This window comes from Pseudomonas sp. BAV 4579, assembly GCF_009765395.1.
GTDB classification, from domain to species: domain Bacteria; phylum Pseudomonadota; class Gammaproteobacteria; order Pseudomonadales; family Pseudomonadaceae; genus Chryseomonas; species Chryseomonas aestiva.
On sequence record NZ_WHOV01000025.1, the window covers coordinates 1 to 56078 of the forward strand.

Consider the following 56078-nt stretch of genomic DNA (forward strand, 5'->3'; position numbering starts at 1 on the left):
GTGGCGACAGTGGGACTGGAGGTGACGGGCGGCGGGATGGGCACCGGTGTCGCCACCGGAGTGCCGGGTGCCGGAGCGGAAGCTACCGTGGCCGGTCGCCGGATGATGCGACTGGAACCACTGGCGCTGGAACCGCTGCCGAAACGGATGACCTGGCCGACATGGATGACATAGGGTGCCCCGAGGCCGTTCTGGGCCGCCAGGGCACGCCATTCCCAGCCGTTGCGGGAAGCGATGGAGAACAGGGTGTCACCGCGCTTGACGCGATACTGCCCGGAAGTGACCTGGGGCACGCTGCTGCGGCCATCGCCGCGGTCGACCACCGGCGCTCGCGAGCCGTTGCTCGAGCAGCCCGCCAGCAGCAGGGCCACGAGCACCCCCGCCAGCCAGCCTGAACGTCCTCGTCCTGGAAATCCTTGCGCTCGGGCCTTCACCCGTTCCTCCCGCAGAGTCTGATCATCTACCGTCCGGCCATCCCGCCGGCCTCAAGCGGCCGCAGCCGCCAGGCAGCCTTGGAGCGCGGTACCGGGGTAACGTTCCCTGTCGCTCACTGGGCCAGGGGTCCATTGAGCAGGGGCACGAAACGGACGGCATTGAGTTCGTGGCGGACGAAGCCTTCGGCTTCGCGCACGATCAGCAGGAGCTTCTGCTCCTCGTCGACGCCTACCGGGATCACCAGGCGACCGCCGGGTGCCAGCTGGTCGAGCAGCGCCTGGGGCACTTCCCGCGCCGCGGCGGTGACGATGATGCCGTTGTAGGGCGCCAGCGCCGGCCAGCCTTCCCAGCCATCGCCCCAGCGAAACACCACGTTGCGCAGATTGAGTTCGAGCAGGCGCTCCTTGGCCCTGTCCTGCAGCGACTGGATGCGCTCCACGGAAAACACCCGCTCAACGGTCTGCGCCAGGATGGCGGTCTGGTAGCCGGAGCCGGTACCGATCTCCATGACCTTGTCCAGCGGACCGCCGGCGAGCAGCAGCTCGGTCATGCGCGCCACCATGAACGGCTGGGAAATGGTCTGGTTGTGGCCGATGGGCAGCGCCGTGTCCTCGTACGCACGATGGGCCAGGGCCTCGTCGACGAACAGGTGACGCGGCGTACGGCGGATCACCTCCAGCACCTGGGCGTTGGACAGCCCCTCTTCGTAGAGGCGCTGGATGAGGCGCTCCCGGGTGCGCTGGGAGGTCATGCCGATGCCGTGTCTTTGCATATGCTCTTGCCCCTGAGTCATGCCAGCAGCTCCGTCAGTGCCTGCAGGCCGGCGAAGCCCTCGCGGAAGGTGCGATCGAACTGCAGTGGCGTCACCGAGACATAGCCTTCCAGCACGGCATGGAAGTCGGTGCCCGGTCCGCCATCCACCGCATCGCCGGAAACCGAGATCCAGTAGCCCGCCTTTCCACGCGGATTGACCTCGCGCACCGGCGGCTTGGCCTGGGCGCGATGACCCAGGCGGGTCAGCTGCAGCCCCTTGATCTGCGCCAGCGGCAGATCCGGGATGTTGACGTTGAGGACGGTGCGCGGCGGCAGATCGAAGCGCTCGTGCAGGGCCACGATGCGGGCGGCGATCTCGGCCGCGACCGCCATGTTGTCGGCACTGCGCGACACCAGCGAGAAGGCCAGCGCCGGGCGGTTGAGGAAGCGCCCTTCCATGGCCGCGGCCACGGTACCGGAATAGAGGACGTCGTCGCCGAGGTTGGCGCCCAGGTTGATGCCGGCCACCACCATGTCCGGCGTCTCGTCCAACAGGCCATTGAGGCCGAGGTGAACGCAATCGGTAGGCGTGCCGTTGACGCCCAGGAAGCCGTTGGGCAGGCGCTGCGGATGCAGGGGGCGGTCCAGTGTCAGGGCACTGCTCACGCCGCTCATGTCATAGAGCGGCGCGACTACCTGGCACTCGTAGTCCGCACGGGCGGAGAGCGCGGCATGCAGCGCGGCGATACCGGGGGCCAGCACCCCATCGTCGTTGGCGATCAGAAGTCGCATGGATGTTCCGTCTGCCCTGCCTCGCCAAGCGTTACCAGCTCGCGAACCACTGCGGTGGCAAAACAGGCGGCCGGCAGGACGAATTCGAGTTGCAGAATGTCAGGAGCGGGATAATGCCACGTCAGGCCGCCGATGGGGAGGCGCAGGATACGCCGTTCATGCGAGAGGCCGGCACCGGCCAGCCAGGCGGGCAGCTCTCCGGCGGCCCTGGCCACCTCCTGTTCCAGGGCCGCGGCCGGACCCTGCACCAGGGATTCACCGGCACCCCACAGCGGGCCCGTGGGGTGCAGATCGAGCGCCGCCAGGCGCGGATCCGCCAGATCGGCGGCGGTCGCCGGAAAGTGGCTGCGGCTGTCGGTGAAGGCCAGCAGATCGCCCTCCTGCGCCTGATTCCAGGAGCCGTCGGCGATCCGTCCGGCCAGCACCTGATTGAACAGCCAGCTGCGCGCGGCGGACAGCGTTCGTGAACGCCGGTTGCGCTGTTCGGGCAGACGCTGCTCGCGGGCACACGCCTGGGCGTCGGCCAGATTGCCGCCCTGGTAGCCGAAGCGCTGCGGGCCGAAATAGTTGGGTACGCCGCCGGTGGCGATGGCCTGCAGCCGCGCCTCCAGCGCTGCCGGATCGGCCTGGAGCCCGGTCAGGCGCAGGCGGAAGCCATTGGCGGCATGGGCGCCCCGCTGCAGCTTGCGCCGGTGCCGACCCTGCTGGAGGATCACCAGCGTCTCGTCGCAGGCGGCTGCCAGGTCCGGATCGGCCTTGCCGGGCAGGTGCAGGCTGAACCACTGGCGGGTCAGGGCCTGGCGATCCTTGAGGCCGGCGTAGCTGATCGCCCGCTGCGGCACCCCGGCGGCACGCGCCAGGCGGCGCACGGCCTCCTCGGTGTTGAGGCCGCGCTTCTCGACCCACAGCCAGAGGTGCTCGCCATCACCGCTCAGCGGGATGTCCAGCACCTCGTCCACCTGAAAGTCCTCGGCACTGGCCTTGAGGACCGCCTGGCCGCAGGGCTCGCCATGGGCACGCGGCCCGAGCAGCTGGTCTTCGGTCATAGTGGCAGCAGCAGGGCCACGGCGTGCACGGCGATGCCCTCTTCGCGCCCGACGAAACCCAGACGCTCGGTGGTGGTGGCCTTGACGTTGACCTGGCCCAGCTCGACCTGCAGGTCCTCAGCGATGGCCTGGCGCATGGCCTCGATGTGCGGCGCCATCTTGGGTGCCTGGGCGGCGATGGTGCCGTCGACGTTACCGACCTTCCAGCCCTGTTCACGGACCAGCCCGACCACATGGCGCAGGAGCACCCGGCTGTCGGCGCCCTTGAAGCGCGGATCGGTATCGGGGAAATGCTTGCCGATGTCGCCCAGGGCGGCCGCGCCCAGCAGGGCATCGGCCAGGGCATGCAGCAGCACGTCGCCATCGGAGTGGGCGACCAGGCCGTGGTGGTGGGGAATACGAATGCCACCAAGGGTAATGAAGTCGCCCTCGCCAAAGGCGTGAACGTCGAAACCGTGACCTATGCGCATGAAGAGAGACGCCCTGGAAAATGACAGGGCGTCGATTCTACCGGCTGTGGACAGGCGCCGTCGCCCTTACGAGGTCGACAGGGCCGCCGCGTGATGCCGCAGGTGGTCGTCGATGAAGCTGGCGACGAAGAAGTAGCTGTGGTCATAGCCTGGCTGCAGCCGCAGTTCCAGCGGATGACCCGTGGCTTCCGCCGCCCGCTGCAGGGCCTGGGGCTTGAGCTGTTCGGCGAGGAAGCTGTCCTGCTCACCCTGGTCGACCAGCAGCGGCAGGCGCTCCTCGGCCTTGGCCAGCAGCGCGCAGGCATCCCACTCCGCCCAGCTGCTGCGGTCGTCACCCAGGTAGTGGGAGAACGCCTTGTGCCCCCAGGGACAATCCAGCGGATTGACGATGGGCGAGAAGGCCGACACCGAACGATAGCGCCCTGGATGGCGCAGGGCACAGATCAGGGCCCCGTGGCCGCCCATGGAATGACCGCTGACGCCGCGGCGATCCGAGACCGGGAAGTTGGCCTCGATCAGCGCCGGCAGCTCCTCCACCACATAGTCGTGCATGCGGTAATGCTTGGCCCAGGGCTGCTGGGTGGCATTGATGTAGAAGCCGGCGCCCAGGCCGAAGTCCCAGGCCTTTTCCGGGTCGTCCGGTACGCCTTCGCCGCGCGGACTGGTGTCCGGCGCCACCAGCACCAGGCCCAACTCGGCCGCCAGGCGCTGGGCGCCAGCTTTTTGCATGAAGTTCTCATCGGTGCAGGTCAGCCCCGACAGCCAGTAGAGCACCGGCAGGTCGCTGCGGGCTTCCGCCTGCGGGGGCAGGTAGACGGCGAAGGTCATGTCGCAGTCGAGGCTGCGGGCGCGATGGCGATAGCGCTTGTGCCAGCCGCCGAAACTCTTGTTGCTGGAGAGCAGTTCGAGACTCATGGTCATCTCCCGAACAGGGGGCGCCCTAGGCGCCCGCCTGGTGATCAGTAGTGAACGACGGTGCGGATGCTCTTGCCTTCGTGCATCAGCTCGAAGGCCTCGTTGATCTGCTCCAGGCCCATGGTGTGGGTGATGAAGGTGTCCAGCGGGATCTCGCCGCTCTGCGCCTTGCGTACATAACCGGGCAGCTCGCTGCGGCCCTTGACGCCACCGAAGGCGCTGCCGCGCCAGACGCGGCCGGTCACCAGCTGGAACGGCCGGGTGCTGATCTCCTGGCCGGCACCGGCCACGCCGATGATGACCGACTCGCCCCAGCCCTTGTGGCAGCACTCCAGGGCCGCACGCATCAGGTTGACGTTGCCGACGCACTCGAAGCTGTAGTCGACGCCGCCGTCGGTCAGCTCGACGATGACCTCCTGGATCGGCTTCTGGTGATCCTTGGGATTGACGAAGTCGGTGGCGCCCAGTTCGCGGGCGATGTCGAACTTGGAGGGATTGATGTCGATGGCGATGATGCGGCTGGCCTTGGCCATCTTGGCGCCGATGATGGCCGCCAGACCGATGCCACCCAGACCGAAGACCGCAACGGTGTCGCCCTCTTCCACCTTGGCGGTGTTGAGCACGGCGCCGATGCCGGTGGTCACGCCACAGCCCAGCAGGCAGACCTTTTCCAGGGGTGCCTCGGCAGGGATCTTGGCCACCGAGACCTCCGGCAGCACCGTGTACTCGGAGAAGGTCGAGCAGCCCATGTAGTGGTAGATCGGCTCGCCGTTGTAGGAGAAGCGGGTGGTGCCGTCGGGCATCAGGCCCTTGCCCTGGGTCGCGCGCACCGAGCTGCAGAGGTTGGTTTTGCCGGATTTGCAGAATTTGCACTGGCCGCATTCGGCGGTGTACAGCGGGATGACGTGATCGCCCACGGCGACCGAGGTCACGCCCTCGCCCACTGCCTCGACGATGCCACCGCCTTCGTGACCGAGGATGCAGGGAAAGACCCCCTCGGAGTCCTGGCCGGACAGGGTGTAGGCGTCGGTGTGGCAGACGCCGGTGGCGACGATGCGGATCAGCACCTCGCCGGCCTTGGGCGGCTCGACGTCCACTTCGACGATCTGCAGGGGCTCGTTGGGCGCGAAGGCTACGGCGGCGCGGGACTTGATCATGCTCGACTCCAGTAGGACGAAAAAACGAGGTGACCAGTTTAGACGCCAGAAATCCTGGAACAATCGGGCATACTGGAATTCATTTTTGCCACAGGGAAACAATGATGGATTGGGAGGGCATCGATGAGTTCGTCGCGGTGGCGAACACCTTGCATTTTGGTCAGGCTGCTGATCGCCTGGGCACCTCCACGTCCCACGTCAGCCGTCAGGTGGCAAGGCTGGAAGAGCGTCTGCAGGCGCGTCTGCTCTATCGCAGCACCCGCAGCGTCGCCCTCACCGAAGCCGGTCACACCTTTCTCCAGCACTGCCGCCGCCTGCAGGAGGCGCGCGACGAAGCCCTGCGCGAGGTCAGCGATCTCTCCAGCCAGCCCAAGGGGCTGATCCGCATGACCTGCGCCGTGACCTATGGCGAACGCTTCGTCGTGCCCCTGGTCAACGATTTTCTCGCCCGCCATCCCGAGGTGAGCCTGGAACTAGACCTGACCAACCGCACCGTCGACCTCCTGCACGAGGGCTACGATCTGGCCATCCGCCTGGGCCGCCTGGCCGACTCGCGTCTAGTGGCGACGCGCCTGGCGCCACGAGAGCTCTATCTGTGCGCCGCGCCCAGCTATCTGGAACGCTTCGGCGCGCCCCATACCCTGTCCGAGCTGAGTCGCCATCGTTGCCTGGTGGGTACCAGCGACATCTGGAGCTTTCGCGAAAACGAGCGCGAGGTGCTGCACCGGGTGCAGGGCTCCTGGCGCTGCAACAGCGGCCAGGCGGTGCTCGACGCCGCCCTGCGCGGCTTCGGTCTGTGCCAGCTGCCGGACTACTACGTGCAGCCACATCTGGCCCGCGGCGAGCTGCGCGCCCTGCTGGACAATCGTCAGCCACCCAACAGCGCGGTCTGGGCGCTTTATCCGCAGCGACGCTTTCTCTCGCCGAAGATTCGCCTGCTGGTGGAGCACCTCAAGCAGGGCCTGGGCACCCCGCGCCCAGTGGCTCGCCACCCAGCGGGTTGAGCGCAGCGAGCGAGGCTTTTCAGCGATGGGCGCTGCGGGCCTGGATCCTAGGCCTCGGCGAAGACCTGTTGCAGTCGCTGCAGGTCTTCGGGGGTGGTGACCTTGATGTTGTCCACCCGGCCCTCGACCAGACGCGGCGCATGCCCGGCCCATTCCATCGCCGACGCCTCGTCAGTGATGGCGGCGCCCGCTGCCAGGCCGGCGCTCAGGGCGTCACGCAGGGCACCGAGACGGAACATCTGCGGCGTATAGGCCAGCCAGACCTGGCTGCGATCCACGGTTTCGCTCACCCGGCCATCGCGGCCAACGCGCTTGAGGGTATCCCGCGCCGGTACGCCCAGGAGGCCACCCACCGGGTCCTGGGCCAGTTCGGCCAACAGCCGGTCAAGATCCTCGCGACGGAGATTGGGTCTCGCGGCATCGTGCACCAGCACCCAGTCGCCATCGGTGGCGCCCTGCTCGCTCAGCAGCAGCAGCAGGCCACCGAGTACCGATTCGGCGCGCTCGCGACCGCCCGGGGCGCGCAGGATGCGAGCATCGCGGGCGCAGGCCAGCGTCGGCCACCAGGGATCTTCCGGCGCCAGGCTCACCGCCAGGCCACGCAGGCGCGGATGGTCGAGAAAACAGTCGAGGGTGCGCTCCAGCAGACTGCGGCCGCACAGGTCGAGGTATTGCTTGGGTCGGTCGGCACGCATCCGCGCACCCACGCCCGCGGCGGGGATGACCGCCCAGAAGGAAGGCAGAAGGGACATTATTTGGATTGCAGAAAGAGGGTTTCGCCTTGTTTGACCATGCCGAGTTCGTGGCGGGCACGCTCCTCGACGGTCTCCATGCCTTTCTTGAGCTCGACGACCTCGGCTTCGAGGATCTCGTTGCGCTCCAGCAGGCGCTTGTTCTCACCATTCTGGTCGGCGATCTGCTGCTTGAGTTCGCGCACCTGGGCGAAGCTGCCATCACCGACCCACAGGCGATACTGAAGACCGCCGAGCAGCAGGAGCAGGAAGGGGAACAGCCAGTAGGGACTTCGCATGGGAGATAACGGATTCGCGGACGGCGGATGCCGCAAAGGCGGCGGCAGAGACGAAAACAGGATAGAAGCCCAGCTCTACGCTTGTAAACTGGGCATCTATCCTGTGGTCCGTCGGACGTGGCGGGAGGCGCCGACGCGAGTCAGTGCCTCCCCGGTCGCACAGCCCTTAGCTGCGGAACTCGGCACGGCCGTGGTAAGGCGCCTTGGCACCCAGCTGCTCTTCGATGCGCAGCAGCTGGTTGTACTTGGAGACGCGATCGGAGCGGCACAGCGAACCGGTCTTGATCTGACCGGCGGCGGTGCCCACGGCCAGGTCGGCGATCGTGGAGTCTTCGGTCTCGCCGCTGCGGTGGGAGATCACCGCGGTGTAGCCGGCGGCCTTGGCCATCTGGATGGCTTCCAGGGTCTCGGTCAGGGAGCCGATCTGGTTGAACTTGATCAGGATCGAGTTACCGATGCCCTTCTCGATGCCTTCCTTGAGGATCTTGGTGTTGGTGACGAACAGGTCGTCGCCCACCAGCTGCACCTTGCTGCCGATCTTGTCGGTCAGCGCCTTCCAGCCGGCCCAGTCGGACTCGTCCATGCCATCTTCGATGGAGATGATCGGGAATTGCTCGGTCAGCCCGGCCAGGTAGTCGGCGAAACCGTTGGCGTCGAAGGCCTTGCCCTCGCCGGACAGGTCGTACTGGCCGTCCTTGTAGAATTCGCTGGAAGCGCAGTCCAGGGCCAGGGTCACGTCGGTGCCCAGCGTGTAGCCGGCGTTCTTCACCGCTTCGGCGATGGCAGCCAGGGCATCGGCGTTGGAAGCCAGGTTCGGCGCGAAGCCGCCTTCGTCACCCACGGAGGTGCTCAGGCCCCGGGCCTTGAGCACGGCTTTGAGGTGGTGGAAGATCTCGGCACCTACGCGCAGGGCATCGGCAAAGCTCTTGGCGCCGACCGGCTGGACCATGAATTCCTGGATGTCGACGTTGTTGTCGGCATGCTCGCCGCCATTGATGATGTTCATCATCGGCACCGGCATGGAGTACTGACCGGGGGTGCCGTTCAGGTTGGCGATGTGGGCGTAGAGCGGCAGGTCCTGGTCTTCGGCAGCGGCCTTGGCGGCCGCCAGGGACACGGCCAGGATGGCGTTGGCGCCCAGCTTGGCCTTGTTCTCGGTACCGTCCAGCTCGATCATGGCGCGGTCCAGGGCCTTCTGGTCGCTCGGATCCTTGCCCAGCAGCAGGTCACGGATCGGGCCGTTGATGTTGCCGACGGCCTTCAGCACGCCCTTGCCCAAATAACGGCTCTTGTCGCCGTCGCGCAGCTCCAGTGCCTCGCGCGAACCGGTGGACGCGCCGGACGGCGCGGTGGCGCGACCGACGATACCATTGTCGAGGATAACGTCCGCTTCAACGGTGGGGTTGCCGCGGGAATCCAGGACTTCACGTCCCTTGATGTCGACGATGTTAGCCATTTTTGTATCGATCTCCATGTTACCGGTCATTGACGGATCAGCCTTCGGCTGCGCCAAGGGCTTTTGGTTCAAGCCACCACTACGAGCCTGTCCAAAATTTGCTACGCGTTGGCCACACTGCGTTGAAAAGGCCCTCGGAATGCTCATTTACCAATCGTAAACTCCGCTTCCTCAGGCCTTTTCGCCTTGTTTGGCTCTAGCTCGCAAAATTTTGAATAGGCTCTCAGGCAGTTTCGATCGGCGTGAACGACTTCACCAGCTCGTCCAGCGCCTTGAGCTGGGCCAGGAAGGGCTCCAGCTTCTCCAGGCGCAGGGCACAGGGGCCGTCGCACTTGGCATGTTCGGGATCCGGATGGGCTTCGAGGAACAGACCGGCCAGGCCCTGGCTCATGCCGGCCTTGGCCAGGTCGGTGACCTGGGCGCGGCGGCCGCCGGCGGAATCGGCGCGACCGCCCGGCATCTGCAGGGCATGGGTCACGTCGAAGAACACCGGGTAGCCGAAGCTCTTCATGACGCCGAAGCCGAGCATGTCGACCACCAGGTTGTTGTAGCCGAAGGAGGAGCCCCGCTCGCAGAGGATCAGCTGGTCGTTGCCGGCTTCTTCGCACTTGGCGAGGATGTGCTTCATCTCCTGGGGCGCGAGGAACTGCGCCTTCTTGATGTTGATCACGGCATCGGTCTTGGCCATGGCCACCACCAGGTCGGTCTGCCGTGAGAGAAAGGCCGGCAGCTGGATGATGTCGCACACCGCTGCCACCGGAGCCGCCTGGTAGGGCTCGTGGACGTCGGTGATCACCGGCATGCCAAAGGTGGCCTTGAGCTCTTCGAAGATGCGCAGGCCGGCTTCCATGCCCGGACCGCGATAGCTGGTCACCGAGGAGCGGTTGGCCTTGTCGAAGCTGGCCTTGAAGACATAGGGGATGCCCAGCTTCTCGGTCACCTTGACGTATTGCTCGCAGACCTGCATGGCCAGGTCACGGGATTCCAGCACGTTCATGCCGCCGAACAGCACGAAGGGCTTGTCGTTGGCGATCTCGATGTTGCCGACGCGGACGATCTTCTGCACGGTCATGCTCAATCCTTCTTGGCGTAACGCAGGGCGGCGTTGACGAAGCCGCTAAACAGCGGATGGCCGTCACGCGGGGTGGAGGTGAATTCCGGGTGGAACTGGCAGGCGACGAACCAGGGATGGTCCGGGGCTTCCACCACCTCCACCAGGGCGCCGTCGCCCGAGCGACCGGAAATCTTCAGGCCGGCGGCCTGGATCTGCGGCAGCAGGTTGTTGTTGACCTCGTAGCGGTGACGATGGCGCTCGACGATGACGTCCTGGCCGTAGCAGTCGTGCACCAGGGTGCCTTCGCTGAGCTGGCACTCCTGGGCGCCCAGACGCATGGTGCCACCCAGGTCGGAGCCTTCGGTGCGGATCTCGGTGGCGCCGGTGGCGTCCTGCCACTCGGTGATCAGGCCGACCACCGGGTGCCCGCTGGCCTTGTCGAACTCGGTGGAGTTGGCGTCCTTCCAGCCCAGCACGTTACGGGCGAATTCGATGACCGCCACCTGCATGCCCAGGCAGATGCCCAGGTAGGGAATCTTGTTCTCGCGGGCGTACTGCACGGTGGCGATCTTGCCTTCCACGCCGCGCAGGCCGAAGCCGCCGGGAACCAGGATGGCGTCCACGCCCTTGAGCAGATGGGTGCCCTGCTGCTCGATGTGTTCGGAGTCGATATAGCGCAGGTTGACCTTGGTGCGGCTCTGGATGCCGGCGTGGGTCATGGCCTCGATCAGCGACTTGTAGGCGTCGAGCAGCTCCATGTACTTGCCGACCATGGCGATGGTGACTTCCTGCGCGGGGTTGAGCTTGGCGTCCACCACGCGATCCCACTCGGACAGATCGGCCGGCTTGCACTCCAGGCCGAAGCGCTCGATGACGAACTCGTCGAGGCCCTGGGCATGCAGCACGGAAGGAATGCGGTAGATGGTGTCGACGTCTTCCAGGGAGATGACCGCGCGCTCTTCGACGTTGGTGAAGAGCGCGATCTTGCGACGCGAGGAGCTGTCGACGGTGTGGTCGGAACGGCAGATCAGCACATCGGGCTGCAGGCCGATGGAGCGCAGCTCCTTGACCGAATGCTGCGTCGGCTTGGTCTTGGTCTCGCCGGCGGTGGCGATATAGGGCACCAGGGTCAGGTGCATCAGCATGGCGCGGCGCGCCCCGATCTCCACCCGCAACTGGCGGATGGCTTCGAGGAAGGGCTGCGATTCGATGTCGCCGACGGTACCGCCGATCTCCACCAGGGCCACGTCGGCATCGCCAGCGCCCTTGATGATGCGTCTCTTAATCTCGTCGGTGATGTGCGGGATCACCTGCACGGTGGCGCCCAGGTAGTCGCCGCGGCGCTCCTTGCGCAGGACGTCCATGTAGATGCGACCGGTGGTGAAGTTGTTGTTCTGGGTCACGGTGGTGCGGATGAACCGCTCGTAGTGACCCAGGTCCAGGTCGGTCTCGGCGCCGTCATGGGTGACGAACACCTCGCCGTGCTGGAAGGGACTCATGGTGCCGGGATCCACGTTGATGTAGGGATCCAGCTTAAGCATGGTGACCTTCAGCCCTCTCGCTTCCAGAATGGCGCCCAGGGAAGCCGAGGCGATGCCTTTCCCCAAAGAAGAAACAACACCGCCCGTGACGAAAATAAAGCGCGTCATGAAAATTCCTAGAATCTGCGTTGAGGCGGAGAGCCGCCGATGAAAGCGAGAGCGGTCGGCCTGGCGCCAGACCAATGCACACCGTCCACTCGGAGCGAGCGGAAAATGCGGTATAAGACGGGAGCGTAGTCTAGCCTAAAGGTCATCCCAGCTCAAACCCACCCATGCCGTCTGCGGGCTGCCACTCAAGCCGCCCTCCCCCTGGCAGAGCACTCAGACCGGGCAGATTGGCCACGGCCAGCAGTTCGTCGCCGCGCCAGAGCAGCGGCAATCGGCCGCGCAGGAAAGGCGGGACCTCCCGCTCGTTGAGCAGGCGCTTGAGATCGCGACTGCCGCGACCGGCTAAGACCAGCCGCTCGCCACCCTGGCGATAGCCGATTCGCCAGCCGGCTTCGGCGCTCTGCCCAATAAAGATCAGGCGGCCATTGCCCTTCAGTTCCAGGGTGCTGACCCGAGCGGCGACCGGCTGGGGAGAGGGCATGACCTGCCAGGCGTCCGGCACCCACCAGATCCGCCCGGCCCCACGGCGCAGACTGCCGCCTTCGAGGCGCCAGACAGGATCGCTGGCCGCGCCCGCCTCGCGCACTGCCTGCCAGCCGGCCCAATGGGCGCTGTCGGGCTGACGCGTCAGCGCAGCCAGCCAGGCGCGCAGGGCATTGCGCTGGCGGGCCTCGCTCAAGCGCTGCAAGGACGCCAGGGCCAGACTGGGCAAGGGAATCCAGGAGAAAGGCTGGGCGACGAGTCGGGCCTGCTGCAGATCCAGGCTGGCCAGTTCGCCGAGCAGTTCGTCGGCTTCGGCCAGGTGACGGGCGCTGCGCGCCATGACCTGATCGACCCCCGGCCAGCGCTGGCGCAGCCGTGGCAGCACCTTATGTCTCAGGTAATTGCGATCCAGCCCGGTATCGGCATTGCTGGGGTCTTCGATCCAGTCCAGCCCTTCGGCTTCGGCATAGGCCAGCAGTGTGGCGCGGGGCTCGTCCAGCAGCGGGCGCCAGAGGCGCCCGGCCGCCAGCGATCGGGTCTCCGGCATGCCGGCGAGGCCCTTCACGCCTGCGCCGCGTACCAGTCGCTGCAACAGGGTCTCCAGCTGATCGTCACGATGCTGGCCCAGCACCAGGCAGCCATCCTCCGGCAGCACCCGGGCGAAGGCGGCATAGCGCGCTTCGCGAGCGGCCCGCTCGAGACTGGCGGCGCCATCGGTGCGGACGTGCAGGACAGCGAGAGGAATGCCCAGCCCTTGGCAGACCCTGGTGCAATGCGCGACCCAGGCATCCGCCGCGGCCTGCAGGCCGTGGTGCACATGCACCGCCTGCAGGTCGACCAGCAGGCCGCGCGCGCGCAGTCGCGCGCAGAGGTGCAGGAGAACGGTGGAGTCGAGTCCGCCGGAGAAGCCCACCTGCCACTGACGGGTGGGCGGCTGCCGCTCGAGGCGGGCGTGCAGCCGGTCCAGCAGACTCATGGCCGAGCTATCAGGAAATGCCGTAGCTCATCAGGCGCTTGTAACGACGATCCAGCAGCGCCGGCAGGTCGTAGCCCTTGAGCTCGTCCAGCTGCTCCAGCAGTGCGCTGCGCAGGCTGTTGGCCATGGTCTGGGGATCGCGATGGGCACCGCCCAGGGGCTCGTCGATCACCTGGTCGACGATGTTCAGGCTTTTCAGCCGCTCGGCGGTGATGCCCATGGCCTCGGCGGCATCGGGGGCCTTCTCGGCGGTCTTCCACAGAATGGAGGCGCAGCCTTCCGGCGAGATCACCGAGTAGGTGGAATGCTGCAGCATGTTGAGCTGGTCGCAGACGCCAATGGCCAGGGCGCCACCGGAACCACCCTCGCCGATCACGGTGGCGATGATGGGGGTCTTCAGGCGCGCCATGACCCGCAGGTTCCAGGCGATGGCCTCGCTCTGGCCACGCTCTTCGGCGTCGATGCCCGGGTAGGCGCCGGGGGTATCGATGAAGGTCAGGATGGGCATCTTGAAGCGCTCGGCCATTTCCATCAGGCGGCAGGCCTTGCGATAGCCTTCCGGACGCGGCATGCCGAAGTTGCGGCGAACCTTCTCGCGCACCTCACGGCCCTTCTGGTGACCGATGATCATCACCGGACGACCTTCCAGGCGGGCGATGCCACCGACGATGGCCGGATCGTCGGCGAAGTGGCGGTCACCGTGCAGCTCTTCGAAATCGCTGAACAGGTAGCTGATGTAGTCGAGGGTATAGGGACGCAGCGGATGCCGGGCCAGACGGGCCACCTGCCAGCTGGACAGGTCGCTGAAGATGCTCTTGGTGAGCGCCTGACTCTTCTCCTGCAACCGGGCGATCTCGTCACTGATGTTCAGCGCATTGTCGTTACCGACCAGTCGAAGTTCTTCGATCTTGGCCTGGAGATCGGCGATGGGCTGTTCGAAATCGAGATAGTTCGGGTTCATGGGCATCCGTTATTGCAATCTAGAGCCAGGGGCCGGGGCGCCTACCTTAAGGGATCGGACGGGACAGGTCGAGACTCCTGCCACGTCACCGGCACCCGCCGCTGGCGAGGGTTGGGACGGAGCGCACGAGGCGCTCGGACTTAACGATAGTTCAGAAAGACGTTCTCCCTGCCGAACTGGTCACGCAGGGTTTGAATCAGGCCATCGGCCGGGTCGATCCGGTAGTTCTCGCCGAACTGCAGCAGCGCCCGCGCGGTGGGCCCCTGGTAGTCGATGGTGACCGGACAGGCGCCTCGATGGCGACCGCACAACTCGCCCAGCCAGCGCAGCCGATCGCCGGCCAGCGCCTCGCTGCGCACGGCGATCCTGAGGCTTTCCGCCAGGGCGGTCCGGGCTTCTTCCAGCCCCAGCACGCGCTTGGCGCGCAGGCGCAGCCCACCGGAAAAATCGTCCTGGCTGACCTCACCCTCGACGATCACCAGGGCATCGGTCTGCAACAGCGCCTGGGCGGCATTGAAGGCTTCGGCGAACAGCGAGGCTTCGATGCGCCCGGAGCGATCGTCCAGGGTGACGAAGCCCATCTTGTCGCCGCGCTTGTTCTTCATCACCCGCAGGTTGACGATCAGCCCAGCCACGGTCTGGGTTTCGCGCGAGGGCTTGAGGTCGACGATGCGCTGACGCGCCAGCCGCCGGACCTCGCCTTCGTATTCCTCGATGGGGTGGCCGGTCAGGTACAGCCCCAGGGTTTCCTTTTCCCCGCGCAGACGCTCCTTGAGATTGAGCTCGCGGGCGCGCCGGTGGTTGGCGTAGACATCGGCCTCGGGTTCGGCGAAGACGCCACCAAAGAGATCCACGTGACCACTGTTGTGGCTACGGGCGGTCTGCTCGGCCGAGGCGATGGCCTCTTCCATGGCCGCCAGCAGCACGGCGCGATTCTGGTCGATGGTCGCCTGATAGGCCTTGAGCTCATCGTGGTAATGCGGCCCCAGGCGGTCCAGGGCCCCGGAGCGGATCAGGGCTTCCAGGGTGCGCTTGTTGATGCGCTTGAGATCCACCCGCGCGCAGAAGTCGAAGAGATCCTTGAAAGCCCCTTCGGCACGCGCCTCGACGATGGCCTCCACCGGGCCCTCACCCACGCCCTTGATGGCGCCCAGGCCGTAGACGATGCGCCCGCCCTCGTTCACGGTGAACTTGAACTCGGAGATGTTCACGTCCGGCGTATCGATGCGCAGCTTCATGTGGCGGCATTCCTCGATGAGGATCACCACCTTGTCGGTGTTGTGCATGTCCGCCGACAGCACCGCGGCCATGAAGGGCGCCGGATAGTGGGTCTTCAACCAAGCGGTCTGGTAGGAAACCAGGCCGTAGGCGGCCGAGTGCGACTTGTTGAAGCCGTAACCGGCGAATTTCTCCACCAGGTCGAAGATGTTGCCCGCCAGCTCCCCATCGATGCCGTTGTTGGCGCAGCCCTCGATGAAGCCGCCGCGCTGCTTGGCCATCTCCTCGGGCTTCTTCTTGCCCATGGCCCGGCGCAGCATGTCCGCCTGGCCGAGGGTGTAGCCACCCATGACCTGGGCGATCTGCATCACCTGTTCCTGGTAGAGGATGATGCCGTAGGTGGGCGCCAGCACCGGCTGCAGGCCGTCGTACTGGTAGTCCGGATGCGGATAGGCCAGCTCGGCGCGGCCGTGCTTGCGGTTGATGAAGTCGTCCACCATGCCCGACTGCAGCGGACCGGGGCGGAACAGCGCCACCAGGGCGATGAGGTCTTCGAGGCAGTCCGGCTTGAGCTTCTTGATCAGCTCCTTCATGCCGCGGGATTCCAGCTGGAAGACGGCAGTGGTCTCGGCCTTCTGCAGCAGGGCGTAGGTCGGCTTGTCGTCCAGCGGGATGAAGTCGATGTTGAGCGGCTCGCGCCCCTCCTCCACTTCCGTGCGGTTGATGGTCTCCAGCGCCCACTTGATGATGGTCAGGGTACGCAGACCGAGGAAGTCGAACTTGACCAGGCCGGCCTGCTCGACGTCGTCCTTGTCGAACTGGGTCACCAGGCCGTTGCCGTCCTCGTCGCAGGCGATGGGCGAGAAGTCGGTCAGCTTGGTCGGCGCGATCACCACGCCCCCGGCGTGCTTGCCGGTGCCGCGGGTGATGCCCTCGAGCTTGAGGGCCATGTCCCAGATTTCCTTGGCGTCCTCGTCGGTCGCCAGGAAGTCGCGCAGCACCTCTTCCTGCTCGAAGGCCTTCTGCAGGGTCATGCCCACTTCGAAGGGGATCATCTTCGACAGGCGATCGGCCAGGCCATAGGACTTGCCCTGCACCCGCGCCACGTCGCGCACCACCGCCTTGGCCGCCATGGTGCCGAAGGTGATGATCTGGCTCACCGCCTCGCGGCCGTACAGGTCGGCCACGTACTCGATCACCCGGTCGCGACCGTCCATGCAGAAGTCGACGTCGAAGTCGGGCATGGAGATCCGTTCGGGGTTGAGGAAGCGCTCGAACAGCAGGTCATAGGCCAGCGGATCGAGGTCGGTGATCTTCAGCACATAGGCCACCAGGGAGCCGGCACCCGAGCCCCGGCCGGGGCCGACCGGCACGCCGTTGTTCTTCGCCCACTTGATGAAGTCCATCACGATGAGGAAGTAACCGGGGAAGCCCATCTGGATGATGATGTCGAGCTCGAAGTTGAGTCGGTCGACATACTCCTGGCGCTTCTCTTCGTAGTTCGGCGTGGTCTCGCGCGGCCAGAGCACGGCCAGGCGCTCTTCCAGGCCCTCGAAGGACACATGGCGCAGGTAGTCGTTGATGGTCATCCCGTTGGGAATCGGGAAGTTGGGCAGGAAATACTTGCCCAGCTGGATCTCGATGTTGCAGCGCTTGGCGATCTCGACGGTATTTTCCAGCGCCTCGGGCAGGTCGCTGAACAGCTCGGCCATCTCGGCCGCCGACTTCAGGTACTGCTGGTCGCTGTACTTGCGCTCGCGACGGGGATCGTCCAGCGGGCGGCCCTCGCCGATGCAGACGCGGGTCTCGTGGGCCTCGAAGTCCTCGGCCTTGAGAAAGCGCACGTCGTTGGTCGCCACCAGGGCGCCACCGCAGCGATCGGCCAGGGCCACGGCGGCATGCAGGTGCTCTTCGTCACCGACGCGCTCGGTGCGCTGCACCTCCAGATAGAAGCGCTCCTGGAAGACCTGCTGCCATTCCGCGAACAACTGGTCGGCCAGGGCCAGGTCGCCTTCGAGCAGCGCCAGGCCGATCTCGCCTTCCTTGGAACCGGACAGGGCGATCAGGCCTTCGCTGGCTTCCTTGACCCAGTCGCGCTGGATGACGATCTGGCCATCCTGCTGACCTTCCTGGAAGCCCCGCGACAGCAGCTCGGTGAGGTTGCGATAGCCCTTGGCGTTCATGACCAACAGGGTCATGCGGCTCAGCGGCGCATCGCCATCGCGACCGGCCAGCCAGATGTCGGCGCCGGCGATGGGCTTGATCCCGGCGCCCATGGCGGCCTTGTAGAACTTGACCAGGGAACAGAGGTTGCCCTGGTCGGTCACCGCCACGGCCGGCATTCCGGCCGCTTCGGCGGCCTTGACCAGCCCCTTCACCCGCACGATCCCGTCGACCAGGGAGTATTCCGTGTGCAGACGCAGGTGGACGAAGGATGCGGACATGGCAGAGACCCCTTGATGCATGAGGCGCGAGATTGTACTGGATTGTCGACCCAGGGTCAGACCGCCGCGACGGCCGTCAGTAGGTCGCGATGATCTGGGTGGAGGCCTGGGTCTCGAGGGCGTGCCAGGCGTCACGTACCGGCGCGAAGGAACGCCGATAGATGGGCGTGGGCCCCAGGCGCCTGAGCGCCTCCAGGTGCTCGGCGGTGGGATAGCCCTTGTGCCCGGCCAGGCCATAGCCCGGATAGAGGGCATCCAGCACCTGCATCTCGCGATCGCGGGTCACCTTGGCCAGGATGGAGGCCGCGGCGATCGCCGGGACCTGGCTGTCGCCCTTCACCACCGGAGAACTGGGCACCGCCAGCTTGGGACAGCGATTGCCATCGATCAGGGCCAGCCGCGGCTGCACCTGCAGCCCTTCCACCGCGCGCTGCATGGCCAGCATGGTGGCGTGTAGGATGTTCAGCTGGTCGATCTCGGCGACTTCGGCACGGGCCACGCACCAGGCCAGGGCCTTTTCCTGGATCTCGTCGAACAGGGCTTCGCGGCGCGCCAGCGACAGCTTCTTCGAATCGTTCAGGCCGAGGATGGGCTTGCCCGGATCGAGGATCACCGCGGCCGTGACCACGGCGCCGCACAGCGGACCGCGGCCGACTTCATCCACCCCGGCGACCAGTGCCTCGACCAGGTTGAAATCCAGGCCCAGTTGCATCAGCTGCGCGACCGCAGGAGATCCAGCACGGCAGCGGCCGCCTGCACCGAGGCATCGCGCCTCAGACTGTGATGGATGGCCGCGAAGCTATCGGTCTGCTGCTGGGGCTGTTCCAGCAACGGCCGAAGCTCGGCCACCAGCCGTTTCGGCGTCGCCTCGTGCTGGATCAGCTCGGGCACCAGCTTGCGTCCGGCCAGCAGGTTCGGCAGCGAAATGTAGGGACTCTTCACCAGCTGCTTGAGGATCAGATAGGTCAGGGGCGCCACCCGATAAGCGACCACCATGGGCCGCTTGAATAGTAGCGTCTCCAGGGTGGCGGTGCCCGAGGCGATCAGCACGCCGTCGCAGGCGGCCAGCACCTCATGGGAACGGCCATCGGTCAGCAACAGCGGCAAGGGCGGCCGCCCTTCCAGCAGTTGCTCCACCTGCGCCCGCCGCGCGGCATTGGCACAGGGCAACACGAAGCGCATGTCGGGTCGCACGGCCAGCAACTGGGCGGCAGCGTCAAGGAAGAGCGCACCGAGACGCCCTACTTCACCGCCGCGACTACCCGGCAACAGGGCGACGACCTGGCCCTCTTCCGGCAAGCCCAGGGCCTGCCGGGCCGCCAGGCGATCGCTGTCCAGGGGAATGGTATCGGCCAGCGGATGGCCGACGAAGCGCACCGGCACCTGCTGTTCTTCGTAGAAGCGCGCCTCGAAGGGGAACAGGGTCAGCATCAGGTCGCAGCCATCGCGGATCTTGAGTACGCGCTTCTGCCGCCAGGCCCAGACCGAGGGACTGACGTAATGCACGGCGGGAATGCCCGCGCGATGCAGCTGGGCTTCGATCTCGAGGACGAAGTCCGGGGCGTCGATACCGATGAAGACATCGGGACGGGCGTCGAGCAACTCGGCGATCAGCGCCTTGCGCCGCCCCAGGAGTTCGCGCAGGCGGCCGAGCACCTCGACCAGCCCCATGACCGCCAGGCGCTCCATGGGAAACTCGGACACCAGGCCCTCGGCTTCCATCCGCGGACCGCCCACCCCTATGAAGGAGATATTCGGGTGTTGCTCACGCAACGCCTGCATCAGGCCTGCGCCCAGCAGATCACCCGACGCCTCCCCGGCCACCAGCGCCACACGCAGCGGGCGCTGGGCGAATTCAGCGGGTGATGCCACGCGTCGCACTCAGGATGGAATCGCGGAACACCGCCACTTCGGGAAACTGCTGAGCCACCGGCTCCAGCTCGCGCAGGGCGTCATCGACTGTCAGGCCCTGGCGGTAGACCACCTTGTAGGCGCGACGCAATTCCTTGATGGCTTCGGCCGAGAAACCCCGCCGCCGCATGCCTTCGAAGTTCATGCTGCGGGCTTCCGCCGGATTGCCGAACACCGTGACATAGGCCGGCACATCCTTGCCAATGGCCGTGCCCATGCCGGAAAAGCTGTGGGCGCCGATGCGGCAGAATTGATGCACCAGGGTATAGCCGGACAGGATCGCCCAGTCATCGACATGCACGTGCCCGGCAAGGGCCGTGTTGTTGACCAGGATGCAATGATTGCCGATCACGCTGTCATGGCCGATGTGCACATAGGCCATCAGCAGATTGTGATCGCCAATGGTCGTCTCTTCCCGATCCTGCACGGTACCGCGATGGATGGTGACGCCTTCGCGGATGGTGTTGTGATCGCCGATCCGCAGCCGGGTCGGTTCGCCCTGATACTTGAGGTCAGGGGTGTCCTCGCCGATCGACGAGAACTGGAAGATACGATTGTGACGCCCGATCACGGTCGGCCCCTTGAGGATGACGTGAGGACCGACGATGGTCCCCTCGCCAAGCTCGACATCGGGTCCGATGATCGACCAGGGGCCGACCTGGACATCGGCAGCGAGCCGTGCCTTGGGGTCGACGATAGCCCTGGGGTCAATCAACGTCATAGCTTGCGTTCCGCACAGATGATTTCAGCCGAGCAGACCGGCTTGTCGTCCACACTGGCGTGGCATTCGAACTTCCAGATACCGCGCTTGGTGCTGATGAAGCGAGCGTCGAGCATCAGCTGATCACCCGGCGTCACCGGCTGGCGAAAACGCAGCTTATCCGATCCGACGAAGTAGTACAGCGTGCCATCGGCCGGCGAGGAATTCATCATCTTGAAGCCGAGCACGCCGGCGGCCTGCGCCATGGCCTCGACGATCAGTACGCCCGGCATGATCGGGTGCTGGGGAAAATGGCCGGTGAAGAACGGCTCGTTGATGCTGACGTTCTTGTAGGCGCGAATGCGCTTGGCTTCGATATCCAGCTCCAGCACGCGATCCACCAACAGAAAGGGATAGCGATGCGGGAGATATTCACGGATCTCGTTGATGTCCATCATGGTCGGGGAAGGCCTGTTAAGAAAGGGGAACATCCGATGCAGATCAAGCATCAGAAGCAGCGTCATCCCGCGAGGTCACGGTAGCAACGATTTTTTCCAGATGTTGCAGACGGCGGGCCATGTCGTCGAGGTGACGAATCCGCGCGGCGCTCTTCTTCCATTCACCGGCCGGCTGCATGGCCGTGCCGGAGGAATAGGCGCCAGGCTCGGTAATCGAGCGGGTCACCATGGTCATACCGGTGACGAACACGTGGTCGCACACCTCGATATGACCGACCATGCCCACGCCGCCGGCGATGGTGCAGTGTTTGCCGATCTTGGTACTGCCAGAGATGCCGACGCAGGCGGCCATGGCGGTGTGCTCACCGACCTGGACGTTGTGCGCGATCATGATCTGGTTGTCGAGCTTGACGCCATCGCTGATGACCGTGTTCGCCAGGGCGCCGCGGTCGATGGTGGTGTTAGCACCGATCTCGACGTCGTCGCCGATCAGCACGCCACCCAGCTGGGCGATCTTCTGCCACTGGCCACGCTCGTTGGCGAAGCCGAAGCCTTCGGCGCCGATCACGGCCCCGGATTGCACGACGGCGCGCGCGCCGATGGTCACATCGTGATAGAGCGTGACTCGCGGCGCCAGCCAGCTATCGGCGCCGATGACGCTGCGCGCACCCACCACGCAGTGAGCACCGAGACTGACGCCTGCGCCGATGCATGCCTGCGCCTCGATCACCACATAGGGACCGATGGCGGCGGTCGGATCGACCTGGGCATCCGCCGCGACCAGCGCCGTGGGATGGATGCCGGCCGCACTGCGCGGCTTGCGATCGAACAGATGGGAAAGGCGCGCATAGGCCAGATAGGGATTCGCCAGGATCAGGGCGTCGCCGGCGTAGCCGTCGGCGTCCTTGTCCGTCAGCAGCACGGCCCCGGCCTGGGTATCGGCCAGGTAACGGCGGTACTGCGGATTGGCGAGAAAACTCAACTGGTCAGGACCGGCCTCAGGCAGGGTAGCCAGACCGGCGACCAGGCGCTCGGACGAACCGCGTAGTTCCACGGTCAACTGGCGGCTTTCCAGCCACTGCGCCAGTTCGCCCAGCGTAAAGGTGCTATGACTCATCAACGACCCGCGTTCATGCGCTCGATGACCTGGCGCGTGATGTCGTATTGCGGCTTCACGTCCACCACGGCGCCACGTTCGAGCACCAGATCGTAATCACCCTTCTTCAGCACCTCTTCCACGGCCTTGTCCAGGCGCGGCTTGAGCAGCTTGAGCATGTCGCGATCCAAGGCGGCCTTGGCGTCGTTGAGTTCCTTGGACTGGAACTGGAAATCACGGGCCTTCTGGCGGAAGTCGTTCTCCAGGCGGGTGCGCTCGGCCTGGGCCAGCTTGTCACCGCCCTTGTTGAGCTTGTCCTGGATGTCCTTGGCGGAGCTTTCCAGGCCCTTGAGCTTGTTCAGCTGGGGACCGAACTTCTTCTCGGAGTCCACGGCGTACTTCTTGGCGGCGTCGGATTCCAGCAGGGCCATCTGGTAGTTCAGGACAGCGATCTTGGTATCGGCGAACACCGGAGCGGCGACGAGAACGGCAGCGAACAGAGCGTAACGGGTGTACTTTTGCACAGTTGACTCCTGCGTAAAGCGCAAAGGTGTTGCCTGGGTCAGAACGTCTGACCCAGCGAGAACTGGAAGACCTGCGGATCGGAGTTGGTCGGCTTCTTGACCGGGACGCCCAGGCTGAAGCTCAGCGGCCCCAGGGCGGTCACCCAGGTCACGCCGACGCCAACGGAACTGGCCATGTTGGAGAAACTGATGTCTCCGCAATTCTTGGTTCCATCAAGGCCGTCGGGTGTCTTGTAACAGTTCCCCGTCGAGAACACGTTACCTACGTCCCAGAACAACACAGTGCGCAGGGATTTCTGATCCTTCACGAAGGGCAGCGGGAACAGATACTCCACGCCGCCGGTGATGAGCACGTTGCCACCGAAGGCTTCGGACTTGTCGCGATCGCGGTAACCCTGACCCTTTCCGGCATAAGTCGGCGGATTTCCCGGCGGCGTCGTACGTGGACCCAGGCTGCTGTCCTCGAACCCCCTCACCGAATTGAAACCACCGGCGTAGTAATTCTCGTAAAACGGCAGGCCGTCGGTGCTGCCATAGCTGTCGCCATAGCCCAGCTCGGTGTGGAAGCGCAGCGCCGTATTGTCGGTCAGCGGGGTGAATAGCTGGCCACGGTAGTCGAGCTTGTAGAAGCTCAGGTCGCTACCCGGGATGGTGACCTGGCCAGTCATGCTTTGGGAGGCCCCACGGGTCGGCAGCACGCCACGGTTCAGCGTCGAGCTCGACCAGCCGATGCTGGCCTTGAAGTTGGTGAAATCCTTACCTTCGCGATCGACGAAGTCGTAGATCTCGTCGGCACTGTAGGTACCCGGATTGATCTCGTCGTTCTGCACGCTCAGACCATAGGTCAGGCGCGAGGTCTCGCTGATCGGATAGCCCAGGGTGACACCGGTGCCCAGGCTGTTGATCGAGTAGTAGGAGACGTCGCTGTCGTACAGTTTGCTGTAGTCGGTGCTGCGATAGAAGATGTTGTAGCCCAGGCTCACGCCATCCGGCGTGAAGTAGGGATCGGTGAAGCTGAAGTTGTAGCGACTCTGGTACTGGGAACGGGTCAGACCGATGCTGACCTGGTTGCCGGTACCGAGGAAGTTGTTCTGGCTGATGGAACCACCGAGGATCAGACCGGCGCTCTGGGCGAAGCCGATACTGGCGGTGATGGAGCCCGACGGCTGCTCCTCGACGTTGTAGTTGACGTCGACCATGTCGTCGGTGCCCGGTACCTGGGGCGTCTCGACCTTGACTTCCTTGAAGTAGCCCAGGCGCTCGAGGCGGGTCTTGGACTGGTCGATGAGATAGGTGGAAGCCCAACCGCCTTCCATCTGACGCATCTCGCGACGCAGCACCTCGTCCTCGGTCTTGGTGTTGCCGCGGAAGTTGATGCGATTGACGTAGGCACGCTTGCCCGGATCGACCACATAGGTCAGGGACACGCTGTGGTCGTCGTCATGGGGCTCAGGCAGACCGTTGACGTTGGCGAAGGTATAGCCTTCGTTGCCCAGTCGACGGGTGATCAGATCCGAGGTGCTGGTCATGACCTTGCGCGAGAAGACCTGGCCCGGCTGGACCAGCATCAGTTTGCGCAGCTCTTCCTCCGGCACCTTGAGGTCGCCGGACAGCTTGACTTCACGAACGGTGTACTTCTGCCCTTCGTTGACGTTGACGGTGATGTAGACGTGCTTCTTGTCGGGCGTGATGGACACCTGGGTCGAGGTGATGTCCATGTTGATGTAGCCGCGGTCCAGGTAATGGGAGCGCAGGCGCTCGAGGTCACCTGACAACTTTTCCCGGGAGTACTTGTCATCGTTACGGAAGAACGACAACCAGTTGCTCGGCTTGAGTTCGAACAGCGAGGTCAGGTCATCTTCGGGGAAGACCGTGTTGCCCACCACGTTGACGTGGGAGATGGTCGCAACCTCGCCCTCGTTGATGGTGATCTTCAGCTGCACCCGGTTACGGGGCTGAGGCACCACTTCGGCGTCGATGCTGGCGGAATAACGGCCCTGGGCGACGTACTGGCGCAGCAATTCGTTGCGCACGCCTTCCAGCGTCGCACGCTGGAAGATCTCGCCTTCGGCGAGGCCGGCCTGCTTGAGACCCTTCATCAGGTCGTCGCTGGAGATCGCCTTGTTGCCTTCCAGGGTGATGCTGGAAATGGAGGGACGCTCGACCAGGTTCACGACCAGGACGTTACCGTCACGACCCAGCTGGATGTCCTGGAAGAATCCGGTACGGAAGAGCGAGCGCGAGGCTTCGGCCAACTTGTTGTCGTCGACGGACTCGCCGACATTGAGCGGCAGGGCACCGAAGACGCTGCCGGACGATACTCGTTGCAGTCCGTTGACGCGGATATCGGAGATGGTGAAGGACTCGGCGTGTACCTCGCCGATCATCAGCGCGGCTATTACCGCAGGTAGCAGCAGGCGTTTCATGAGTCCCTTTTATTCCAACTGGCAAATAAAGAATCTGCCGCACTGGGCGGCAGATTCGGCAATCAGCAGAGTGTCAGAGGCGACCGAGGTCATTGACCAAGGCCAGCAGCATCACACCCACGACGAGGCTAATACCGATCTGCATGCCCCATGTCTGTACACGCTCGGACAAGGGCCGCCCGCGAATCCACTCGACGAAGTAGAAGACCAGATGACCACCGTCGAGCACAGGGATAGGCAACAGATTCAGAACCCCCAGGCTTATGCTCAGGTACGCCAGAAAATTGAGGAAATCCCCCAGGCCTGACTGAGCTGAAGCGCCCGCCACTTTAGCAATGGTTATCGGCCCGCTCAAGTTTTTTACCGACAGCTCTCCCAAGAGCATCTTCTTCAGGGAAACCAGCGTCAGCACGCTCATCTGCCAGGTTCGGCCGATACCTTCGCCTACGGCAGCCACGGGTCCATAGCTGATTTCGCGAACCATTTCCGCTGGCCACTTGACCGGCGCCACACCCGCACCGAGGTAACCGCTCTCGGTGGAATCGACGCGCCGCGCGCCCAGGCGCAGGGTCAGGTCCCGCTGCTGGCCCGCGCGCTCATAGGTCAGTCTGACCTGCTGACCGGGATGCCCCCGCACCCAGTCCACGGCCTGTTGCCAGTCGCCGATGGAGGTATCGTTCAGGGCGATCAGACGGTCCCCCGCCTGCAGGCCGGCCGCTTTCGCCGGGCCGGCCGGATCCAGTTCGGCGAAGACCGCCGGAATCTGCGGTCGCCAGGGCTTCAGGCCCAGGGCCTGGATCGGATCCGGATCTTCCGCACCGCGCAACCAGGCATCGAGCTGGATGACAGTGTTCTGCTCGGCGGTGGTACCTGGCACCCGGTAGCGCAGGCGCAGCGGACCGCTTTCACCCAGGCGATCGACCAGCCGCAGATTGACCGCCGACCAGCTGTCTACCGCCGCATCATCGACCGCGGTCAACTCTGCGCCGACGGGAATGCCCGCGGTGGCAGCCGGAGTATCGGCCGCGATCGCTCCCACGACCGGGCGCGGCTGTTGGGAGCCAAGCATGGCCAGCAGCCAGAAGAACAGGATGGCGAGCAGGAAGTTGGCGATCGGCCCGGCGGCGACGATGGCGATACGCTGGCGGACCGTCTTGCGATTGAAGGCGGCATGCTGCTCTGCGGGCGCCACTGGCGCCTCGCGCTCGTCCAGCATCTTCACATAGCCGCCCAGCGGAATTGCGGCCACCACGAATTCGGTGCCGTGGCGGTCGTGCCAGCGCAGCAGCGGCTTGCCGAAACCTACGGAAAAGCGCAGGACCTTGACACCGCAACGCCGCGCCGTCCAGAAATGGCCATACTCGTGGATGGTCACCAGGACGCCCAGGGCGATCAGGGTTCCCATAATCGTATAAAGGATGGACATTGGCTGCCTCCGCTACCTTAGTGTGCAGATTCTGCGGACTCGCAGGCCGGGTGTCGAGGCGCAGGATCAGCGTCTCGACAGCCACTCCCGAGCCAGCTGCCGAGCGGTACTGTCGGCCGCGAAGACCGCATCAAGATCGGTGGCCGCACCGGGCTCGACAGCCTTGAGTACCGACTCGATCAGCAGCGGAATCTCGGTGAAGCCCAGCCGGCCTTCGAGAAAGGCGTCGACGGCAACCTCGTTGGCCGCGTTGAGCGTCGCTGGCATGCAACCGCCCGCCTGAGCCGCTTCTCGTGCCAGGCGCAGGCAGGGAAAGCGCTCTTCGTCGGGCCGCTCGAAATCGAGGCGGCCGATCTCGAACAGATCCAGGGCCGCAACACCGGAGTCGATCCGTTCGGGCCAGGCCAGGGCATGGGCGATCGGGGTGCGCATGTCGGGATTGCCCAGCTGGGCCAGCACTGATCCATCCACGTAGTCCACCAGCGAATGGATCACGCTCTGGGGATGGATGACCACCTCGACCTGCTCCGGAGTCGCCTCGAACAGCCAGCAGGCCTCGATCAGCTCCAGCCCCTTGTTCATCAGGGTGGCCGAATCCACCGAAATCTTGCGCCCCATCGACCACTTGGGATGGGCACAGGCCTGGTCCGGCGTCACGCCGGCCAGCTGCTCGGCCGGCGTCTCGCGGAACGGACCACCCGAGGCGGTGAGCAGGATGCGCCTTACCCCCTTGCGCGCCAGTCCCGGCGTTGCCGGATCAGCCAGACACTGGAAGATGGCATTGTGCTCGCTGTCGATGGGCAGCAGGGTCGCGCCACTGGCCTGCACCGCCTCGATGAAGAGCGCCCCGCTCATGACCAGGGCCTCCTTGTTGGCCAGCAGCACGCGCTTGCCGGCCTTGACCGCGGCCAGCGTCGGCTTCAGACCCGCCGCGCCGACGATAGCCGCCATGACGGTATCGACCTCCGGGTGAGCCGCGATGGCCTCCAGGCCACCCTCCCCTACCAGGATCTCGGGGCGCCGCTCGACGTCCTGCAGCAGGCCGGCCAACTGTTCGGCGGAGGCCTGGTCCGGCACGACTGCATAGACCGGCTGGAAACGCCGGCAAAGTTCAGCCAGCTCCTGCAGCCGACGATGTCCGCTGAGGGCGAAGATACGATAGCGATCAGGATGCCGGGCCACGACATCTAGGGTGCTGGCGCCGATGGAGCCGGTCGCACCCAGCACGCAAAGCTGCTGAGGACTCACTGGACACCCCAGCCAGCCCACCAGAGCAGCAGGGCAAATAGCGGAACGGCAGCCGTGAGGCTGTCGATGCGATCCAGCACGCCACCGTGCCCGGGCAGCAGCTGGCTGCTGTCCTTGAGGCCGGCCTGGCGCTTGAACATGCTCTCGGTGAGATCGCCGACTACGGAAATCAGCACCACGCAGGCGGCGCCGATGAGCACCTGCAGGAGATCACCCAGACCCCAGCCACGCACCAGGCCGAGCACCAGGGTCGCCACCAGCGCGGCGGCCAGGCCGCCGTAGAGGCCTTCCCAGCTTTTGCCCGGACTCACGGCCGGCGCCAGCTTGCGCTTGCCGAAGGCCCGCCCGGAGAAATAGGCGAAGATGTCGGCCAGCCACACCAGCATCATCACCTCGAGAATCAGCAGATTGCCACCCGGTGCCGCCTTGAGCAGCATCAGCCCCTGCCAGGCCGGAACCAGCACCACCAGACCGATCAGCAGGCGCCGCCAGGAAGCCTGCCAGGCCCGGGCGCTGTCGGGATAGGTGAGCACCAGCACGGTCGCATAGAGCCACCAGGCCAGACTGATGAACAGCAGACCATGGGCACCGCCGGGCAACCACCAGCAGAGCAACAGCGCCAGCGCGACCACGGCGACATAGGCGCAACGCAGCGGCTGGGTTTCCAGACCCGCCAGGCGCGCCCACTCCCAGGCACCCAGGACCACGACCGCACCGATGAACAGGGCGAAGGTTGCCCCTTCCAGCCAGAAAAATCCGGCCAGGGCGATGGGCAGGAGCACCATCGCCGTGATAACTCGCTGCTTGAGCATTAGGCGCGTAGCTCCGCTTCCACCTGTTCGCAGGTCCGGCCGAACCGCCGCTGGCGGGTGGCGAAGTCGGCCAGCGCGGCATGCATGGCCTCGTGCTTGAAGTCCGGCCAGAACAGGTCGGAGAAATACAGCTCGGCATAGGCGATCTGCCAGAGCAGGAAGTTGCTCACCCGCCGCTCGCCGCCGGTGCGGATGCACAGGTCGGGCAGTGGCAGGTCAGCCGTCGCCAGACGGCCTTGCAACAGCTCAGGAGTGATCTCACCCGGCTCCAGCGTGCCCTGCTGAACTTGCAGCGCCAGCTGCTGGGCGGCCTGGGTGATGTCCCACTGCCCCCCGTAGTTCGCCGCGATCTGCAGCACGAACCGGGTGTGATGGGCCGTGAGTGCCTCGACTTCCGCCATGGCCGCCTGCAGTTCCGGATGGAACAGCGAGCGATCGCCGATGATGCGCAGCCGGATGCCGTTCTGATGCAGCTTCTTGGCCTCCCGCCGCAGGGCGGAAAGGAAGAGTTCCATCAGGGCGCCGACCTCGTCGGCCGGACGCCGCCAGTTCTCGCTGGAGAAGGCGAACAGGGTCAGCACCTCGACGCCCGCATCGCCGCACACCTCGATGACCGCGCGCACGGCGTCCACTCCGGCCTTATGACCGGCGACGCCCGGCAGCAGCCGTCGGCGTGCCCAGCGATTGTTCCCATCCATGATGATCGCCACGTGACGCGGCACCACCTTGCCTGGCTTGCTCATGCCCATGTACGTCCCAACCGTTGTCAAACAGCCATCAAGTCGGCTTCCTTGGCCTCCAGAGCCTTGTCCACCTCGGCGACGAATTTATCAGTCAGCTTCTGGACTTCATCCTGAGCGCGACGATCCTCGTCTTCACTGATTTCCTTTTCCTTGAGCAGATCCTTGAGCTGGGCCAGGGCATCGCGGCGGATGTTGCGCACGGAAACCCGCGCCTGCTCGGCCTCGGCACGCGCCTGCTTGGTAAAGCCCTTGCGAGTCTCTTCGGTCAGGGCCGGCATCGGCACGCGAATGGTGGTACCGGCGGTGGCCGGATTGAGGCCCAGATCGGAGGTCATGATGGCCTTCTCGACCGCCTGGATCATGCTCTTGTCGAACACGTTCAGCGCCAGGGTCCGCGAATCCTCGACGTTGACATTGGCTACCTGACGCAGCGGAGTATCGCTGCCGTAGTAGGACACCATGACGCTGTCCAGGATGCTCGGATGAGCGCGTCCGGTACGGATCTTGGCAAAGGCGTGGCCCAGGGCTTCCAGGGTCTTGGTCATGCGCGCCTGCGCATCCTTCTTGATCTCGTTGATCATGCTGCTCCCTCCTCGATCAGGGTGCCCTCACCTCCGCCCACCACGATATTGAGCAGGGCGCCGGGCTTGTTCATGTTGAAAACCCGCAAGGGCATGTTGTGATCACGGCAGAGACAGATGGCCGTGAGATCCATGACACCCAGCTTGCGGTCGAGCACCTCGTCGTAGGTCAGGCGCTCGAATTTTTCGGCGTTGGGATCCTTGAAGGGATCTGCCGTGTATACACCATCCACCTTGGTGGCCTTGAGCACCAGATCGGCTTCGACCTCGATGGCGCGCAGGCAGGCGGCGGAATCGGTGGTAAAGAACGGATTGCCGGTCCCGGCGGAGAAGATGACGACCTCGCCATCCTTCAGTTGACGCAGGGCCTTGCGGCGATCGTACTGGTCGGTCACGCCGACCATGGAGATGGCGGACATCACCGTGGCGGGAATATTGGAACGCTCGAGCGCGTCGCGCATGGCCAGGGCGTTCATCACGGTTGCCAGCATGCCCATGTGGTCGCCGGTCACCCGGTCCATACCCACGGCGGACAGCGCCGCACCGCGGAACAGGTTGCCACCGCCGATCACCAGACCGACCTGGACACCGATGCCCACCAGCTGGCCGATCTCCAGCGACATGCGATCCAGCACCTTCGGATCGATCCCGAAGTCTTCACTTCCCATCAGGGCTTCGCCACTGAGCTTCAGCAGAATACGCTTGTAACGGGGTTGGCGACCACTCATCTGCTGTGCCATTCACTCTCTCCTGTGGCGATGAACTTATACGGGGGGTTTTGATCCTGCGATAGGAAAGCGCAACCGCAGTTGCGTTCACTCCAATCGGCAAAAAACTCCTTGGAAGACCAGAAATCAGACCTGCCTTCCAATTTGACAAAGAGGCCGCGCGCTCGAAGCGGGCGGCCTCCTGGTCAACGGCGGATGCCGGTGTTACTGCTTGCTGGCAGCCAGCTGGGCAGCGACTTCGGCAGCGAAGTCGACTTCAGCCTTCTCGATGCCTTCGCCTACTTCGTAACGCACGAAGGAAACGATTTCGGCGCCGGCCTTCTTGGCCAGTTCACCGACCTTGACTTCCGGATCCTTGATGAAGGGCTGCTCAACCAGGCTGGCTTCGCCCAGGAACTTGTTGATACGACCCTTGACCATGTTCTCCACGATGTTTTCCGGCTTGCCGGCGATCTTGTCGGCATTCAGCGCCAGGAAGATTTCCTTTTCCTTGGCGACGGCTTCTTCGGAAACCTGGGAGGGACTCAGGAACTGGGGATTGCTCGCCGCGACATGCATGGCGATTTCCTTGGCCAGTTCGGCGGTGCCACCCTGCAGGGTAACGACCACACCGATGCGGTGACCGTGGAGGTAGGCGCCAACGACATCGCCTTCGACACGGGTCAGGCGACGGATGTTGACGTTCTCGCCGCACTTGGCGACCAGCGCCTCACGGGCGCTTTCCTGAGCGGCGATCAGCGGAGCGGCATCGCTCATCTTCTCGGCGAAGGCCTTGTCCAGGCTGGCGGCGACGAAGCCCTTGAAGTCGTCCTGCAGAGCCAGGAAATCGGTCTGGGAATTGACTTCGATGATGACGGCAGCCTTGTGGTCGTCAGCGACCTTGACCGCGATGGAACCTTCGGCAGCCACGTTACCGGCTTTCTTGGCAGCCTTGATGGCGCCAGCGGCACGCATGTCGTCGATGGCTTTCTCGATGTCGCCACCGGCAGCGGTCAGGGCCTTCTTGCAATCCATCATGCCTTGGCCGGTGCGCTCGCGCAGTTCTTTGACCAGGGCTGCAGTGATTTCTGCCATGTTTGAAATCCTCTTGAATCGGTTTCGAGGTCACTCCGCACGCAGGCGGAGCCAATGAAACGCCAGTAGGCAAAAAGGGGGCTAGGCCCCCTTCTCGCACGTCGAACCGCTCGACCCTAGGGTCGAAATGCTCAGCCCTCGACGGCTTCGGCAGCGGGTTCTTCGACGAACTGCTCGTTGGCACCGCCGTTGCTGCCACCACGGATCACGGCATCGGCAACGCTGCTCAGGTACAGAGTAACGGCGCGGAAGGCGTCATCGTTGCCGGGGATGATGTAGTCAACACCTTCCGGGCTGCTGTTGGTATCGACGACGCCGATGACCGGGATGCCCAGCTTGTTGGCTTCGGTGATGGCGATGCGCTCGTGGTCAACGTCGACCACGAACAGGGCATCCGGCAGACCGCCCATGTCCTTGATACCACCCAGGCTGCGCTCGAGCTTTTCGAGGTCGCGGGTGCGCATCAGGGCTTCTTTCTTGGTCAGCTTGTCGAAAGTACCGTCCTGGGACTGGACTTCCAGATCGCGCAGACGCTTGATCGAGGCACGGATGGTCTTGTAGTTGGTCAGCATGCCGCCCAACCAGCGATGATCGACGAAGGGCTGACCGCAACGCGCGGCTTCTTCGCGAACGATCTTGCCGGCGGCGCGCTTGGTGCCGACGAACAGGATCTTGTTCTTGCCGGACGCCAGGCGCTCAACGAAGGTCAGGGCCTCGTTGAACATCGGCAGGGTCTTTTCGAGGTTGATGATGTGGATCTTGTTACGCGCGCCGAAGATGTACTTGCCCATCTTCGGGTTCCAGTAACGGGTTTGGTGGCCGAAATGCACGCCGGCTTTCAGCATGTCACGCATGGAGACTTGAGACATTTAGATGTTCCTCGTAGTCGGGTTGGGCCTCCACGCATCCCAATGACCAACTTCCCATCGGGAAGCACCCAGGTCATCGTGTCGATGCGTGTGTGGGGTTAGGAGCGCTGAAGGGCATAGCCCCGAAAAAGCGCGCGACTTTATATCACGCCCTGCCGGATACCACCAGCGGCGATTGCCGCATGCCGGAGGTCCGGGGTACCGCCGGCAGCCACAGTGCGGGCGCCGGCTCTGATAGAATAGCGGATCGAAAGCTGACACCCGGCGTGATACCTAGAGATTTCCGATGACCGTCATCCTCAAGACCCCTGAAGACATCGCCAAGATGCGCATCGCCGGCCAGCTGGCCGCCGAAGTGCTCGAAATGCTGGACGAACACGTGCGTCCCGGCATCACCACCGAAGAACTGGATCGGCTGGCCCACGACTATATCGTCAACGTGCAGCAGGCCATCCCCGCCCCGCTGAACTACAAGGGCTATCCGAAATCCATCTGCACCTCGCTGAACCACGTGGTCTGCCACGGCATTCCCAATGACAAGCCGCTCAAGAGCGGCGACATCATGAACGTGGACATCACCGTCATCAAAGACGGCTACCACGGCGACACCAGCAAGATGTACCTGGTGGGCGACGTACCCGAATGGGCCGACCGGCTCTGCCAGGTCACCCAGGAATGCCTCTACAAGGGCATCGACCTGGTGCGCCCCGGCGCGCGCCTGGGCGATATCGGCGAGGTGATCCAGAAGCACGCCGAGAAGAACGGTTTCTCGGTGGTTCGCGAATACTGCGGCCACGGGATCGGCAAGGGCTTCCACGAGGAGCCGCAGGTGGTGCACTACGGCCGCGCCGGCACGGGCCTCGAGCTGCAGGCCGGGATGATCTTCACCATCGAACCGATGATCAACCAGGGCCGCTACGAGACCCGCCTGCTGGGTGATGGCTGGACCGCCATCACCAAGGACCGCAAGTTGTCCGCGCAGTGGGAGCACACGGTGCTGGTCACCGAAGAGGGTTACGAGATCCTGACCCTGCGCAAGGACGAAACCTTTCCCCGCGTTTCTGCGTGAGTGAGCGCCCATGCCCCAGGTCGATTCGGAGTTGTTCGACGCCGGTCAGTTCCAGGCTGAACTTTCGCTGAAAGCCAGCCCTCTCGCAGCCTTCAAGAAATTCATCCGGGCCGCGAACGCCACTCTCGATGCCCGCTTCATAACGGGCCGCAGCGTGCGCCGGCTGGTCGAGGATCGCGCCTGGTTCATCGACCAGATGCTGATCGCCGCCTGGAATCGCTTCAGTTGGCCGGAGGATGGCATCGCCCTGCTCGCGGTGGGCGGCTATGGCCGCGGCGAGCTGCATCCGCACTCGGACATCGACCTGCTGATCCTGCTGGCCGAGGAGGAACAGGAACGCTTCCGCGAATCCATCGAGGGCTTCCTGACCCTGCTGTGGGACGTGGGCCTGGCCGTGGGGCAGAGCGTCAGATCCCTGCGCGAATGCACCACCGAGGCCCTGGCCGACCTGACGGTGATCACCAACCTGATGGAAAGCCGAACTCTCGCCGGCCCCGAGCACCTGCGCCAGGCGATGCTGGCGGCCACGAGTGTCGAGCACCTCTGGCCAGGACGCGCCTTCTATCTGGCCAAGCGCGCCGAGCAGAGTGCGCGGCATGCCAAGTACAACGACACCGAATACAACCTCGAACCCAACGTCAAGGGTTCGCCGGGCGGTCTGCGCGACATCCAGACGCTGCTGTGGATCGCCCGGCGGCAGTTCGGCACCCTCAACCTGCAGGCGCTGGTAGGCCAGGGCTTCCTGACCGAAAGCGAATGCAGCCTGCTGATCTCGGCGCAGGAATACCTGTGGAGGGTCCGCTATGCCCTGCACATGCTGGCCGGGCGCGCCGAGGATCGGCTGCTGTTCGACCACCAGCGGCGCATCGCCAGCCTGCTCGGCTACGAGGACAACGACGCCAAGCTGGCGGTAGAGCGCTTCATGCAGAAGTACTACCGGGTGGTGATGGACGTGTCCCAGCTCAGCGATGTGGTCATGCAGCACTTCGAGGAAGTGAATCTGCGCGACGAGCAGGTGCCGGTCGCGGTGACCCCGCTCAACAACAGATTCCAGATCCGCAACGGTTATCTGGAGGTGGTGCACCCCCAGGTATTCCTGCGCACGCCCTTCGCGCTGATGGAGCTGTTCGTGCTGCTGGCGCAGAATCCCGCGATCAAGGGACCCAGTGCCGGCACCATCCGTCTGCTACGCGACAGCCGTCACCTGATCGACGATGCCTTTCGCCAGGACATCCGCAACACCAGCCTCTTCATCGAACTGCTCAAGAGCGAATCCGGCATCCATCGCAACCTGCGGCGGATGAATCGCTACGGGCTGCTGGGGCTCTACCTGCCCGAATTCGGCCAGATCGTCGGCCAGATGCAGCATGACCTCTTCCACATCTATACGGTGGACGCCCACACCCTCAATCTCATCAAGCACCTGCGCAAGATGAGCTACGACGTCCTGGCGGAGAAGTATCCGCTGGCGACGCGGGTGATCCACAAGCTGCCCAAGCCGGAGCTGATCTACATCGCCGGGCTCTATCACGACATCGCCAAGGGCCGCGGTGGCGATCACTCGGAACTGGGCGCGGCAGACGTCGAAGCCTTCGGCCGCCGTCACCAGTTGCCGGAATGGGACACCCGCCTGGTCAGCTGGCTGGTGCGCAATCACCTGGTGATGTCCACCACCGCCCAGCGCAAGGATCTCTCCGACCCCCAGGTGATCCACGATTTCGCCCTGACGGTCGGAGATCACACCCACCTGGACTATCTGTACGTCCTCACCGTGGCCGACATCACCGCGACCAATCCGTCGCTGTGGAATTCCTGGCGCGCGACCCTGCTGCGCCAGCTCTATACCGAGACCAAGCGCGCCCTGCGGCGCGGCCTGGAGAATCCGGTCAATCGCGAAGAGCAGATCCGCAGCACCCAGCAATCGGCGCTGGACACCCTGATGCGGCGCGGTATCGATGCCGATGACGCCGAGCAGCTCTGGTCGCAGCTGGGCGACACCTATTTCCTGCGGCATACCGCGCTGGACGTCGCCTGGCACACCGAGGCCATCCTCGGCCATGGCGATACCGCCGAGCCGCTGGTACTGATCCGCGAGACCACCCAGCGCGATTCCGAAGGCGGCACCCAGATCTTCATCTATGCCGCGGACCAGCACGATTTCTTCGCAGTGACCGTGGCGGTGATGGACCAGCTCAACCTGAACATTCAGGACGCGCGCATCATCACCTCCAGCAGCCAGTTCACCCTGGACACCTACATCGTGCTGGATACCGATGGCGACTCGATCGGCAACAATCCCGCGCGCATCGCCCAGATCCGCGGCGGCCTGATCGAGGCGCTCAAGCATCCCGAGGAATACCCGAGCATCATCAACCGCCGCGTGACCCGCCAGCTCAAGCATTTCGCCTTCTCGCCCCAGGTGAACATCTACACCGACACCACGCGCTCGGCGAGCCTTATCGAACTGACGGCACCGGATCGACCCGGCCTGCTGGCACGGGTGGGGCGGATCTTCCTCGACTTCGACCTGTCCGTGCTCAACGCCAAGATCGCCACCCTCGGCGAGCGAGTGGAAGACGTCTTCTACGTCACCGACGCCGAGGGTCGTCCGCTGGCGGATCCCGGCCTCTGCAGCGCCCTGCAGCAGGCCCTGATCAAACAGCTGCGCGAGCCGGACAGCCAGACGCCGCCGCTCAGTCGCATCAGCATCTAGTCTCGAACGAAGGACCACCCGATGATGAATCCCACCCTCGACCTGCTGCAGCCCTATCCGTTCGAGAAGCTGCGCGCCCTCCTCGCTGGCGTGACCCCGCCGGCGGCGCTCAAGCCGATTCCGTTGTCGATCGGCGAGCCCAAGCACCCGTCACCGGCCTTCGTCGCCGAGGCCCTGACCGCCAACCTGGATCAGCTGGCGGTCTACCCGACCACCCTTGGCATCGCCGAATTGCGCGAGGCCATCGCCAGCTGGGCCGGCCAGCGCTTCGGCGTACCCGCGGGCTGGCTGGATCCGGCGCGTCACGTGCTGCCGGTGACCGGTACCCGGGAGGCGCTGTTCTCCTTTACCCAGGCGGTGGTGGATCGCAGCCAGGCGGGTCTGGTGCTGAGTCCCAACCCCTTCTATCAGATCTACGAAGGCGCGGCCCTGCTCGCCGGCGCCGAGCCCCACTACCTGCCGTGCCTGGCGGACAAGAGCTTCAATCCCGATTTCGACAGTGTGCCGGACGCGGTCTGGCAGCGCTGCCAACTGCTGTTCCTGTGCTCACCCGGCAATCCCACCGGTGCCCTGCTGCCGGTGGCGACGCTGAAAAAGCTCATCGCCCTGGCCGATCGCTATGACTTCGTGATCGCCGCCGACGAGTGCTACAGCGAACTCTACTTCGACGAAGCCAGCCCGCCGCCCGGCCTGCTCACCGCCTGCGCCGAACTGGGTCGCAGCGACTTCGCCCGCTGCGTGGTCTTCCACAGCCTGTCCAAGCGCTCCAATCTGCCGGGCATGAGATCGGGCTTCGTCGCGGGCGATGCCGCCATTCTCAAGCGCTTCCTGCTCTATCGCACCTACCACGGCTGCGCCATGCCGGTGCAGGTGCAGAAGGCCAGTGCCGTGGCCTGGCGAGACGAGGCCCATGTCCGCGAGAACCGCGAACTCTATCGGCAGAAATTCGCCGCCGTGCTGGATATCCTGCAGGGCAGCCTGGAGGTCTCGCTGCCGGATGGCGGTTTCTATCTCTGGGCCAGGACACCCGGCGATGACGAAGCCTTCGCCCGCGAGCTGTTCGCCCGCGAACACGTGACCGTGGTGCCGGGCTCCTATCTGTCGCGGGACGTCGCGGGCATCAATCCGGGCGCCGGTCGGATCCGCATGGCGCTGGTCGCGCCCCTGGCCGAATGCGTGGAGGCGGCGGAGCGCATCCGCCGCTTCTGCCAGGGCTAGCGGTTGCCCTGATCGCGCATCAGCGCGGTCTCCTGGATGTCCAACTCGCGCAGGAACTCGCTGACCACCAGGTCATCGATGACCCCGGCGATACGCAACCGATAGAGTTCGCGGCGCTGGGCGCGGATGGCGAGCAAGCGCAGCTCGCCATCCAGGGTATCCCGCAGGCGCGCCAGGGAACGGGCATCCTCGCTGTCATCGGCGGAACTCAGCTCGTCACGGAATTCGGCGATGATGCCGGCCTTGATCTCCGCTTGCAGCGCCGCCCGCGCCGGCTCGTCGGCGTCGTTCGACTCCACGTCTTCCAGCACCGCGATGGCGGCCCGGGCGGCGTTGATCCGCACCTCGCAACGCTCCCGTTCCAGCAGGTCGTTGGACTGCTCCGGCAAGCGCGCCAGCAGCAACGGAATACCGATGCTCGCCACCACCAGTGACAGCAGGATCACGCCCGCGGCGATGAACACCAGGATGTCGCGCAGGGGAAAGGGCGTGCCATCCGAAAGCATCGGCGGCAGCGACAGTACACCGGCCAGGGTCACGGCACCGCGGACCCCGCTGAGCGAGGCGATGGCAGCGATCAGGCGGGGGTCGCCCGCGATGGTGATGGGGCCGCTACCAGGCTGGGTCAGGTGCCAGTAGCCGAGGATGACCCCGAAGCGAATGGCCATGATCACCCCGTAGGCACCCAGCACATAGAGCGTCAGCCAGCCCGCGGGCGGCCAGAGCGCCTGGGACGCCGGCAGCGCGGCCGCCAGGATGTCGGGCAGTTGCAGACCCAGGATCAGGAACACCAGGCCGTTGAAGGCGAACTCCACCAGCCCCCAGACGCTGTGATTGAGCAGGCGGGTAGCGGTCTGTCGCGGCAGCAGGTCGACCCGGCTCTGCATCATTCCGGCGGCCACGGCGGACAGGATGCCGGAAACGCCCAGTCGCTCCGCTAGCACATAGGCGGCGAAGGGCAGCAACAGCATGAAGACGACATGGGGCGCGGCGTCGCTCCAGCCGCGTTTCACCACCATCCAGGCGCGCGCTTGGCCGACCAGCCAGCTCAGCACCCCGCCGACCAGCACGCCGCCCACCGCGACGATGACGAATTCCATACTGGCCTGACTCAGCGAAAAGGCGCCGGTCAGGGCCGCCGACACGGCGAACTTGAAGGTCACCAGACCCGAGGCGTCGTTGAGCAGGGCCTCGCCCTGGATGACGTGCAGCAGGGCGCTGGGCAGCCGGCCGCGGACGATGCTGGAGACCGCCACGGCATCGGTGGGCGACAGTACCGCCGCCAGGGCGAAGGCCACCGCCCAGGGCAGGTGCAGCATCCAGTGCAGGAACCAGCCGGCGCCCAGCACCGTGAGGAACACCAGGCCGAAGGCCAGGACGAAGATCGGCCGGCGCAGGCGCCAGAACTCCCGTTTGGGCATGCGCCAGCCATCGGAGAACAGCAGTGCCGGGATGAACAGCAGCAGGAAGAGTTCGGGGTCCAGGGCGACATGCAACCCCAGGGTGGGCCAGGCGAGCAAGGCGCCGACCACCACCTGGATCAGCGGCAGCGGAATGGGAATGAGATGGGCGCTGAGACGGGTGGCACCCACCATCAGCAGGAGGATCAGAGCGGTATAGAGAATCTGCACGGTGGTCTCGTGGTCAGGGCACCGGTCGCGGTACCAGATACAGGAGATGCATCCCGCGGGAGTGGGGACACGTCGACCTCGAGTTGTTGGGACTGATGTCCCCGGATTTGGTTTTACCCAAACTTTACCCGTGTCGATCTAGGCGACTCGCCGCCCTTGCGGTCTGATAGACATACCCGGTTTCATATCCCCGGGTTGCAGGAGAATGATCATGCTACGTCGCATCACTCAAGTCGTGGTGCTTGCCGGTTGCCTCGCCATCGCCGGTCAGGCGTCCGCCCACGGTCGTGGCCCTGGTCCGGCCTTTCTCGGTGCCGTAGTGGGCGCCGTGGTTGGCGGAGCCATCGTCTCCCATTCCTACGCCCGCGAGCCGGTCTATGTCGAAGGGCCACCGCCGCCGCCCCCGCCGCGCGTGGTCTATTACGAACCGGCACCGGTCTACGAATATCGCGTGGTGGAGCCGCGCCCCGTGTACTACGGCCCGCCGCCCGGCGCCTACTATTACGGCCCGCCCCCGCGCTGGTAAAGGCCCATGAAAAAACCCGCCTCTCGGCGGGTTTTTTCATGGCTGGACGCCCTAGATCACCTGGCGTCGACGCAGGACGTCGAGGATCTGCTGGACGCCCTCCTCCACCGACAGGTGCTCGGTGTCGAGCACCAGATCGGCGTCCTGCGGGGCATCGTAGGCGAAGGACAGGCCCGGGATGTTGTCACCACCGGCCGCATAGAGTCCCTGGGGATCGCGCTCGGCACAGGCCTTGGGCGATGCCTTGACATGCACGGTCAGCAGCCGCTCGGCGCCGATCAGCGCCTGGGCCTGGGCCCGGCCCTCGGCATCGGGTGCAACGAAGGCCGCCAGGGCAATCAGGCCGGCTTCGTTGAACTGGCGGGCCACCTGGGCGGCGCGCAACCAGTTCTCGCGACGACCGGCGCGATCCTGCGGCAGCCCCTTGTTCAGGTCGTGGCGCAGATTCTGGCCGTCCAGCACGAAGACCGCACGCCCGGCATCGAACAGCCGACGCTCCAGCGCATAGGCCAGGGTGGTCTTGCCGGCACCGGAGAGACCGGTAAAGAGCACCGTGGTGGGCTGCTGCCCGAAACGGGCCGCCCGCTCGCTGGTGGCGACGTGCAACTGATGCGCGCCCTGGCCGTGGCCGGTAGCGCCCACCGGTTCGGCGATGATCATGCCGGCACCCACGGTGCCGTTGGTCAGGCGGTCGATGACGATGAAGGCACCGGTGGTGCGGTTGACGCTATAGCCGTCCAGGGCGATGGCGGTATCGAGGGCCACCTTGACCCGGCCGATCTCGTTGAGCTTGAGTTCGCTGGCCGCGCCGTGCTCCAGGGTGTTGACGTCCACCGTGTGCACGATGCTCGGCAGCGAACCCGGCACATAGCTGGTGGCCCGCTTGATGTCGTACTTCTTGCCCGGGCGCATGGGCTCCTCGGCCATCCACACCAGCATGGCCTCGAAGCTGTCGGTCACCTGCGGACGATTGTCGGCATGCACCAGGACATCGCCACGGGAGATGTCGATCTCGTCTTCCATGGTCAGGGTCACCGCCTGGCCAGGACCTGCCTGCTCCAGCTCACCCTCGTAGGTGACGATGGACTTGACCCGGCTGCCCTTGCCCGACGGCAGGACCACCACGGCATCGCCCTTGGTGACCACGCCCGAGGCCAGGGTCCCGGCGAACCCACGGAAGTTAAGGTTGGGCCGGTTGACGTACTGCACCGGGAAGCGCAGGTCGTCGAGGTTGCGATCCGCAGCGATCTCGACGGTTTCGAGGATCTCCATCAGCGGCTTGCCGCTGTACCAGGGCGTCTGCTCGCTGCGATTGACCACGTTGTCGCCCTTGAGCGCCGACATGGGCACGAAATGGATGTCCTTGGCATTCAGCTCGATGCGCTGGGCGAAGGCCAGGTAGTCGTCCTTGATGCGCTCGAACACCGCCTGGTCGAAGCTCAGCAGGTCCATCTTGTTGATGGCGACCACGATGTGCTTGATACCCAGCAGCGAGGCGATGTAGCTGTGCCGCCGGGTCTGGGTCTGGATACCGTAGCGGGCGTCGACCAGGATGATCGCCAGATCGCAGGTGGAGGCACCGGTGGCCATGTTGCGGGTGTACTGCTCATGGCCGGGGGTGTCGGCGATGATGAATTTGCGCTTGGCGGTGGAGAAATAGCGATAGGCCACATCGATGGTGATGCCCTGTTCGCGCTCGGCCTGCAGGCCGTCCACCAGCAGCGCCAGGTCGACCTCTTCGCCGGTGGTCCCCACCTTCTTGGAATCGCGGGTGATGGCTTCCAGGTGATCCTCGTAGATCATCTTGGAATCGTGCAGCAGGCGCCCGATCAAGGTGCTCTTGCCGTCATCGACATTGCCGCAGGTGAGAAAGCGCAGCAGTTCCTTGCGTTCGTGCTGCGCGAGGTAGGCCAGGATGTCCTGGCCGATCAGATCGGATTGGTGCGACATCTTAGAAATACCCCTGACGTTTCTTCTCTTCCATGGATCCGGCACCATCGTGGTCGATGACCCGTCCCTGGCGTTCGGAGGTGCGGGTGAGCAGCATCTCCTGGATGATGTCCGTCAGCGTGGTTGCCTGGGACTCCACCGCGCCGGTCAGGGGGTAGCAGCCGAGGGTACGGAAGCGCACCTGGCGCTTGTGGATACGTGCCTTCTCCTCGGGCGAGAGGTGTTCGAGGATGCGGTCGTCGTCGATCATGAGCAGGGTGCCGTTCTTCTCGATCACCTCGCGCTCGGCGGCGAAGTACAGCGGTACGATCGGGATGCCTTCGAGATAGATGTACTGCCAGATGTCCAGCTCGGTCCAGTTGGACAGCGGAAAGACGCGGATCGACTCGCCCTTGTTGGTCTTGCCGTTGTAGATGTTCCACAGCTCGGGACGCTGGTTCTTGGGATCCCAGCGGTGCTTGCTGTCGCGGAAGGAGTAGACGCGCTCCTTGGCGCGGGACTTCTCCTCGTCGCGGCGCGCGCCGCCGAAGGCCGCATCGAAGCCGTACTTGTCCAGCGCCTGCTTGAGGCCCTGGGTCTTCATGATGTCGGTGTGCTTGGCGCTGCCATGGGTGAAGGGATTGATGCCCTGGGCGACCCCTTCCGGATTCTTGTGCACCAGCAGATCGAGACCCATGTCGGCGACCATGCGATCGCGGAATTCGTACATGGCCTGGAATTTCCAGCCGGTGTCCACGTGGAGTACCGGGAACGGCAGCTTGCCGGGAAAGAAGGCCTTGCGGGCCAGGTGCAGCATCACGGCCGAATCCTTGCCGATGGAATACAGCATGACCGGATTGTCGAACTCGGCGGCCACTTCACGGATGATGTGGATGCTTTCCGCCTCAAGCTGTTTGAGGTGCGTCTGTTTGTCGAGCATGGCTACTCACGATTGCAGAAGGTGGCCTAGAAGATGTCCGTTGCGGCATCCAGTCGACTGGACACACCGGACAGAGCGGGCCGTGGACGAACCTCAACCTTACCATAGGCAACGGTTATGGCCCGCCAGGCCATCTAGATCCAGAAGTTATATGCTTATGACGCTCAGGCGGGATTGTCGCAGTCGATGAAGCGATGCTCGATACCCAGTTGCGCGGCCAGAAAATCGCCCAGCGCCTGCACGCCATAGCGCTCGGTGGCATGGTGGCCGGCGGCGAAGAAACTCACCCCGTTCTCGCGGGCACTGTGCACCGTCTGCTCGGACACCTCACCGGTGAGATAGGCGTCCACCCCCGCGGCAATGGCCTGATCGATGTAGCCCTGGGCACCGCCGGTGCACCAGGCCAGGCGCCGGATCGAGCGCCCGCCGTCGACCACCAGCGGCTCGCGTTGCAGCACGTCCGCCACCTGCCGAGCGAAGTCCGTGGCGGATTGCGCCTGCGGCAACTCGCCTTGCCAGATCAGTCCCTTGGCATCACCCGGCAGCGGCCGGATAGCCTGCAGGCCCAGACGGCGACCCAGCTGGACGTTGTTGCCCACCTCGGGATGGACGTCCAGGGGCAGGTGGTAGGCCAGCAGGCTGATATCGTGGCTCAGCAGCGTCTTGATCCGCCGGTGCTTCATGCCGATGAGGCGGGCATCCTCGTTTTTCCAGAAATAGCCATGGTGCACCAGGATGGCATCGGCCCCGGCCGCCACGGCGGCGTCGAGCAGCTGCTGGGAGGCGGTGACGCCACTGACCAGCAGGCGCACCTGCTCGCGGCCCTGGACCTGCAGGCCATTGGGGCAATAATCCTGGATCCGGGCCGACTCCAGGTAGCGGTCGGCGGTCTCCACCAGTTGATCAAGGGACAGGGTCACGGACGGCTTACCTCCTCGCTGGCGGCGCCACAGCGTGTCTTCGGGTGGCGCCGCTCCTTATAATGCCCACCAGCTTATCCGGCGCACCCCGGGTGGACAAATTCAAGGATGTGATCGATGTACAAGGCTTTGCGTTATCTCGGCTGGCCCGTGCTGTGCGGCCTGCTCGTTGCGGCCCTGATCATGCAGCGCTATCCGCAATGGCTCGGCCTGCCCGCCCAGCCGCCGCTATTCGAGGCGGCCCAGGCGCCCGCGCATTCGCGCCAGCAGGGACCGGTCTCCTATGCGGACGCGGCGAGTCGCGCGGCGCCAGCGGTGGTGTCGCTACGTTCGACCAAGGCGGCCAAGCCGGGCAAGGCCGGCGACACGGCCAGTGACCGCAAGGGCGCGACCAAGCTGGTGGAGGAGCTCAGCCTGGGCTCGGCCGTGCTGATGAGCCATGACGGTTATCTGCTGACCAACAACCACGTGACCCTGGACGCGGAATCCATCGTGGTGGCGCTCGCCGACGGGCGTCAGACCCTGGCCAAGCTGATCGGCAACGATCCGGCCACGGACCTTGCCGTACTCAAGATCGACCTGCCCAACCTGCCGGCCATCTCGGTAGGCGACTCGACCGCCATCCGCATCGGCGACGTGGTGCTGGCCATCGGCAATCCCTTCGGCGTCGGCCAGACGGTGACCATGGGCATCATCAGCGCCACCGGTCGCAATCAGCTGGGTCTCAATACCTACGAGGACTTCATCCAGACCGATGCGGCGATCAACCTGGGCAATTCGGGCGGGGCGCTGGTGGATGCCAACGGCAATCTGATCGGCATCAACACCGCCATCCTTTCCGGCGGCTCCCAGGGCATCGGCTTCGCCATCCCGATCAAGCTGGCCATGGAGGTCATGCGCTCGATCATCCAGCATGGCCAGGTCATCCGCGGCTGGCTGGGGGTGGCGGTGGAAGTCATCACGCCAGAGCTGGTCAAGACCTACGGCCTCAAGGTCGACCAGGGCATCGTGGTGACCGATATCGATCCGGAAGGACCGGCGCACAAGGGCGGTCTGCGCACGGGCGACGTACTGGTCAAGCTGGCCGGCCAACCGATCAGGGACGGCCGGCTGGCGATGAACCAGATCGCCCGCAAGCAGCCCGGCGACAGCATCCCCATCGAGGTGCTACGCCAGGACAAGACCGTACAGGTCAAGGTTACCGTCGGGATGCGCCCCCTGATGGAGAAGGCGCGCTAGCCGCGAACGAGGCTCAGAGGGTGTCGAGGGCCGTGATCAGCGCCTGATTCTGCGTCGGCGTACCGATGGTGATGCGCAGGAAGTCGGCGATGCGTTCGGGGCGGCTGAAGTGGCGCACGATGACGCCGTGCTCGCGCAAGCCCGCGGCCAGCACTGCCCCACCCTTCTGTACATGCCGGGCGAAGATGAAGTTGGCGGCCGAGGGCAGGACCTCGAAGCCGCGCGCCAGCAATTCGCCGACCAGGGCTTCGCGACTCTCGATCACCTGCCGGCAGGTCTCGTCGAAATAGGCGCGATCCTCGAAGGCAGCGGTCGCGCCGGCCAAGGCCAGGCGATCCAGCGGATAGGAGTTGAAGCTGTTCTTGATCCGCTCCAGGGCCTCCATCAGTGGTGCCTGACCCATGGCCAGGCCTACCCGCAGACCGGCCAGGGAACGGGACTTGGACAGCGTCTGGGTCACCACCAGATTGGCATGGCGCTCGATCAGGGCGACCGCCGACTCCGCCCCGAAGTCGACATAGGCTTCGTCCACCACCACCACCGAGGTCGGATTGCCGGCGACGATACGCTCGATGGCGTCCAGCGCCAGGGCGCTGCCGGTCGGCGCATTGGGGTTGGGGAAGATGATGCCGCCATTGGGGCGCAGATAGTCCTCGGGGACGATCTGGAAATCCTCGTCCAGCGCCGGGGTCTCGAAGGCGATGTCATAGAGGCCGCAATAGACCGGATAGAAGCTGTAGCTGATGTCCGGGAACAGCACGGGTCGGCCATGGCCGAACAGCCCTAGGAAGATGTGCGCCAGCACCTCGTCCGAGCCGTTGCCGACAAACACCTGGTCGCTCTGGAGGCCGTAGTAGCGGGCGACGGCGTCCTTCAGCGCCTGACCGTTGGGGTCGGGATAGAGACGCAGGTCGTCGGTGGCCGCGGCGCGGATGGCGTCCAGCGCTCGCGGCGACGGACCGTAGGGATTCTCGTTGGTATTGAGCTTGACCAGGTTGGTCAGCCTGGGCTGCTCACCCGGCACATAGGGCACCAGGTTCTTGACGAAGGGACTCCAGAGTTCGCTCATGCCTGCTTCTCCTGAATGCGGTATTCGGCGCTGCGGGCGTGGGCGGTCAGGGACTCGCCGCGCGCCAGGACCGAGGCGACCCGGCCCAGCGCGGAAGCGCCAGCGGCCGAGCAGTGGATGATCGAGGAGCGCTTCTGGAAATCGTACACGCCCAGGGGCGAGGAGAAGCGCGCGGTGCCCGAGGTCGGCAGCACATGGTTGGGACCGGCGCAGTAGTCACCCAGGGCCTCGGCGGTGTAGCGTCCCATGAAGATGGCGCCGGCATGGCGGATCTTGGGCAGCCACTGCTCGGGCTCGGCGACGGACAGCTCCAGGTGCTCGGGGGCGATGCGGTTGGCCACCTCGATGGCCTGGGCCATGTCGACGACCTGGATCAAAGCACCCCGACCTTCCAGGGAGGCGCGGATGATGTCGGCGCGCTCCATCTCCGGCAGCAGGCGGGCGATGCTGGCCGCCACGGCGTCGAGGAAGGCGCCGTCCGGACTGACCAGGATGGCCTGGGCGTCCTCGTCATGCTCGGCCTGGGAGAACAGGTCCATGGCGATCCAGTCGGGATCGGTCTGGCCGTCGCAGACCACCAGGATCTCGGATGGGCCGGCGATCATGTCGATGCCGACCTTGCCGAACACGTGGCGCTTGGCCGTGGCGACATAGATGTTGCCGGGGCCGACGATCTTGTCCACCGGTGGCACGCTTTCGGTGCCATAGGCCAGGGCGGCCACGGCCTGGGCGCCGCCGATGGTGAAGACGCGATCGACACCGGCCAGGGCCGCAGCGGCCAGCACCAGTTCGTTGACCTCGCCGCGGGGCGTGGGCACCACCATGACCACCTCGCGCACGCCGGCGACCTTGGCGGGAATGGCGTTCATCAGCACCGAGGACGGATAGGAGGCCTTGCCACCGGGCACATAGAGACCGGCACGATCCAGCGGGGTGACCTGCTGGCCGAGCACGGTGCCATCGGCCTCCTGGTACTGCCAGGAATCCTGGCGCTGCTTTTCGTGGTAACGACGGACGCGCTCGGCGGCGGCTTCCAGGGCGGTGCGCTGCTCCGGCGTGATCCGGGTCAGGGCCTCTTCCAGGCGCGCACGCGGCAGGATGAGATCGCTCATGGACGTCGTTTCGACGCCGTCGAAGCGCCGGGTGTATTCCAGCAGGGCCTGATCACCCTGATGACGGACGTCGGCGATGATCGCCAGGACCCGCTGGTTGATGTCGGCGTCGGACACCCCTTCCCAGCTCAGCAGATGATCCAGATGCTCGGCGAAATCCGGAGCGGCAGCGGCGAGTCGGCGGATGGCGAGCGGAGCGGTCATGGCGGATCCTCTTCAGGAGAGCGAAAGGGGCGCCCGAGAGTAACAGCCGGTTCCGTGTGGGCGCCCGACAATTTGGCTATGGCACGGATAGGCGAAGCTGGAGGGATGGAAGCAGTTCAAGCCGGCATTCAGCTGCCGGCCAGGACTCAGGCGCCACGCGCCTCGACGGCGTGGCGCAGGGTCTCGATGAGCGCCTGGATACGACCGTGCTGCATCTTCATCGAGGCCTTGTTGACGATCAAGCGCGAGCTAACGTGGGCGATCAGCTCCTGGGGTTCGAGACCGTTGGCCTTGAGGGTATTGCCGGTGTCGACCACGTCGATGATCTTGTCGGCCAGCCCCACCAGCGGTGCCAGCTCCATGGAGCCGTACAGCTTGATGATGTCGACCTGACGGCCCTGCTCGGCATAGTAGCGCTTGGCGACATTGACGAACTTGGTCGCCACCCGCAGCCGGCCACGCGGCGCCGGAGCGCCCACAGCGCCCGCGGTCATCAGCTTGCAGCGGGCGATGCGCAGATCCAGCGGCTCATAGAGGCCATCGCCGCCGTATTCCATCAGCACGTCCTTGCCGGCCACGCCCAGGTCCGCGGCGCCATGCTCCACGTAGGTGGGCACGTCGGTGGCGCGGACGATGAGCAGGCGCACATCGTCCTGGGTGGTGGGGATGATGAGCTTGCGGCTCTTGTCCGGATTCTCGGTCGGGGCGATCCCCGCCGCCGCCAGCAGCGGCAGGGTGTCGTCGAGGATACGGCCCTTGGACAGGGCGATGGTCAGCATCGGAGGTCCTTACTTGGGCGTACGACGGATCTTGGCACCGAGCAGCTGGAATTTCTCCTCGATGCATTCGTAGCCGCGGTCGATGTGGTAGATGCGATCGATCAGGGTATCGCCTTCGGCCACCAGGGCAGCGATGACCAGGCTCGCCGAGGCGCGCAGGTCGGTCGCCATGACCGGGGCGGCCTTGAGGCGCTCTACGCCGGTGACGATGGCGGCATTGCCTTCGATGGCGATGTTGGCGCCCATGCGCACCATCTCGTGAACGTGCATGAAGCGGTTCTCGAAGATGGTCTCGACCACGGTACCGGTGCCTTCGGCGACGGCGTTCATGGAAATGAACTGGGCCTGCATGTCGGTGGGGAACGCCGGATAGGGCGCCGTGCGGATGTTGACCGCGCGGGGGCGATTGCCCTTCATGTCCAGCTCGATCCAGTTGCTGCCGGTCGAGATGTGGGCACCGGCCTCTTCCAGCTTGGCCAGCACGGCCTCGAGGATGGTCGGATCGGTGTCCTTGAGCTTGACGCGACCGCGGGTGGCAGCGGCGGCGACCAGGTAGCTGCCGGTCTCGATGCGGTCCGGCAGCACCGAATAGGTGGCCCCACCGAGGCGCTCGACGCCTTCCACGGTGATGGTGTCGGTACCGGCGCCCTGGATGTTGGCACCCATGGCGATCAGGCAGTTGGCCAGATCGACGACCTCGGGCTCGCGAGCGGCGTTCTGGATCACGCTGCGACCCTTGGCCAGGGTGGCGGCCATCAGCACGTTCTCGGTACCGGTCACGCTGACGGTATCGAAATAGTAGTGGGCACCGCGCAGGCCGCCGGCCGGCGCCTTGGCCTTGATATAGCCGCCCTCGACGGTGATCTTGGCACCCATGGCCTCCAGGCCGCGCAGGTGCAGATCGACCGGCCGCGAGCCGATGGCGCAACCACCGGGCAGGGCGACTTCCGCTTCGCCGAAGCGCGCGACCATCGGGCCCAGCACCAGGATCGAGGCGCGCATGGTCTTGACCAGTTCATAGGGCGCGACCAGGGTCTTGATGCTGGACGCATCCACCTCGACATTGAGCTTTTCGCCGATCACCGGCTGGACGCCCATGCGGCCGAACAGCTCGATCATGGTGGTGATGTCATGCAGGTGCGGCAGGTTGGCGATGGTCACCGGGGTGTCGGCGAGCAGGGTCGCGGCGAGGATCGGCAGGGCGGAGTTCTTGGCCCCGGAAATGCGAATTTCACCGTTCAGGCAGTTGCCGCCGGTAATGATCAGTTTGTCCATAGCGAGTTCTCGGCGCTGCGAATCAGGCGCGTTCGGCCCAGGCAGCACGGGTGAAGAATTTCATGGTGACGGCGTGGATGCTGCCATCGGCGATCTGCGGCTGGAGATGGGAGTAGACCTGCTGCTGACGCTTGACCGGGCTGAGTGCCTGGAGCTCGTCGCTGATCAGGTAGAGCTGGAAGTTGCAGCCCTCGCCTTCCACTTCGACCTGGGTATCGGCCAGTTTTGCCTCAAGGAGGCTTTTGACTTCTTGGGCCTGCATGGCGGCACCTCGGCAATCTAGTACAGCCGGCGATCATACAAAAAAACCGGCTGTACGGCGACTGCGATGACCGTTATCCGTGAGCGTCGTCCGCCAGGGGCAGCAGCTCAAGGGCATCCGAGACCTCGGCGATCTGCCGCAACTCGGAGGGCAGCCTGGCGATAGCCAGGGAGCACCCTGAGGCCTGGGCATCGCGCAACCAGGCCAGCAACAGCGCCAGGCCAGCGCTGTTGGAGTGTTCAACGCCAGCGCAGTCCAGCACCAGCGGACCGCTGCCCTGGGCGATCAGGGTTCGACCTTGCTCCCGCAGGGCCGGCACACTGGCGTGATCAAGTACGCCCGACAGCTGCAGCCGGGCGCCCTCGCGAGTGATGGCGGCGCGACTCACGAACCGACCTTGGCCTTCTGGGCCTCGGGAGAATCCTTGGCCTTGGCCACGGTGCCCGCCCAGTTGTTGATGGTCTTGTCCAGGTCGTTGCCGTTTTCCTGCATCGCCTGAGCGAACTGGTCGCGGAACAGCTTGCCGAGGTTCAGGCCGTTGATGATGACGTTACGCACCTTCCACTCATTGCCCTGCTTGACCATGCTGTACTGCACCGGGTAGACGGCGCCATTGTTGCCCTTGACCTCCATGCCAACGCTAGTGCGGTCGGGACCGTCGGACGGCCCCTCGGGCAGTACCCGGATACCCTGGTTGTTGTACTCCAGCAGCGCGTTGCCATAGAACTGCATCAGGCTGCGCTTGAAGTTTTCCTGGAAGCGCGTCATCTGCTCCGGCGAGGCGCTGCGGCTATAGCGCACGGTCATGATGCTGCGCGAGATGCCTTCGGCATCCACCACCGGGCCGAGGATGTTGTTGAGCGACTCGTAGAAGGCTTCCGGACTGCTGCGATACTTGTCGCGATTGGCCTCGAGATCGCTGAGCAGCGTGCTGGTGGTCTGCTGGATCACGTCGTGGGCCGAGGGCGCCGCCTGGGACACCAGGGGCAGCAGGGCCAGGATCGCGATCACTCCGTGACGAAGTAGCTTGAGCATGGAGAAGCCTCTCATCATTTATTGGCGGAAGAATCTTTATTGACCGAATTGAGCAGGAATTTGCCGATCAGGTCTTCGAGAACCAGGGAGGATTGTGTATCTCGAATGGTCGAGCCTTCCTTGAGCACCTGTTCATCCCCGCCCACGCTGATGCCGATGTATTTCTCGCCGAGCAGGCCGGCAGTCAGGATCGAGGCGATGGAGTCGGTCGGCAGGTTGTCCACCTGCTTGTCGATCTGCATGGTGACCCGACCACGGTAGCTGTTGCGGTCGAGATCGATGGCGGTGACCTTGCCGATGGTCACGCCCGACATGGTCACCCGCGATCTCACGGTGAGACCGGCGATGTTGTCGAAGTAGGCATAGACCTTGTAGGTATCGTGATGGTCGCTCATCGTCAGACCGCTTACCCGCAGCGCCAGCAGCAGCAATGCGAGCACGCCGGCCAGCAGGAAGAGTCCGACACCGATTTCCTGGGTGCGGGTTTGCATCAGAGATCTCCAAACATCAGGGCGGTAAGAATGAAGTCGAGGCCGAGCACGGCAAGCGACGCATAGACGACGGTACGGGTGGTGGCGCGACCGATGCCTTCGGAGGTCGGCTCGCAGTCATACCCCTGGAAGACGGCGACCCAGGTCACCACGAAGGCGAACACCAGGCTCTTGATCACGCCATTGAGCACGTCGCTGAGCATCACGCTGTTCTGCATGGTGGCCCAGAAGGAGCCGTCGTAGACGCCGAGCCAGTCGATGGCGACCATAGCCGCGCCCCAGATACCCACCACACTGAACATGGCGGCCAGCAAGGGCATGGAAATGAAGCCGGCCCAGAAACGCGGCGCGACGATGTACTTGAGCGGATCCACGCCGATCATTTCCAGGCTGGACAGCTGCTCGGTGGATTTCATGTTGCCGATCTCGGCGGTCAGCGCGGAACCGGCCCGACCGGCGAACAGCAAGGCCGTCACCACCGGGCCCAGCTCGCGCAGCAGCGTGAGGGCGACCATCTGCCCTACCGCCTGCTCGGAGCCGTACTTGACCAGGATGTTGTAGCCCTGCAGGGCGATCACCATGCCGATGAAGAAGCCCGACACCACGATGATGGGCAGTGACATCACGCCCACCGAATAGAGTTGCTTGCCCAGCAGCTGCAGGCCGCTGCCCACGCCACCGCGACCGAACACTGCCAGAAGCAGGACGATGACCGAGCGGCCGATGGCCGCCACGACGTCCAGCCCGGCCTTGCCCAGCCGACGAATCCGCTCCACGGCGGAGACCTTACGCATCAGTGTTTCCCCAGCAAGGCATCGCGCAGATCCGGCGCGGCGTAGTGGAAGGGTACCGGGCCATCGGGGATGCCCTGCATGAACTGGCGAACCCGCGGATCGGGCGATTCGCGCAGCTCCTTCGGCGTGCCCTGCCCCAGCACCTTGGTATCGCCGACCACATAGAGGTAGTCGGCGATGCTGGCCGTCTCGGCCAGGTCGTGGGAGACCACGATGCTGGTCAGCCCCAGCGCCTGGTTGAGCAGGCGGATGAGCCGTACCAGCACGCCCATGGCAATGGGGTCCTGGCCGACGAAGGGCTCGTCGTACATGAGGATCTGCGGATCCAGGGCGATGGCCCGCGCCAGGGCGACCCGGCGCTTCATGCCGCCGGACAGCTCGTCCGGCATCAGCTCGACGGCACCGCGCAGGCCCACCGCCTGCAGCTTGAGCAGGACGATGTCGCGGATCATCTCTTCGGGCAGCTTGGTGTGCACCCGCAGTGGAAAGGCCACGTTCTCGAACACATTGAGATCGGTGAACAGCGCGCCGCTCTGGAACAGCACGCCCATCTGCCGGCGCATGTCGAACAGCTCACCCCGGGACAACTGCGGCAGGTTGGCGCCATTGACCCAGATCTCGCCACTGCTCGGTCGCAACTGGGCGGCGATAAGGCGCAACAGGGTGGTCTTGCCACTGCCGGACGGTCCCATGATCCCGGTGACCTTGCCCCGCGGGATGCGGATATCGACCCGGTCGTAGATGAGACGCGTGCCGCGCTTGAAGGAAACGCCCTTTAGCTCCACGGCGTACGGGCTATCGACGGTCATCGAGACTCCTAAGGTTCAACTCTGTGCAGGGAGACGCCGCTCCGCCGCTTCAGGGCACGCGGCTCTCGCGTTCGGCGACCCCGGCAAAAGGGCGGCACTATAGCATTCGTTGCCGATGTGACTCCTGAACTGCGGGCGGCGTTGCTGAGTGTCGCGGCTTTGCGCATATAATTTCCGATTGTCCCGTCACCTGCCTTCTGACCCATGCCCGACTCAATAGATTTCATCGCTTCCGCCAAGCGCACCATAGATGTAGAGCGAGCGGCCGTAGCCGCCCTGGGCGAACGCATCGACGAAAGCTTTGCCGCCGCCTGTCGCCGCCTGCTCGCCTGCCGTGGGCGCATCGTGGTCCTGGGCATGGGCAAATCCGGGCATGTCGGCAACAAGATCGCCGCGACCCTGGCCAGCACCGGCAGTCCGGCCTTCTTCGTGCACCCGGCCGAAGCCAGCCATGGCGACATGGGCATGATCACCCGCGATGACGTCATCATCGCCATCTCCCAGTCGGGCACCTCCAGCGAGATCCTGACCCTGCTGCCACTGATCAAGCGCCTCGGCGTCCCGCTGATCAGCTTCGCTGGCAATCCCGCCTCGCCGCTGGTCAAGGCTGCGGACGTCAACCTGGATACCAGCGTCGCCACCGAGGCCTGCCCGCTCAATCTGGCACCCACCTCCTCCACCACCGTCGCCCTGGTGCTGGGCGACGCCCTGGCCATCGCCCTGCTCGAGGCCCGCGGCTTCACCGCCGAGGATTTCGCCTTTTCCCACCCGGGCGGCGCCCTGGGTCGGCGCCTGCTGCTCAAGGTGGAAAACGTCATGCATGCCGGCGTCGACCTGCCGCAGGTCAGTGAAGACACCCTGGTGTCCGATGCCCTGCTGGAGATGTCGCGCAAGGGACTGGGCATGACCAGCGTGCTCGGCACCGATGGTCGTCTGGCCGGCATCTTCACCGATGGCGATCTGCGTCGCGCCCTGGATCGCGGCATCGACGTGCGCACCACGGCGATCGCAACCGTGATGACCCGCGGCGGTCGAACCGCCAGGGCGCAGATGCTCGCCGCCGAGGCGCTGAAGATCATGGAGGAGCACAAGATCAACGCGCTGGTGGTGATCGATGACGAGCGCCGGCCGATCGGCGCCCTCAACATGGGTGACCTGCTACGCGCCGGGGTGCTGTAGGCCAGGTTATACTGCCCGACTAATACGCCGCAATCTCGTGTTCAACCCGCCGCCCCTGGTGCGGCCCACCACAGGTACCCTCATGTTTCGCAGCTTGCGCCGCCCCGTGCTGTTGGTCCTGATCGCCGCCGCGCTCATCGCGATCGGCTACTGGAACATCCTGCCGCAGCGCTTCGTCGATGCTCCGGCCTCGTCGACCCCGCAAGACAGCGCCATCGACGGCTATGCCCTCAATACCCGGACGATCCAGTATCGCCTGGACGGCAAGATCCAGTACGAACTCAAGGCCGAGCGCAGCGAACACGTCAAGGCGACCGACGTTACCCTGGTGACCCGGCCCGACATGCTGGCCTTTCGCGGCACCGACTTTCCCTGGCACATTCGCAGTGCCCGCGCCGAGGTCGCCCCCGGTGGCAGTCAGGCGGAGCTGATCGATGACGTGCGCGTCGAGCGTACCGATGAAAAAGGCCGCCCGGTGGTGTTGACCACCACCCGCATGACTGTCTTTCCTGACAAACAATATGCGCAAACCGAGCAAGCCGTTAGAATCGAGGCCGCCAATGGGGTGACCACGGCCAATGGCATGAAAGCGTATCTAGAAGACGGCAGAATGCTCCTGCTGTCCAACGTAAGAGGCCAGCATGAGGTTCGTTAAAACCCTCCCCTTCCTGTTCACCCTCGGCGCCACCCTTGGCAGTGCCGCGGCTTGGGCCCTGCCGACCGATCGCACCCAGCCGATCCGCGTGCAGGCCGACAGCGCCGAGCTCGACGACAAGCAGGGCGTGGCCGTGTACCGCGGAGACGTGGTCATCACCCAGGGCAGCATGAAGATCACCGGCAACACGGTGACCTTGACCCAGGACAACCAGGGCAACATCAAGGTCGCCACCGCAGTGGGCAAACCGGCCTACTACGAGCAGAAGCCCTCGGCAGACAAGGACATCGTCAAGGCCTATGGTCTGACGATCCAGTATTTCGCCCAGGAAAATCGCATCATCCTGATCGATCAGGCCAAGGTGGTCCAACAGGGCAACACCTTCGAAGGCGAGAAGATCGTCTACGACACGCAGCGCCAGATCGTCAACGCCGGGCGCGCCAACGGCAGCAAGGTCACCACGCCGCGGCCGCGGATCGACATGGTCATCCAGCCCAAGGATCAGCAGCAGTCGGGGCAGGGACAATGACGGTCACGCTCAAAGCCCAGCATCTGGCCAAGAGCTACAAGGGTCGTCAGGTCGTTCGCGACGTCAGCGTCAGCATCGACAGCGGTCAGATCGTCGGCCTACTCGGTCCGAACGGCGCCGGCAAGACCACCTGCTTCTACATGATCGTCGGCCTGGTCAAGGCCGATCAGGGTCGCGTGCTGATCGACGATCAGGATGTCACCGCCCTGCCCATGCATGGCCGGGCCCGCGCCGGGATCGGCTACCTGCCGCAGGAAGCCTCGATCTTTCGCAAGCTGACCGTGGCCGACAACATCCTCGGCATCCTGGAAACCCGCAAGGATCTGGACAAGGCCGGTCGCCTGCGCGAACTGGAAAGCCTGCTGCAGGAATTCCACATCACCCATATCCGCGACAATCGCGGCATGAGCCTGTCGGGTGGCGAAAGACGTCGCGTCGAGATCGCTCGCGCCCTGGCCACCGCACCCAAGTTCATCCTGCTGGACGAACCCTTCGCCGGCGTGGATCCCATCTCGGTGGGCGACATCAAGCAGATCATTCGCCATCTCAAGGCCAAGGGCATCGGTGTGCTCATCACCGACCACAATGTGCGGGAAACCCTGACCATCTGCGAGACGGCCTATATCGTCAACGACGGCCAACTCATCGCCGAGGGTACCGCCGAGGAAGTCCTCGCCAACGACCTGGTCAAGGAAGTCTATCTGGGCCACGAATTCCGCCTCTAGGCAAACCCGGGGAAACAAGGCATATAATTTGCTAACGCTCGCAGGGTTCGCGAGGTTCGGTGGCGCTGTTCGCGTCGGTAGACAAGGTGTATTTCCGCAGCCATGAAACCATCGCTAGTCCTCAAGATGGGCCAGCAGCTGACGATGACGCCGCAGCTGCAACAAGCCATACGTCTGCTTCAGCTCTCGACGCTCGACTTGCAGCAGGAAATCCAGGAAGCCCTGGAATCCAATCCGATGCTGGAACGCCAGGAAGAGGGTGAAGACTTCGACCAGAGCGAAGCCTCGAGCGAAGGCGATGAGAGCTCGGGCGCGGGCAACCTGGAAACCACCTTCAAGGAAACCTCGGTCGCCGTCAACGAGATGGCCGACGACTCCGAATGGAGCGAGCGTATCCCCAGCGACAGCGAGCTGCCGGTCGATACCGCCTGGGAAGACATCTACCAGACCAGCGCCAGCAGCCTGCCCAGCAATGACGACGACGAGTGGGACTTCACCACTCGCACCTCGGCGGGCGAGAGCCTGCAGACCCAGCT

At 64.8% G+C, this 56078-nt stretch carries 55 protein-coding genes (1 of these 55 running past the window's edge); 11 read left to right on the forward strand and 44 right to left on the reverse strand.

Features of this window, described 5'->3' with window-relative positions; all coding sequences use genetic code 11:
- The 7 genes from GSQ95_RS07665 to GSQ95_RS07695 all read right to left on the reverse strand — a co-directional run.
- Positions 1-371 (reverse strand): LysM domain-containing protein (locus tag GSQ95_RS07665; protein WP_256664496.1); only part of this gene is annotated, 371 nt, incomplete at its 3' end.
- A gap of 176 nt (positions 372-547) precedes the next feature.
- A complete protein-coding gene (locus tag GSQ95_RS07670) occupies positions 548-1186 on the reverse strand; it encodes a protein-L-isoaspartate(D-aspartate) O-methyltransferase (protein ID WP_007159462.1) in 639 nt (212 codons plus the stop codon).
- Positions 1187-1224: 38 nt separating this feature from the next.
- Positions 1225-1980 carry a 5'/3'-nucleotidase SurE gene (surE, locus tag GSQ95_RS07675; RefSeq protein ID WP_158892295.1) on the reverse strand — a complete coding sequence of 252 codons (756 nt, stop codon included), beginning with the start codon at positions 1978-1980 and terminating at the stop codon, positions 1225-1227.
- Positions 1968-3026: a tRNA pseudouridine(13) synthase TruD gene (gene truD / locus GSQ95_RS07680; protein WP_158892293.1), complete on the reverse strand. Its 1059-nt coding sequence runs from the start codon at positions 3024-3026 to the stop codon at positions 1968-1970. Before truD ends, surE begins: the two co-directional genes overlap by 13 nt.
- On the reverse strand, positions 3023-3496 hold the full coding sequence (gene ispF, locus GSQ95_RS07685; RefSeq protein ID WP_058766625.1) for a 2-C-methyl-D-erythritol 2,4-cyclodiphosphate synthase: 474 nt from the start codon (positions 3494-3496) through the stop codon (positions 3023-3025). Before ispF ends, truD begins: the two co-directional genes overlap by 4 nt.
- 66 nt (positions 3497-3562) lie before the next feature.
- The gene (gene fghA / locus GSQ95_RS07690) at positions 3563-4417 is read right to left on the reverse strand and encodes an S-formylglutathione hydrolase (protein WP_166655863.1); all 855 of its coding nucleotides are present in this window, start codon (positions 4415-4417) and stop codon (positions 3563-3565) included.
- Between the two features lie 38 nt (positions 4418-4455).
- Positions 4456-5568, reverse strand: coding sequence for an S-(hydroxymethyl)glutathione dehydrogenase/class III alcohol dehydrogenase (locus tag GSQ95_RS07695; protein WP_158892291.1), 1113 nt, complete (start codon positions 5566-5568; stop codon positions 4456-4458).
- A 101-nt stretch (positions 5569-5669) separates the two neighbouring features.
- Here GSQ95_RS07695 and GSQ95_RS07700 point away from each other — a divergent pair, with 101 nt between their 5' ends.
- The gene (locus GSQ95_RS07700) at positions 5670-6572 is read left to right on the forward strand and encodes a LysR substrate-binding domain-containing protein (protein ID WP_158892289.1); all 903 of its coding nucleotides are present in this window, start codon (positions 5670-5672) and stop codon (positions 6570-6572) included.
- Positions 6573-6619: 47 nt separating this feature from the next.
- On the opposite strand, the gene ispD is transcribed toward GSQ95_RS07700, so the two are convergent.
- The 23 genes from ispD to rpsB all read right to left on the reverse strand — a co-directional run bounded on the left by ispD (position 6620) and on the right by rpsB (position 32439).
- On the reverse strand, positions 6620-7324 hold the full coding sequence (gene ispD, locus GSQ95_RS07705) for a 2-C-methyl-D-erythritol 4-phosphate cytidylyltransferase (RefSeq protein WP_158892287.1): 705 nt from the start codon (positions 7322-7324) through the stop codon (positions 6620-6622).
- Complete coding sequence (locus GSQ95_RS07710; RefSeq protein ID WP_007159473.1) at positions 7324-7602, reverse strand: septum formation initiator family protein; 279 nt, start codon at positions 7600-7602, stop codon at positions 7324-7326. The genes ispD and GSQ95_RS07710 overlap by 1 nt, the downstream gene beginning before the upstream one ends.
- Before the next feature lie 166 nt (positions 7603-7768).
- Positions 7769-9058, reverse strand: coding sequence for a phosphopyruvate hydratase (eno, locus tag GSQ95_RS07715; protein ID WP_158892285.1), 1290 nt, complete (start codon positions 9056-9058; stop codon positions 7769-7771).
- 223 nt (positions 9059-9281) lie between these two features.
- Positions 9282-10130: a 3-deoxy-8-phosphooctulonate synthase gene (gene kdsA / locus GSQ95_RS07720; protein ID WP_158892283.1), complete on the reverse strand. Its 849-nt coding sequence runs from the start codon at positions 10128-10130 to the stop codon at positions 9282-9284.
- Positions 10131-10132: 2 nt separating this feature from the next.
- On the reverse strand, positions 10133-11761 hold the full coding sequence (locus tag GSQ95_RS07725) for a CTP synthase (protein WP_158892280.1): 1629 nt from the start codon (positions 11759-11761) through the stop codon (positions 10133-10135).
- Between the two features lie 142 nt (positions 11762-11903).
- Positions 11904-13220, reverse strand: coding sequence for a tRNA lysidine(34) synthetase TilS (gene tilS, locus GSQ95_RS07730; RefSeq protein ID WP_158892278.1), 1317 nt, complete (start codon positions 13218-13220; stop codon positions 11904-11906).
- A gap of 10 nt (positions 13221-13230) precedes the next feature.
- Positions 13231-14181, reverse strand: a complete 951-nt coding sequence (locus tag GSQ95_RS07735; RefSeq protein WP_133859810.1) for an acetyl-CoA carboxylase carboxyltransferase subunit alpha — start codon at positions 14179-14181, stop codon at positions 13231-13233.
- 140 nt (positions 14182-14321) lie between these two features.
- A complete protein-coding gene (gene dnaE / locus GSQ95_RS07740; RefSeq protein WP_158892276.1) occupies positions 14322-17843 on the reverse strand; it encodes a DNA polymerase III subunit alpha in 3522 nt (1173 codons plus the stop codon).
- Between the two features lie 76 nt (positions 17844-17919).
- The gene (rnhB, locus tag GSQ95_RS07745; RefSeq protein ID WP_158892274.1) at positions 17920-18555 is read right to left on the reverse strand and encodes a ribonuclease HII; all 636 of its coding nucleotides are present in this window, start codon (positions 18553-18555) and stop codon (positions 17920-17922) included.
- Entirely contained in the window at positions 18555-19682 is a 1128-nt protein-coding gene (lpxB, locus tag GSQ95_RS07750; RefSeq protein WP_158892309.1) for a lipid-A-disaccharide synthase, read from the reverse strand. Before lpxB ends, rnhB begins: the two co-directional genes overlap by 1 nt.
- 16 nt (positions 19683-19698) lie before the next feature.
- Positions 19699-20475: an acyl-ACP--UDP-N-acetylglucosamine O-acyltransferase gene (gene lpxA / locus GSQ95_RS07755; protein ID WP_158892272.1), complete on the reverse strand. Its 777-nt coding sequence runs from the start codon at positions 20473-20475 to the stop codon at positions 19699-19701.
- Positions 20472-20912: a 3-hydroxyacyl-ACP dehydratase FabZ gene (gene fabZ / locus GSQ95_RS07760; protein WP_007159483.1), complete on the reverse strand. Its 441-nt coding sequence runs from the start codon at positions 20910-20912 to the stop codon at positions 20472-20474. Before fabZ ends, lpxA begins: the two co-directional genes overlap by 4 nt.
- 43 nt (positions 20913-20955) lie before the next feature.
- The gene (gene lpxD, locus GSQ95_RS07765) at positions 20956-22029 is read right to left on the reverse strand and encodes a UDP-3-O-(3-hydroxymyristoyl)glucosamine N-acyltransferase (protein ID WP_158892269.1); all 1074 of its coding nucleotides are present in this window, start codon (positions 22027-22029) and stop codon (positions 20956-20958) included.
- Complete coding sequence (locus GSQ95_RS07770; protein WP_158892267.1) at positions 22029-22532, reverse strand: OmpH family outer membrane protein; 504 nt, start codon at positions 22530-22532, stop codon at positions 22029-22031. The genes lpxD and GSQ95_RS07770 overlap by 1 nt, the downstream gene beginning before the upstream one ends.
- 38 nt (positions 22533-22570) lie before the next feature.
- Positions 22571-24958: an outer membrane protein assembly factor BamA gene (bamA, locus tag GSQ95_RS07775; protein ID WP_158892265.1), complete on the reverse strand. Its 2388-nt coding sequence runs from the start codon at positions 24956-24958 to the stop codon at positions 22571-22573.
- 73 nt (positions 24959-25031) lie between these two features.
- Positions 25032-26384, reverse strand: a complete 1353-nt coding sequence (gene rseP, locus GSQ95_RS07780) for an RIP metalloprotease RseP (RefSeq protein WP_158892263.1) — start codon at positions 26382-26384, stop codon at positions 25032-25034.
- A gap of 66 nt (positions 26385-26450) precedes the next feature.
- Complete coding sequence (ispC, locus tag GSQ95_RS07785; RefSeq protein WP_158892261.1) at positions 26451-27632, reverse strand: 1-deoxy-D-xylulose-5-phosphate reductoisomerase; 1182 nt, start codon at positions 27630-27632, stop codon at positions 26451-26453.
- Positions 27629-28444, reverse strand: a complete 816-nt coding sequence (locus GSQ95_RS07790; RefSeq protein ID WP_158892259.1) for a phosphatidate cytidylyltransferase — start codon at positions 28442-28444, stop codon at positions 27629-27631. The genes ispC and GSQ95_RS07790 overlap by 4 nt, the downstream gene beginning before the upstream one ends.
- Positions 28444-29193 (reverse strand): polyprenyl diphosphate synthase, encoded by a 750-nt coding sequence (uppS, locus tag GSQ95_RS07795; RefSeq protein ID WP_178118407.1) that lies wholly within the window; start codon positions 29191-29193, stop codon positions 28444-28446. Before uppS ends, GSQ95_RS07790 begins: the two co-directional genes overlap by 1 nt.
- A 17-nt stretch (positions 29194-29210) precedes the next feature.
- A complete protein-coding gene (gene frr, locus GSQ95_RS07800; RefSeq protein ID WP_158892255.1) occupies positions 29211-29768 on the reverse strand; it encodes a ribosome recycling factor in 558 nt (185 codons plus the stop codon).
- A complete protein-coding gene (pyrH, locus tag GSQ95_RS07805) occupies positions 29765-30508 on the reverse strand; it encodes a UMP kinase (RefSeq protein WP_017639054.1) in 744 nt (247 codons plus the stop codon). The genes frr and pyrH overlap by 4 nt, the downstream gene beginning before the upstream one ends.
- A gap of 192 nt (positions 30509-30700) precedes the next feature.
- Entirely contained in the window at positions 30701-31570 is an 870-nt protein-coding gene (gene tsf, locus GSQ95_RS07810; RefSeq protein WP_158892253.1) for a translation elongation factor Ts, read from the reverse strand.
- A gap of 131 nt (positions 31571-31701) precedes the next feature.
- On the reverse strand, positions 31702-32439 hold the full coding sequence (gene rpsB, locus GSQ95_RS07815; protein WP_133859821.1) for a 30S ribosomal protein S2: 738 nt from the start codon (positions 32437-32439) through the stop codon (positions 31702-31704).
- A gap of 286 nt (positions 32440-32725) precedes the next feature.
- On the opposite strand from rpsB, the gene map reads away from it, so the two are divergent.
- The 3 genes from map to dapC are packed head-to-tail and all read left to right on the forward strand — an operon-like array spanning position 32726 to position 37439.
- A complete protein-coding gene (gene map, locus GSQ95_RS07820) occupies positions 32726-33508 on the forward strand; it encodes a type I methionyl aminopeptidase (RefSeq protein WP_133859822.1) in 783 nt (260 codons plus the stop codon).
- 10 nt (positions 33509-33518) lie between these two features.
- Positions 33519-36221, forward strand: a complete 2703-nt coding sequence (locus tag GSQ95_RS07825) for a [protein-PII] uridylyltransferase (protein ID WP_158892251.1) — start codon at positions 33519-33521, stop codon at positions 36219-36221.
- 24 nt (positions 36222-36245) lie between these two features.
- Positions 36246-37439 (forward strand): succinyldiaminopimelate transaminase, encoded by a 1194-nt coding sequence (dapC, locus tag GSQ95_RS07830; RefSeq protein ID WP_158892307.1) that lies wholly within the window; start codon positions 36246-36248, stop codon positions 37437-37439.
- Here the strand turns inward: dapC and GSQ95_RS07835 are convergent.
- Complete coding sequence (locus tag GSQ95_RS07835) at positions 37436-39070, reverse strand: Na+/H+ antiporter (RefSeq protein ID WP_158892249.1); 1635 nt, start codon at positions 39068-39070, stop codon at positions 37436-37438. The genes dapC and GSQ95_RS07835 overlap by 4 nt on opposite strands.
- Positions 39071-39281: 211 nt before the next feature.
- Here GSQ95_RS07835 and GSQ95_RS07840 point away from each other — a divergent pair, with 211 nt between their 5' ends.
- Positions 39282-39596 carry a hypothetical protein gene (locus GSQ95_RS07840; RefSeq protein WP_007159499.1) on the forward strand — a complete coding sequence of 105 codons (315 nt, stop codon included), beginning with the start codon at positions 39282-39284 and terminating at the stop codon, positions 39594-39596.
- Positions 39597-39647: 51 nt separating this feature from the next.
- Here GSQ95_RS07840 and cysN read toward each other — a convergent pair whose 3' ends face one another.
- The 3 genes from cysN to GSQ95_RS07855 form a co-directional block, all read right to left on the reverse strand.
- On the reverse strand, positions 39648-41546 hold the full coding sequence (cysN, locus tag GSQ95_RS07845; protein ID WP_158892247.1) for a sulfate adenylyltransferase subunit CysN: 1899 nt from the start codon (positions 41544-41546) through the stop codon (positions 39648-39650).
- A 1-nt stretch (position 41547) separates the two neighbouring features.
- Positions 41548-42465: a sulfate adenylyltransferase subunit CysD gene (gene cysD, locus GSQ95_RS07850; RefSeq protein WP_007159501.1), complete on the reverse strand. Its 918-nt coding sequence runs from the start codon at positions 42463-42465 to the stop codon at positions 41548-41550.
- A gap of 164 nt (positions 42466-42629) precedes the next feature.
- A complete protein-coding gene (locus GSQ95_RS07855) occupies positions 42630-43385 on the reverse strand; it encodes a Nif3-like dinuclear metal center hexameric protein (RefSeq protein ID WP_158892245.1) in 756 nt (251 codons plus the stop codon).
- A 117-nt stretch (positions 43386-43502) separates the two neighbouring features.
- Here GSQ95_RS07855 and GSQ95_RS07860 point away from each other — a divergent pair, with 117 nt between their 5' ends.
- A complete protein-coding gene (locus GSQ95_RS07860) occupies positions 43503-44624 on the forward strand; it encodes a S1C family serine protease (protein ID WP_158892243.1) in 1122 nt (373 codons plus the stop codon).
- Between the two features lie 13 nt (positions 44625-44637).
- Here GSQ95_RS07860 and hisC read toward each other — a convergent pair whose 3' ends face one another.
- The 10 genes from hisC to GSQ95_RS07910 all read right to left on the reverse strand — a co-directional run bounded on the left by hisC (position 44638) and on the right by GSQ95_RS07910 (position 52454).
- The gene (gene hisC / locus GSQ95_RS07865) at positions 44638-45693 is read right to left on the reverse strand and encodes a histidinol-phosphate transaminase (RefSeq protein WP_158892241.1); all 1056 of its coding nucleotides are present in this window, start codon (positions 45691-45693) and stop codon (positions 44638-44640) included.
- On the reverse strand, positions 45690-47009 hold the full coding sequence (gene hisD, locus GSQ95_RS07870) for a histidinol dehydrogenase (protein WP_158892239.1): 1320 nt from the start codon (positions 47007-47009) through the stop codon (positions 45690-45692). Before hisD ends, hisC begins: the two co-directional genes overlap by 4 nt.
- Positions 47010-47155: 146 nt before the next feature.
- The gene (gene hisG, locus GSQ95_RS07875) at positions 47156-47788 is read right to left on the reverse strand and encodes an ATP phosphoribosyltransferase (protein ID WP_158892237.1); all 633 of its coding nucleotides are present in this window, start codon (positions 47786-47788) and stop codon (positions 47156-47158) included.
- Positions 47789-47797: 9 nt separating this feature from the next.
- Positions 47798-49063 (reverse strand): UDP-N-acetylglucosamine 1-carboxyvinyltransferase, encoded by a 1266-nt coding sequence (murA, locus tag GSQ95_RS07880; RefSeq protein ID WP_158892235.1) that lies wholly within the window; start codon positions 49061-49063, stop codon positions 47798-47800.
- A 22-nt stretch (positions 49064-49085) separates the two neighbouring features.
- Positions 49086-49325, reverse strand: coding sequence for a BolA family protein (locus tag GSQ95_RS07885; protein ID WP_007159508.1), 240 nt, complete (start codon positions 49323-49325; stop codon positions 49086-49088).
- A 73-nt stretch (positions 49326-49398) separates the two neighbouring features.
- Positions 49399-49713 (reverse strand): lipid asymmetry maintenance protein MlaB, encoded by a 315-nt coding sequence (locus GSQ95_RS07890; RefSeq protein WP_158892233.1) that lies wholly within the window; start codon positions 49711-49713, stop codon positions 49399-49401.
- Positions 49710-50360, reverse strand: a complete 651-nt coding sequence (locus GSQ95_RS07895; protein WP_158892231.1) for a phospholipid-binding protein MlaC — start codon at positions 50358-50360, stop codon at positions 49710-49712. The genes GSQ95_RS07890 and GSQ95_RS07895 overlap by 4 nt, the downstream gene beginning before the upstream one ends.
- Positions 50361-50374: 14 nt before the next feature.
- Positions 50375-50851, reverse strand: coding sequence for an outer membrane lipid asymmetry maintenance protein MlaD (mlaD, locus tag GSQ95_RS07900; RefSeq protein ID WP_007159511.1), 477 nt, complete (start codon positions 50849-50851; stop codon positions 50375-50377).
- Entirely contained in the window at positions 50851-51645 is a 795-nt protein-coding gene (gene mlaE, locus GSQ95_RS07905; RefSeq protein ID WP_158892229.1) for a lipid asymmetry maintenance ABC transporter permease subunit MlaE, read from the reverse strand. Before mlaE ends, mlaD begins: the two co-directional genes overlap by 1 nt.
- A complete protein-coding gene (locus tag GSQ95_RS07910; protein ID WP_158892227.1) occupies positions 51645-52454 on the reverse strand; it encodes an ATP-binding cassette domain-containing protein in 810 nt (269 codons plus the stop codon). Before GSQ95_RS07910 ends, mlaE begins: the two co-directional genes overlap by 1 nt.
- Positions 52455-52658: 204 nt before the next feature.
- Between GSQ95_RS07910 and GSQ95_RS07915 the strand changes: the two genes are divergently transcribed.
- From GSQ95_RS07915 to GSQ95_RS07935, 5 genes are all read left to right on the forward strand, one after another.
- Positions 52659-53633 (forward strand): KpsF/GutQ family sugar-phosphate isomerase, encoded by a 975-nt coding sequence (locus GSQ95_RS07915; RefSeq protein ID WP_158892225.1) that lies wholly within the window; start codon positions 52659-52661, stop codon positions 53631-53633.
- An 82-nt stretch (positions 53634-53715) separates the two neighbouring features.
- Positions 53716-54288: an LPS export ABC transporter periplasmic protein LptC gene (gene lptC, locus GSQ95_RS07920; RefSeq protein ID WP_158892223.1), complete on the forward strand. Its 573-nt coding sequence runs from the start codon at positions 53716-53718 to the stop codon at positions 54286-54288.
- The gene (gene lptA / locus GSQ95_RS07925; RefSeq protein WP_017640055.1) at positions 54275-54817 is read left to right on the forward strand and encodes a lipopolysaccharide transport periplasmic protein LptA; all 543 of its coding nucleotides are present in this window, start codon (positions 54275-54277) and stop codon (positions 54815-54817) included. The genes lptC and lptA overlap by 14 nt, the downstream gene beginning before the upstream one ends.
- Positions 54814-55542 (forward strand): LPS export ABC transporter ATP-binding protein, encoded by a 729-nt coding sequence (gene lptB, locus GSQ95_RS07930; RefSeq protein WP_017640054.1) that lies wholly within the window; start codon positions 54814-54816, stop codon positions 55540-55542. Before lptA ends, lptB begins: the two co-directional genes overlap by 4 nt.
- Before the next feature lie 102 nt (positions 55543-55644).
- Positions 55645-56078, forward strand: the start of a protein-coding gene (locus GSQ95_RS07935; RefSeq protein ID WP_158892221.1) for an RNA polymerase factor sigma-54. Its footprint extends 1066 nt past the window's final position; only the first 434 of its 1500 coding nucleotides appear in the window; its start codon is at positions 55645-55647; its stop codon lies off the right edge, out of view.

What these genes read in the sequence shown, in the direction of transcription:
- frr (WP_158892255.1), bottom strand. Translation starts at nt 29,768, where the DNA reads ATGATCAACGAGATCAAGAAGGATGCGCAGGCGCGCATGACCAAGACC.
- GSQ95_RS07885 (WP_007159508.1), bottom strand. Translation starts at nt 49,325, where the DNA reads ATGCAGGCCCAAGAAGTCAAAAGCCTCCTTGAGGCAAAACTGGCCGAT.
- GSQ95_RS07840 (WP_007159499.1), top strand. Translation starts at nt 39,282, where the DNA reads ATGCTACGTCGCATCACTCAAGTCGTGGTGCTTGCCGGTTGCCTCGCC.
- hisC (WP_158892241.1), bottom strand. Translation starts at nt 45,693, where the DNA reads ATGAGCGAACTCTGGAGTCCCTTCGTCAAGAACCTGGTGCCCTATGTG.
- murA (WP_158892235.1), bottom strand. Translation starts at nt 49,063, where the DNA reads ATGGACAAACTGATCATTACCGGCGGCAACTGCCTGAACGGTGAAATT.
- hisD (WP_158892239.1), bottom strand. Translation starts at nt 47,009, where the DNA reads ATGACCGCTCCGCTCGCCATCCGCCGACTCGCCGCTGCCGCTCCGGAT.
- GSQ95_RS07700 (WP_158892289.1), top strand. Translation starts at nt 5,670, where the DNA reads ATGATGGATTGGGAGGGCATCGATGAGTTCGTCGCGGTGGCGAACACC.
- surE (WP_158892295.1), bottom strand. Translation starts at nt 1,980, where the DNA reads ATGCGACTTCTGATCGCCAACGACGATGGGGTGCTGGCCCCCGGTATC.
- GSQ95_RS07825 (WP_158892251.1), top strand. Translation starts at nt 33,519, where the DNA reads ATGCCCCAGGTCGATTCGGAGTTGTTCGACGCCGGTCAGTTCCAGGCT.
- bamA (WP_158892265.1), bottom strand. Translation starts at nt 24,958, where the DNA reads ATGAAACGCCTGCTGCTACCTGCGGTAATAGCCGCGCTGATGATCGGC.
- GSQ95_RS07725 (WP_158892280.1), bottom strand. Translation starts at nt 11,761, where the DNA reads ATGACGCGCTTTATTTTCGTCACGGGCGGTGTTGTTTCTTCTTTGGGG.
- GSQ95_RS07860 (WP_158892243.1), top strand. Translation starts at nt 43,503, where the DNA reads ATGTACAAGGCTTTGCGTTATCTCGGCTGGCCCGTGCTGTGCGGCCTG.
- GSQ95_RS07695 (WP_158892291.1), bottom strand. Translation starts at nt 5,568, where the DNA reads ATGATCAAGTCCCGCGCCGCCGTAGCCTTCGCGCCCAACGAGCCCCTG.
- tilS (WP_158892278.1), bottom strand. Translation starts at nt 13,220, where the DNA reads ATGAGTCTGCTGGACCGGCTGCACGCCCGCCTCGAGCGGCAGCCGCCC.
- pyrH (WP_017639054.1), bottom strand. Translation starts at nt 30,508, where the DNA reads ATGGCACAGCAGATGAGTGGTCGCCAACCCCGTTACAAGCGTATTCTG.
- dnaE (WP_158892276.1), bottom strand. Translation starts at nt 17,843, where the DNA reads ATGTCCGCATCCTTCGTCCACCTGCGTCTGCACACGGAATACTCCCTG.
- cysD (WP_007159501.1), bottom strand. Translation starts at nt 42,465, where the DNA reads ATGCTCGACAAACAGACGCACCTCAAACAGCTTGAGGCGGAAAGCATC.
- mlaD (WP_007159511.1), bottom strand. Translation starts at nt 50,851, where the DNA reads ATGCAAACCCGCACCCAGGAAATCGGTGTCGGACTCTTCCTGCTGGCC.
- eno (WP_158892285.1), bottom strand. Translation starts at nt 9,058, where the DNA reads ATGGCTAACATCGTCGACATCAAGGGACGTGAAGTCCTGGATTCCCGC.
- GSQ95_RS07915 (WP_158892225.1), top strand. Translation starts at nt 52,659, where the DNA reads ATGCCCGACTCAATAGATTTCATCGCTTCCGCCAAGCGCACCATAGAT.
- uppS (WP_178118407.1), bottom strand. Translation starts at nt 29,193, where the DNA reads ATGGGCATGAGCAAGCCAGGCAAGGTGGTGCCGCGTCACGTGGCGATC.
- GSQ95_RS07670 (WP_007159462.1), bottom strand. Translation starts at nt 1,186, where the DNA reads ATGACCTCCCAGCGCACCCGGGAGCGCCTCATCCAGCGCCTCTACGAA.
- lpxD (WP_158892269.1), bottom strand. Translation starts at nt 22,029, where the DNA reads ATGAGTCATAGCACCTTTACGCTGGGCGAACTGGCGCAGTGGCTGGAA.
- lptC (WP_158892223.1), top strand. Translation starts at nt 53,716, where the DNA reads ATGTTTCGCAGCTTGCGCCGCCCCGTGCTGTTGGTCCTGATCGCCGCC.
- ispD (WP_158892287.1), bottom strand. Translation starts at nt 7,324, where the DNA reads ATGTCCCTTCTGCCTTCCTTCTGGGCGGTCATCCCCGCCGCGGGCGTG.
- rpsB (WP_133859821.1), bottom strand. Translation starts at nt 32,439, where the DNA reads ATGTCTCAAGTCTCCATGCGTGACATGCTGAAAGCCGGCGTGCATTTC.
- ispF (WP_058766625.1), bottom strand. Translation starts at nt 3,496, where the DNA reads ATGCGCATAGGTCACGGTTTCGACGTTCACGCCTTTGGCGAGGGCGAC.
- GSQ95_RS07790 (WP_158892259.1), bottom strand. Translation starts at nt 28,444, where the DNA reads ATGCTCAAGCAGCGAGTTATCACGGCGATGGTGCTCCTGCCCATCGCC.
- dapC (WP_158892307.1), top strand. Translation starts at nt 36,246, where the DNA reads ATGAATCCCACCCTCGACCTGCTGCAGCCCTATCCGTTCGAGAAGCTG.
- fabZ (WP_007159483.1), bottom strand. Translation starts at nt 20,912, where the DNA reads ATGATGGACATCAACGAGATCCGTGAATATCTCCCGCATCGCTATCCC.
- lpxA (WP_158892272.1), bottom strand. Translation starts at nt 20,475, where the DNA reads ATGACGTTGATTGACCCCAGGGCTATCGTCGACCCCAAGGCACGGCTC.
- GSQ95_RS07910 (WP_158892227.1), bottom strand. Translation starts at nt 52,454, where the DNA reads ATGACCGTCGATAGCCCGTACGCCGTGGAGCTAAAGGGCGTTTCCTTC.
- GSQ95_RS07895 (WP_158892231.1), bottom strand. Translation starts at nt 50,360, where the DNA reads ATGCTCAAGCTACTTCGTCACGGAGTGATCGCGATCCTGGCCCTGCTG.
- kdsA (WP_158892283.1), bottom strand. Translation starts at nt 10,130, where the DNA reads ATGACCGTGCAGAAGATCGTCCGCGTCGGCAACATCGAGATCGCCAAC.
- mlaE (WP_158892229.1), bottom strand. Translation starts at nt 51,645, where the DNA reads ATGCGTAAGGTCTCCGCCGTGGAGCGGATTCGTCGGCTGGGCAAGGCC.
- fghA (WP_166655863.1), bottom strand. Translation starts at nt 4,417, where the DNA reads ATGACCATGAGTCTCGAACTGCTCTCCAGCAACAAGAGTTTCGGCGGC.
- rnhB (WP_158892274.1), bottom strand. Translation starts at nt 18,555, where the DNA reads ATGCAACTGGGCCTGGATTTCAACCTGGTCGAGGCACTGGTCGCCGGG.
- lptA (WP_017640055.1), top strand. Translation starts at nt 54,275, where the DNA reads ATGAGGTTCGTTAAAACCCTCCCCTTCCTGTTCACCCTCGGCGCCACC.
- map (WP_133859822.1), top strand. Translation starts at nt 32,726, where the DNA reads ATGACCGTCATCCTCAAGACCCCTGAAGACATCGCCAAGATGCGCATC.
- lptB (WP_017640054.1), top strand. Translation starts at nt 54,814, where the DNA reads ATGACGGTCACGCTCAAAGCCCAGCATCTGGCCAAGAGCTACAAGGGT.
- tsf (WP_158892253.1), bottom strand. Translation starts at nt 31,570, where the DNA reads ATGGCAGAAATCACTGCAGCCCTGGTCAAAGAACTGCGCGAGCGCACC.
- truD (WP_158892293.1), bottom strand. Translation starts at nt 3,026, where the DNA reads ATGACCGAAGACCAGCTGCTCGGGCCGCGTGCCCATGGCGAGCCCTGC.
- cysN (WP_158892247.1), bottom strand. Translation starts at nt 41,546, where the DNA reads ATGTCGCACCAATCCGATCTGATCGGCCAGGACATCCTGGCCTACCTC.
- rseP (WP_158892263.1), bottom strand. Translation starts at nt 26,384, where the DNA reads ATGTCCATCCTTTATACGATTATGGGAACCCTGATCGCCCTGGGCGTC.
- hisG (WP_158892237.1), bottom strand. Translation starts at nt 47,788, where the DNA reads ATGCTGACCATCGCCCTGTCCAAGGGCCGTATCCTCGACGACACCCTG.
- GSQ95_RS07710 (WP_007159473.1), bottom strand. Translation starts at nt 7,602, where the DNA reads ATGCGAAGTCCCTACTGGCTGTTCCCCTTCCTGCTCCTGCTGCTCGGC.
- GSQ95_RS07735 (WP_133859810.1), bottom strand. Translation starts at nt 14,181, where the DNA reads ATGAACCCGAACTATCTCGATTTCGAACAGCCCATCGCCGATCTCCAG.